55 protein-coding genes, 1 tRNA gene and 1 riboswitch (2 of these 57 running past the window's edge) are annotated in these 57,671 nt (G+C 55.3%); of the genes, 34 read left to right on the top strand and 22 right to left on the bottom strand.

What is annotated here, in order from left to right; all coding sequences use genetic code 11:
* Positions 1-461 carry the 3' portion of an HDOD domain-containing protein gene (locus LDN12_RS04960; RefSeq protein ID WP_223921575.1) on the top strand. It extends 382 nt beyond the left edge of the window, so only the last 461 of its 843 coding nucleotides appear in the window; its start codon lies beyond the left edge, outside the window; the stop codon is at positions 459-461.
* 174 nt (positions 462-635) lie between these two features.
* Positions 636-815 carry a hypothetical protein gene (locus tag LDN12_RS04955; protein ID WP_223921574.1) on the top strand — a complete coding sequence of 60 codons (180 nt, stop codon included), beginning with the start codon at positions 636-638 and terminating at the stop codon, positions 813-815.
* 93 nt (positions 816-908) lie between these two features.
* Here the strand turns inward: LDN12_RS04955 and mltG are convergent, their stop codons facing one another.
* On the bottom strand, positions 909-1,922 hold the full coding sequence (gene mltG, locus LDN12_RS04950; RefSeq protein WP_223921573.1) for an endolytic transglycosylase MltG: 1,014 nt from the start codon (positions 1,920-1,922) through the stop codon (positions 909-911).
* A gap of 144 nt (positions 1,923-2,066) precedes the next feature.
* On the opposite strand from mltG, the gene LDN12_RS04945 reads away from it, so the two are divergent.
* The 4 genes from LDN12_RS04945 to LDN12_RS17940 all read left to right on the top strand — a co-directional run bounded on the left by LDN12_RS04945 (position 2,067) and on the right by LDN12_RS17940 (position 6,031).
* Complete coding sequence (locus tag LDN12_RS04945; protein ID WP_223921572.1) at positions 2,067-2,522, top strand: ferritin family protein; 456 nt, start codon at positions 2,067-2,069, stop codon at positions 2,520-2,522.
* 46 nt (positions 2,523-2,568) lie between these two features.
* Entirely contained in the window at positions 2,569-3,441 is an 873-nt protein-coding gene (gene nudC / locus LDN12_RS04940) for an NAD(+) diphosphatase (RefSeq protein ID WP_223921571.1), read from the top strand.
* A 122-nt stretch (positions 3,442-3,563) separates the two neighbouring features.
* On the top strand, positions 3,564-5,366 hold the full coding sequence (locus LDN12_RS04935; protein ID WP_223921570.1) for a DUF6600 domain-containing protein: 1,803 nt from the start codon (positions 3,564-3,566) through the stop codon (positions 5,364-5,366).
* Positions 5,367-5,686: 320 nt separating this feature from the next.
* The gene (locus tag LDN12_RS17940; protein WP_374045033.1) at positions 5,687-6,031 is read left to right on the top strand and encodes a PLD nuclease N-terminal domain-containing protein; all 345 of its coding nucleotides are present in this window, start codon (positions 5,687-5,689) and stop codon (positions 6,029-6,031) included.
* 186 nt (positions 6,032-6,217) lie between these two features.
* On the opposite strand, the gene LDN12_RS04925 is transcribed toward LDN12_RS17940, so the two are convergent.
* The 6 genes from LDN12_RS04925 to LDN12_RS04900 all read right to left on the bottom strand — a co-directional run bounded on the left by LDN12_RS04925 (position 6,218) and on the right by LDN12_RS04900 (position 12,019).
* The gene (locus LDN12_RS04925; protein WP_223921569.1) at positions 6,218-7,414 is read right to left on the bottom strand and encodes a cofactor-independent phosphoglycerate mutase; all 1,197 of its coding nucleotides are present in this window, start codon (positions 7,412-7,414) and stop codon (positions 6,218-6,220) included.
* Between the two features lie 125 nt (positions 7,415-7,539).
* Complete coding sequence (locus tag LDN12_RS04920; protein WP_223921568.1) at positions 7,540-8,184, bottom strand: metal-dependent transcriptional regulator; 645 nt, start codon at positions 8,182-8,184, stop codon at positions 7,540-7,542.
* Between the two features lie 96 nt (positions 8,185-8,280).
* Positions 8,281-8,505 (bottom strand): hypothetical protein, encoded by a 225-nt coding sequence (locus LDN12_RS04915; RefSeq protein WP_223921567.1) that lies wholly within the window; start codon positions 8,503-8,505, stop codon positions 8,281-8,283.
* Between the two features lie 135 nt (positions 8,506-8,640).
* The gene (gene feoB / locus LDN12_RS04910) at positions 8,641-10,632 is read right to left on the bottom strand and encodes a ferrous iron transport protein B (RefSeq protein WP_223921566.1); all 1,992 of its coding nucleotides are present in this window, start codon (positions 10,630-10,632) and stop codon (positions 8,641-8,643) included.
* 57 nt (positions 10,633-10,689) lie between these two features.
* Positions 10,690-11,124: a Fur family transcriptional regulator gene (locus LDN12_RS04905; RefSeq protein WP_223921565.1), complete on the bottom strand. Its 435-nt coding sequence runs from the start codon at positions 11,122-11,124 to the stop codon at positions 10,690-10,692.
* A gap of 160 nt (positions 11,125-11,284) precedes the next feature.
* Positions 11,285-12,019, bottom strand: coding sequence for a DUF3108 domain-containing protein (locus tag LDN12_RS04900; RefSeq protein ID WP_223921564.1), 735 nt, complete (start codon positions 12,017-12,019; stop codon positions 11,285-11,287).
* A 190-nt stretch (positions 12,020-12,209) separates the two neighbouring features.
* On the opposite strand from LDN12_RS04900, the gene LDN12_RS04895 reads away from it, so the two are divergent.
* The 6 genes from LDN12_RS04895 (at position 12,210) to LDN12_RS04870 (ending at position 18,593) form a co-directional block, all read left to right on the top strand.
* Entirely contained in the window at positions 12,210-12,581 is a 372-nt protein-coding gene (locus LDN12_RS04895) for a hypothetical protein (RefSeq protein ID WP_223921563.1), read from the top strand.
* 278 nt (positions 12,582-12,859) lie between these two features.
* Entirely contained in the window at positions 12,860-13,195 is a 336-nt protein-coding gene (locus LDN12_RS04890; protein ID WP_223921562.1) for a hypothetical protein, read from the top strand.
* Positions 13,182-14,051 (top strand): HDOD domain-containing protein, encoded by an 870-nt coding sequence (locus LDN12_RS04885; protein WP_223921561.1) that lies wholly within the window; start codon positions 13,182-13,184, stop codon positions 14,049-14,051. Before LDN12_RS04890 ends, LDN12_RS04885 begins: the two co-directional genes overlap by 14 nt.
* A complete protein-coding gene (locus tag LDN12_RS04880; protein WP_223921560.1) occupies positions 14,048-16,606 on the top strand; it encodes a response regulator in 2,559 nt (852 codons plus the stop codon). The genes LDN12_RS04885 and LDN12_RS04880 overlap by 4 nt, the downstream gene beginning before the upstream one ends.
* A 53-nt stretch (positions 16,607-16,659) precedes the next feature.
* A complete protein-coding gene (locus tag LDN12_RS04875) occupies positions 16,660-17,070 on the top strand; it encodes a response regulator (RefSeq protein ID WP_223921559.1) in 411 nt (136 codons plus the stop codon).
* A 152-nt stretch (positions 17,071-17,222) separates the two neighbouring features.
* Positions 17,223-18,593, top strand: a complete 1,371-nt coding sequence (locus LDN12_RS04870; RefSeq protein WP_223921558.1) for a sigma-54 dependent transcriptional regulator — start codon at positions 17,223-17,225, stop codon at positions 18,591-18,593.
* Positions 18,594-18,660: 67 nt separating this feature from the next.
* Here the strand turns inward: LDN12_RS04870 and LDN12_RS04865 are convergent, their stop codons facing one another.
* The 6 genes from LDN12_RS04865 to LDN12_RS04840 form a co-directional block, all read right to left on the bottom strand.
* A complete protein-coding gene (locus LDN12_RS04865) occupies positions 18,661-19,056 on the bottom strand; it encodes a hypothetical protein (RefSeq protein ID WP_223921557.1) in 396 nt (131 codons plus the stop codon).
* A gap of 37 nt (positions 19,057-19,093) precedes the next feature.
* The gene (locus LDN12_RS04860; protein ID WP_223921556.1) at positions 19,094-19,456 is read right to left on the bottom strand and encodes a PDZ domain-containing protein; all 363 of its coding nucleotides are present in this window, start codon (positions 19,454-19,456) and stop codon (positions 19,094-19,096) included.
* A 55-nt stretch (positions 19,457-19,511) separates the two neighbouring features.
* Positions 19,512-19,916, bottom strand: coding sequence for a hypothetical protein (locus tag LDN12_RS04855; protein ID WP_223921555.1), 405 nt, complete (start codon positions 19,914-19,916; stop codon positions 19,512-19,514).
* A gap of 65 nt (positions 19,917-19,981) precedes the next feature.
* Positions 19,982-20,563 carry a CsgG/HfaB family protein gene (locus LDN12_RS04850; RefSeq protein WP_223921554.1) on the bottom strand — a complete coding sequence of 194 codons (582 nt, stop codon included), beginning with the start codon at positions 20,561-20,563 and terminating at the stop codon, positions 19,982-19,984.
* A 47-nt stretch (positions 20,564-20,610) separates the two neighbouring features.
* On the bottom strand, positions 20,611-21,282 hold the full coding sequence (locus tag LDN12_RS04845; protein ID WP_223921553.1) for a response regulator: 672 nt from the start codon (positions 21,280-21,282) through the stop codon (positions 20,611-20,613).
* Between the two features lie 186 nt (positions 21,283-21,468).
* Positions 21,469-23,268: a beta-propeller fold lactonase family protein gene (locus tag LDN12_RS04840; RefSeq protein WP_223921552.1), complete on the bottom strand. Its 1,800-nt coding sequence runs from the start codon at positions 23,266-23,268 to the stop codon at positions 21,469-21,471.
* A gap of 527 nt (positions 23,269-23,795) precedes the next feature.
* On the opposite strand from LDN12_RS04840, the gene LDN12_RS04835 reads away from it, so the two are divergent.
* Complete coding sequence (locus tag LDN12_RS04835) at positions 23,796-24,302, top strand: chemotaxis protein CheX (RefSeq protein ID WP_223921551.1); 507 nt, start codon at positions 23,796-23,798, stop codon at positions 24,300-24,302.
* Positions 24,303-24,311: 9 nt separating this feature from the next.
* Here LDN12_RS04835 and rseP read toward each other — a convergent pair whose 3' ends face one another.
* The 8 genes from rseP to rpsB all read right to left on the bottom strand — a co-directional run bounded on the left by rseP (position 24,312) and on the right by rpsB (position 31,025).
* The gene (rseP, locus tag LDN12_RS04830) at positions 24,312-25,463 is read right to left on the bottom strand and encodes an RIP metalloprotease RseP (RefSeq protein ID WP_223921550.1); all 1,152 of its coding nucleotides are present in this window, start codon (positions 25,461-25,463) and stop codon (positions 24,312-24,314) included.
* A 1-nt stretch (position 25,464) separates the two neighbouring features.
* Positions 25,465-26,625, bottom strand: a complete 1,161-nt coding sequence (dxr, locus tag LDN12_RS04825; RefSeq protein ID WP_223921549.1) for a 1-deoxy-D-xylulose-5-phosphate reductoisomerase — start codon at positions 26,623-26,625, stop codon at positions 25,465-25,467.
* Between the two features lie 4 nt (positions 26,626-26,629).
* Complete coding sequence (locus LDN12_RS04820; RefSeq protein ID WP_238482092.1) at positions 26,630-27,379, bottom strand: phosphatidate cytidylyltransferase; 750 nt, start codon at positions 27,377-27,379, stop codon at positions 26,630-26,632.
* A gap of 32 nt (positions 27,380-27,411) precedes the next feature.
* Positions 27,412-28,167, bottom strand: a complete 756-nt coding sequence (locus LDN12_RS04815; RefSeq protein WP_223921548.1) for an isoprenyl transferase — start codon at positions 28,165-28,167, stop codon at positions 27,412-27,414.
* Complete coding sequence (gene frr / locus LDN12_RS04810) at positions 28,167-28,724, bottom strand: ribosome recycling factor (protein WP_223921547.1); 558 nt, start codon at positions 28,722-28,724, stop codon at positions 28,167-28,169. Before frr ends, LDN12_RS04815 begins: the two co-directional genes overlap by 1 nt.
* 3 nt (positions 28,725-28,727) lie before the next feature.
* Positions 28,728-29,447, bottom strand: coding sequence for a UMP kinase (gene pyrH / locus LDN12_RS04805; RefSeq protein ID WP_223921546.1), 720 nt, complete (start codon positions 29,445-29,447; stop codon positions 28,728-28,730).
* A gap of 111 nt (positions 29,448-29,558) precedes the next feature.
* On the bottom strand, positions 29,559-30,209 hold the full coding sequence (gene tsf, locus LDN12_RS04800) for a translation elongation factor Ts (RefSeq protein WP_223921545.1): 651 nt from the start codon (positions 30,207-30,209) through the stop codon (positions 29,559-29,561).
* Between the two features lie 42 nt (positions 30,210-30,251).
* Positions 30,252-31,025, bottom strand: coding sequence for a 30S ribosomal protein S2 (gene rpsB, locus LDN12_RS04795; protein WP_223921544.1), 774 nt, complete (start codon positions 31,023-31,025; stop codon positions 30,252-30,254).
* 281 nt (positions 31,026-31,306) lie between these two features.
* Between rpsB and LDN12_RS04790 the strand changes: the two genes are divergently transcribed.
* The 3 genes from LDN12_RS04790 (at position 31,307) to LDN12_RS04780 (ending at position 37,542) form a co-directional block, all read left to right on the top strand.
* Positions 31,307-31,381: transfer RNA gene (locus LDN12_RS04790), tRNA-Val, on the top strand.
* A 411-nt stretch (positions 31,382-31,792) separates the two neighbouring features.
* A complete protein-coding gene (locus LDN12_RS04785; protein ID WP_223921543.1) occupies positions 31,793-33,559 on the top strand; it encodes an autotransporter assembly complex family protein in 1,767 nt (588 codons plus the stop codon).
* Complete coding sequence (locus LDN12_RS04780) at positions 33,556-37,542, top strand: translocation/assembly module TamB domain-containing protein (RefSeq protein ID WP_223921542.1); 3,987 nt, start codon at positions 33,556-33,558, stop codon at positions 37,540-37,542. The genes LDN12_RS04785 and LDN12_RS04780 overlap by 4 nt, the downstream gene beginning before the upstream one ends.
* 118 nt (positions 37,543-37,660) lie before the next feature.
* On the opposite strand, the gene LDN12_RS04775 is transcribed toward LDN12_RS04780, so the two are convergent.
* Entirely contained in the window at positions 37,661-38,500 is an 840-nt protein-coding gene (locus LDN12_RS04775) for a GGDEF domain-containing protein (protein ID WP_223921541.1), read from the bottom strand.
* Positions 38,501-39,078: 578 nt separating this feature from the next.
* On the opposite strand from LDN12_RS04775, the gene LDN12_RS04770 reads away from it, so the two are divergent.
* The 18 genes from LDN12_RS04770 to LDN12_RS04685 all read left to right on the top strand — a co-directional run.
* Complete coding sequence (locus LDN12_RS04770) at positions 39,079-39,378, top strand: hypothetical protein (RefSeq protein ID WP_223921540.1); 300 nt, start codon at positions 39,079-39,081, stop codon at positions 39,376-39,378.
* 295 nt (positions 39,379-39,673) lie between these two features.
* Complete coding sequence (locus LDN12_RS04765) at positions 39,674-40,135, top strand: Rrf2 family transcriptional regulator (RefSeq protein WP_223921539.1); 462 nt, start codon at positions 39,674-39,676, stop codon at positions 40,133-40,135.
* A gap of 61 nt (positions 40,136-40,196) precedes the next feature.
* Positions 40,197-41,150, top strand: a complete 954-nt coding sequence (gene cysK / locus LDN12_RS04760) for a cysteine synthase A (RefSeq protein WP_223921538.1) — start codon at positions 40,197-40,199, stop codon at positions 41,148-41,150.
* A gap of 3 nt (positions 41,151-41,153) precedes the next feature.
* Positions 41,154-42,458, top strand: a complete 1,305-nt coding sequence (locus tag LDN12_RS04755; protein WP_223921537.1) for a nitrite/sulfite reductase — start codon at positions 41,154-41,156, stop codon at positions 42,456-42,458.
* Positions 42,459-42,554: 96 nt separating this feature from the next.
* A complete protein-coding gene (locus tag LDN12_RS04750; RefSeq protein WP_223921536.1) occupies positions 42,555-43,355 on the top strand; it encodes a hypothetical protein in 801 nt (266 codons plus the stop codon).
* Positions 43,356-43,408: 53 nt separating this feature from the next.
* On the top strand, positions 43,409-44,803 hold the full coding sequence (locus LDN12_RS04745; RefSeq protein WP_223921535.1) for a DASS family sodium-coupled anion symporter: 1,395 nt from the start codon (positions 43,409-43,411) through the stop codon (positions 44,801-44,803).
* Positions 44,804-44,819: 16 nt separating this feature from the next.
* Complete coding sequence (locus LDN12_RS04740; protein ID WP_223921534.1) at positions 44,820-45,515, top strand: phosphoadenylyl-sulfate reductase; 696 nt, start codon at positions 44,820-44,822, stop codon at positions 45,513-45,515.
* Between the two features lie 19 nt (positions 45,516-45,534).
* The gene (gene cysD, locus LDN12_RS04735; protein ID WP_223921533.1) at positions 45,535-46,440 is read left to right on the top strand and encodes a sulfate adenylyltransferase subunit CysD; all 906 of its coding nucleotides are present in this window, start codon (positions 45,535-45,537) and stop codon (positions 46,438-46,440) included.
* Between the two features lie 72 nt (positions 46,441-46,512).
* A complete protein-coding gene (cysN, locus tag LDN12_RS04730) occupies positions 46,513-48,192 on the top strand; it encodes a sulfate adenylyltransferase subunit CysN (protein ID WP_223921532.1) in 1,680 nt (559 codons plus the stop codon).
* A gap of 81 nt (positions 48,193-48,273) precedes the next feature.
* Positions 48,274-49,095 (top strand): ATP-dependent sacrificial sulfur transferase LarE, encoded by an 822-nt coding sequence (larE, locus tag LDN12_RS04725; RefSeq protein WP_223921531.1) that lies wholly within the window; start codon positions 48,274-48,276, stop codon positions 49,093-49,095.
* Between the two features lie 539 nt (positions 49,096-49,634).
* Positions 49,635-50,600, top strand: coding sequence for a GTPase-activating protein (locus LDN12_RS04720; protein ID WP_223921530.1), 966 nt, complete (start codon positions 49,635-49,637; stop codon positions 50,598-50,600).
* Between the two features lie 34 nt (positions 50,601-50,634).
* Entirely contained in the window at positions 50,635-51,384 is a 750-nt protein-coding gene (locus LDN12_RS04715; protein WP_223921529.1) for a hypothetical protein, read from the top strand.
* 50 nt (positions 51,385-51,434) lie between these two features.
* A complete protein-coding gene (locus LDN12_RS04710) occupies positions 51,435-53,363 on the top strand; it encodes a cytochrome C (RefSeq protein WP_223921528.1) in 1,929 nt (642 codons plus the stop codon).
* A 55-nt stretch (positions 53,364-53,418) separates the two neighbouring features.
* A complete protein-coding gene (locus LDN12_RS04705) occupies positions 53,419-54,900 on the top strand; it encodes a hypothetical protein (protein ID WP_223921527.1) in 1,482 nt (493 codons plus the stop codon).
* An 82-nt stretch (positions 54,901-54,982) separates the two neighbouring features.
* On the top strand, positions 54,983-55,345 hold the full coding sequence (locus tag LDN12_RS04700) for a cytochrome C (RefSeq protein ID WP_223921526.1): 363 nt from the start codon (positions 54,983-54,985) through the stop codon (positions 55,343-55,345).
* A gap of 290 nt (positions 55,346-55,635) precedes the next feature.
* Positions 55,636-56,142, top strand: coding sequence for a chemotaxis protein CheX (locus LDN12_RS04695; RefSeq protein WP_223921525.1), 507 nt, complete (start codon positions 55,636-55,638; stop codon positions 56,140-56,142).
* Positions 56,143-56,273: 131 nt separating this feature from the next.
* Positions 56,274-56,380: riboswitch (SAM riboswitch) on the top strand.
* A gap of 65 nt (positions 56,381-56,445) precedes the next feature.
* The gene (locus tag LDN12_RS04690) at positions 56,446-57,582 is read left to right on the top strand and encodes a PLP-dependent aspartate aminotransferase family protein (protein ID WP_223921524.1); all 1,137 of its coding nucleotides are present in this window, start codon (positions 56,446-56,448) and stop codon (positions 57,580-57,582) included.
* Positions 57,583-57,591: 9 nt separating this feature from the next.
* A protein-coding gene (locus LDN12_RS04685; RefSeq protein ID WP_223921523.1) for a PLP-dependent aspartate aminotransferase family protein crosses the window boundary here: on the top strand, positions 57,592-57,671 show its 5' portion. The gene runs 1,057 nt beyond the window's last position; 80 of the gene's 1,137 nt are visible here — the first part of the coding sequence; its start codon is at positions 57,592-57,594; its stop codon lies beyond the right edge, outside the window.

Raw genomic sequence — 57,671 nt, 5'->3', positions numbered from 1 at the left:
CCAAGTGGCTTGCCTCCAAGACCGGCTATGCCTCGCTTGCGACCGAGGCATTCATGGGCGGGCTCCTGCACGACATCGGCAAATTGGCGATCATCAAAGCCCTGGACGAAATCCTGCAAACCAGTGGGGCAAAGGCCAATGTCTCGGAGATTCTCATCAATGAGATACTGGACACCATGCATGAAGACGTGGGACATCGCCTGATGTCCTCATGGAGCCTGCCCGAAGCCTATTGCTCCATCGCCATCAACCATCACAGACCCGAGTACGACGGTAACGACACCTTGCTCGTCATCGTCAGGCTCGCCAACCTGGCCTGCCGTAAGGCGGGCAAGGCGCTCAGCCCTGATCCCACGGTTGCCCTTGTCGGCGCGGCCGAGGCGCAATTTCTCGGAGTCAAGGAAATAACCCTGGCCGAGCTGGAAATCATTGTTGAAGACGCGGGAACCCAGGCGGCTTAAAACGGGGCCGGTGGCACGGCTCCATCGAATTTTACCCGTAAAGCATTTGGTGGGGGCACGGTTTTCAAGATTTTTGCCTTTCCCGTCACATTTTCTTCACATTGCCATGTTAAACTTGTTGTATCAGGCTCGAGAGAGAGAGGATAACCGGCAAAAGCAGAAAAGGAGGTTTGTATGGGTAAAAAGATACGGAATTCCATCGAAATTGTTGTGGAGCAGTTTCAAAATCTTTTCGAGAAATGCCTGCAAACCAAGGATGAACACGAAAGGGTTATATTGGTCCGGAGGCTTGTCAACCTGGTTGGCGTCATTCAATTTCTGATCTCTGTACAAAAGGTCACGCCTCACATTTGAAGCCTGGAACCAAACAAACCTTAAATAGGAAGCCGGGGGCCTGACACAGGCCACCCGGCTTTATTCATGGGGATTTCACAGAGACAAACAGCGTCAGTTTTTGAGATAGCGCGCTACAGCCCGGTTATGCTCCTCCAGCGTACGCGAAAAGTAGTGGGTGCCGTCCTGGCGGGCCACGAAATAGAGGTAATCGCTACGGGCCGGATGGAGTGCGGCACGGAGGGAGTCAGCTCCCGGATTGCCGATGGGACCGGGCGGAAGCCCTCTGACAAGGTAGGTGTTGTACGGTGAACGGCGGCATATGTCGGCCTTGGTGACCTTGCCCGAAAAGGCACGCACACCGTAAACCGCAGTCGGATCGCTCTGCAACGGCATCCCCAGCCGCAAACGATTGTAAAAAACCGAGGAGATCAAAGGTTTTTCTTCGGCAGAGACCGCCTCTTTTTCAATGATTGAGGCAAGGGTCACAATCTCGTCGGACGACAGCCCACCCTGCCCCCGCCCCTCTGTGGTCACATCGTCATAAGCCTTCCGGAACCGACCCACCATCTGGGTAATCAGCTGTTCCTCCGTACCGTTGCGCGCCAGGTTATAGGTGGCAGGAAAAAGATACCCCTCGACGCTGGCTCCGCGGATACCCAATCGTTCCAGCAGGGTGGTATCGTGGCACGCGGCCAGAAAGGTATCACGCTTGAAATAGCCCTTTTGCTCCAACATCTCCGCAACCTGGTAGACGGAATACCCTTCAGGCAGGGCAAAACGGTGGTAATCCACATCGCCGGTCGCCAGTTTGCGCAGGATATCTCCCGGCGTCATGGCATCCGTGAAGCGATAATCACCTGCCTTGAGACGGTGCGCCTGCCCCCGCAAACGGGCCAGGAGTATAAAGTGCCAAGCGCTACGGATAACGCCGTCTTGCTTGAGCTCTGCCGCCAGCTTTTTTATGCCGCTACCGGGCGGAAACGAGACATCGCGGACGATGCCACCCTTTCCCGGAGCAATGAAGGTGCAGACCAGGAACCAGCCCAACAGGAGCAGGAGACCGACACGGACAGATAAAACAGCAAGGACCTTCGGTGTGAGCTTGAACGGAAACATTGAGGCCATTATGGGATCTTTCCGGTTATCAGTCAAGCTTGTGGGTGCGCCTTGACATCGGGTGTGAATATTGTTACAAAAATTGACAGGTTTGGGGGGCGATCACGGGCGATGCCGTACTGAACCGGCGATACGGCGGAGAGAGGGGAAACCATGCAACTATTCAAAGATATTCGTGAAGTGTTTGACTTTGCCATCGAAAAGGAAGAGGCGGCCTATCAGTTGTACACCAAGGCCGCCGCTATGGTGAGGTCGACAGCCAGCCGCAAGATGCTGGAGGAGATGGCCGAGCAGGAGTTGGGCCATAAACGCCTGCTGCAGGGTATGGATCGGGAGAAGGTCCATGAATACCGCTTCGTCAAAGTTCCTGATCTGAAAATCGGCGATTACCTGGTGGATGTGGAGTACCGGGACGACATGACGTTCCAGGAGATCATGGTCTTTGCCATGAAGGCCGAGGAAAAGGCTGCGCAACTCTACAGCGAGGCCAGCCATCTCACCGACGTTCCCGAACTCCAGCGCATGCTGCTGATGCTGGCCAATGAGGAAAAGAAACACAAATTCAACCTGGAGTCGATGTACGACGACAAGATACTGACCGAAAATTAGCGTCCTGCATGCCGCCCCAAGGCGGCATTTTTTTTGTGAGGCTCCTATGACGTTTCCCGAACAGGTTCACCTTCCCTTCAATTTTTCCATCATCAAGGAGAGCTTCCAACTGTGCTACCCTTCACATCAGGAGCCATTGGAAAACGGCCATTGGGCAATCATGCAGGGCAACAGCGTCCTTCTGGTGCGGGATACAAATAGCTTGGTTCTGCCCCAAGGCGATCTGCCGGCTTGGCTCCAGCCGAAAGCTTCGCCACTTTTCATTGGTAAATGGCACGGAAAACCGCTCCGTGCCTTTACCGTCGGCAGCGATCTGCCTCTCCGCCCTCCTTTCGAGTCCGAGGCTTTCAATGCCGCTGAGCAACACCTGGACATGCCGACCCTTACCGTAAGCGGCCTTGCCAAACAGATTCTGCACTGGGAACGGCAGAGCCGCTGCTGTTCCCGCTGTGGCGCGCCGACCGAATCCATGATAGGCAATTGGGGAAAACGGTGCACCGGCTGCAATGCGGAACATTTCCCCCATATCCATCCCTGCGCCATCGTGCTGGTCAAACGGGGCGACCAGTTGCTCCTCACCCGTAAGGCGGAATGGCTGCCTGGCAGATACAGTCTGGTGGCCGGCTTCCTCGATTTCGGCGAATCCCTGGAGGAATGCGCCATCCGCGAGGTCAGGGAGGAAACCGGGATCGGGATAAAGAATGTCCGCTACGTGGGCAGCCAGAACTGGCCCTTTCCCGCCCAGCTCATGGCCGGCTTCGTTGCCGACTACGCCGACGGCGAGATCACGGTTGACACAACCGAACTGGAGGATGCCCGCTGGTTCCCGCTGGATGCCCTCCCCTCGCTCCCGCCGCAGCGCAGCATTGCGCGCTGGATCATCGATAACTTCAAAATGCCGAACTCCTGCCCCATTTGAGGCACTCCTTCGTCTCCATCCACCGGGAAACGCCCTTGTACGGGTATTCTGCACACGGCACGTTCTTTGCTTTATACTGTCTCAAGATATATCATCGCCCCTCAGGGGCAAGGAGGTCTTTTATGCGACGCATGCTCTGGATGGTCCTCATGCTGCTTACCATCATTACGCCAACCTGGGCGCTGGCAGGGGTTATCAGCCCGGCCCGGGTGCGTCTGCAGGTCGGCGACGTCTATTTCCGCACCCCCGGCGATAACGACTGGCTGCCGGTTGTCGTCAATACGCCCCTGGATGAGGGGGATTCCGTCTGGTGCCCCGACGGCTCCCGCCTTGAAATCCAGTTGAACGACGGCTCCCTGGTCAGGCTGGATGGCGGTTCCACCATGGAGCTGCTTGCAGTGGAGGAAGACTTCACGCAAATACATATCTCTTCGGGGAACATGTACGTGCACACCGCCGTTAATGTCAAGGAGCGCAGCCTGCAGATAGACGCCGAGGACACCACGGTGCTCCCCGCCAGCCGTTCACGCCTGCGGATCGACATGTTGCCCAATAGCGAAGAGGACGTCTCCATCTTAAAGGGTTCGGCCTACGTGGAAGGAAACGGCAGCCGCACCAAGGTACGGGCCGGCGAACAGATCGCGCTGCTGGAGGAGGGACATAACGAACTGCTGGCGCTCAATCCCCCCGACGATTGGGAACACTGGAACCAGGAGCGAGACCGGGACATGATCAGAAGCTCGCGCTCGGAGACGTATCTCCCCGAGGAGATCAGGGGGTATGGCGGCGAACTCGATGCAAGTGGAGAGTGGATACGGGTTCCCGACTACGGCATGGTCTGGCGGCCGACGGTGATCCTGGCCGACGATTGGGCACCGTATCGGAGCGGCCGCTGGATATGGAAGGGCGACGATTACGTCTGGATATCCTATGAAAGCTGGGGATGGATACCCTACCACTACGGCCGCTGGATCTCGGTCAGCGGGCGCGGGTGGTGCTGGGTCCCACCCAGGCGGGGCGATGTCTATTGGGGTCCAGGTTACGTGGGATGGTATCGCACCGGCGACCGCGTCGGATGGACGCCGCTCGCGCCGGGCGAGACCTACTATGGACACCGTTCCTATGGCCGCAACAGTGTCAACGTCAATGTCACCAACGTCAATGTCAGAAACACCACCGTAATCTACAGGAACAGCCGGGCTCGGGGCGGGATGACCATCGTTCCCCAGAACGATTTCCTGCGAGGTAGAACCGTGAGTACACCGGTGGGCGGAAGAAACGCAGTGCCCCCTCCGGCGGCGGTTTCGTTCGGAAGCCCGCGCATCAAACCGCTCCGGGAGTCGCGCATGCCGATCATCAAGACTACCCCTCCGCGGGTCGCACCGCCGGAGATGAAGCGGACGGCGCCCCAGGACCTGCGGCAGCGTTTCCCGCGGATAAATCCGTCAGCACCGACCTCTACCCCGGCCACGGTAAAAACACCGACGGCAACGCCCGCGCCCGTAACGACGCATTCTGGCCGGGACAGGAGGAATGTTCCTGCTGTCCAACCGGCCGTCAGAGCCACCCCGACCGAAACCCGCGTACCGGCCTCTCCGGCACCTCGGGCTACTCAGACGCCTCGGGCACCACAGACACCTCAGGGCTCTCCGGCACTTCATGCACCACAGGATCGGGAACGACGGTCCGCCCCGCCGGTAGTGCCGCCTGCCGGAAAAGCCGCACCGGCAGTCCAAACTCCTTCCCAGAACAGCACACCCGCGAACGCCGGGAAAAACAGGCAAATGACGACGCCACAGGCACCGCCGAGAAAGGTCTGGAACGTCACCGGACCTGAACAGCGCAAAGAAGAGAAGAAAACCGCGCCACCCGCAAAGGGACGTACCGAAGACCGGCGAGAGGAACCAAAGAAGGATCGTCAATAAGATGAGGAGAGCTTCCTCCTCCTGTCACAAACCAGAAAAGGCTCTCCGTTGGGAGGGCCTTTTCTGGTACCGTTAAAACCGTGCTGAAACGTGGTTCCGGTCGTCTCGTGTCAGGGGCCGCCTCCTTTGGGCTCTCCCAAGGTGGATCAATTTGTTCGGAAAACAGTTGACGAGCATGAGTACGCCGGTTACAAGGGACAACAAAGCGGGACAGTTTATTTTCATTCGTTGTCATTGGAATTGTAAAATAACCCTGTCTCGCATTTTAAAAAAAATTTGCAAACGACGCTCTGTTTTCTAACATGTAAAGGGTTATATTTATGACGTTAATAATGCTGTTGGCTGTAGTCGCCCTCATAACACTTCCCTCAATAATTTGGCTCTATGCACTGGCGGATGCAACAATAAATACCTTTAAAACATTCAGTATAAAAATCATCTGGATATTATCACTCTGCTTTTTCCCACCAGTCGGGACGTTGCTTTATTATTTGATAGGGCGTAATCAGAGGAGGACGTACTACCCTGTTGGAAGGCTTGTGCTCATTTGCATTCTGATGTTTCCCATAGTAATGACAATAGCATATTACCTGCAATCACCAGAGCCAAAGACATATATGGAGCCATCAACACCGTCATCATCTTCAAAGACTATTCAGATATAGGGGCATAGAGACATGACCAAGGCGGATGCTAAAGGCAATTAATCAGTAAGTGCAGATTGAAGTTTCAGAGGAAAATGCGGGACGGAATTATTTTCACTATTTGTCCTGCCATCAACACAAAAGGCTCTCCTGACGGAGAGCCTTTTGTGTGTTTAAAAACTATTGAAACCAGGCAGCAAGGGTGAGTTACTTTTTAACCAGCATCTCCATCAGCCTGTGCCCCTCCACCGCCAGCCCGGTCTTCCCGGCCTGTTCCTCATCGTAGGACAACGCGCCGTTGCCCTCCCCTTTCCCGCCGCGATAGATGATGAACGGAACCGGTTCCGACGTGTGGGTCATCAGGCGTACCGGCGTGGGATGGTCGGGGGTGCACAGGATAGCATAGTCGCCGAATTTTTTGATCCCCTCCAGCACGGTCCCCACCACTTGTTGGTCGAAGTCCTCGATGGCCTGGATTTTGTGATCCATCCTGCCGGAATGGGATGCCTCGTCGGGGGCCTCCACGTGCACGTAGACAAAATCGTGGGTTTCCAGGGTCGCAAGGGCAGCCTGGGCCTTGCCCAGGTAGTTGGTGTCGATGTAGCCGGTGGCGCCCTCCACGTTGATCACGTCCAGACCGGCGCAAACGCCGATCCCCTTGATCAGGTCGACGGCCGAGATAACCGCTCCCGAGAGGCCGAATTTTTCACCGTAGGGGACAACTTGGGGCGTTTTGCCGTGTCCCCAGAGCCAGATGGAGTTGGCGGGCCGCTTCCCCTCCTCTTTGCGTTTCTTGTTGAGGGGGTGGTCGTGCAGCACCATCTGGGCGTGGTTCATGATGTTGTTCAGCGTGGCGGCGCCATCACCGCTGGGGAGGTAGTTCAGGATCGACTTGCCGGTGATGTCGTGAGGAGGGGTGGCCGTCATGCCGTCCTTGCCGCCGCGCCAGACCATGAGATGACGGTAGCCGACGCCAGGATGGAATTCGAACTCGGCGCTGCCGATCTCCTTCTGGAGCGTTGCCACCAATTCTCGTCCTTCTTCGGTGGAGATGTGGCCGGCCGAGAAATCCTCCATGTACAGGGAACTGCCGTGAGGATTGAGGGTCACCAGATTCATGCGGAAGGCGACATCGTCCGGGCCTAGGGTAACCCCCATGCTGACCGCTTCCAGCGGGGAACGGCCCGTATAGCAGGTGCGCGGGTCGTAACCGAAGATCGACAGGTTGGCCACGTCGCTGCCCGGAGGCAGCCCTTCCGGAACGGTATTGGCCAGGCCGACCTGCCCGTGCCGGGCCATGAAATCCATGTTTGGCGTTGTGGCCGCCTGGAGTGGTGATTTATTGCCGAGTTCGCTGTAGACCACGTCCGACATGCCGTCGCCGAGGAGGATGATAACCTTCATATGCGCCTTTCGGGATTAAAAATGAGGATGAGAACCAAAGATTTACGCCGCATAGGCGAAAAAACCCTTTCCAAACGGAAACTATATTAGTTTCCGAATCATCCCCTTGTCAACCTTCCAGGCCGCTATTTTCGCACAAAAATCTCTTTTGCCAGGTTGCTGTCGATGGCGAACTCGGAAAACCCGACCCGGAAGATATAGGACGGGAAGGACTGAACCAGCACGATACGATTGCCCGGCAAGACCCCCATGGCCATCAGTTTCTGCATCTTCTTGCTGTCCTCGGTCTGGATGTAGGCGATCTCACCCTCTTGACCCGATTTGAATTCGGTCAGCGCCACCACGCCAAGATCGCCCTGTGCCCGGGCGTCCGCGCAGCAGTCGCCCGGCGGGATCGGTTTGCCGTGGGGACAGGTGGTGGGGTGATTGAGCATGGTACAGATTTTGATGTCCACCCCCTCATTGAGCAGGTGTTCGAACTGGCACGCCTTATTGTCTCCCTCGTCGCCGCGCAGGTTTAGCACATCCATCATCAGCCGTTCCGCCAGGCGATGGCGGCGGATGGTCATCTTTCCCTCTTCGCGCCCCTCGGGCCGGAAATAGACCATACCCTGGCGCAGTTCCACCAGCGCACGGCTGGTCAACTCCTTGTAGGCCGGGTCGTCGGCCGGGAACCCCAACTTCTCCGGGTCCAGATACCGGGCGCCCTCCTCTTCAACCGCGATCCACAGGGCCTCCAGGATCTCTTCAGCCTTTTCGGACAGTTTCATACATTCTCCTTCTTCACGCCATGGGTTTCATGGATGCAGAGAAACAACCATCGGATCGGACATCGCGCAACAGTCACCCCAGAGGGAGAGACTATTTTATGATGTCTTTGATTTTTTGTCCTCTGAATTCTCTGCGTCCTTGGCACCGGGCGATGTTTTTCGTTGCAACAGGTTTTTCAGCTTGCCGATAAAGGCTGGTTCCAGAGGGTTCTTGTAGTTGCAGCGGGGGCAGTGCACACTGTGGCAGCCGCCGGGACAGCCGCCGCAGCCGTGCTTGCTTTCATTCTCGTCGAATTCGTGTCCGCAAAATCCGCAAATCATCTTCTTATCTCCAGGTGACCCAATCCGCTAAGCCGGGGTATAGAACCTCTGCAATACTTGTAGTAACGCAACTCATCCCTTTAGGTCCCAGTAAGTCCTCCCCCGCTGGAGGAGAGGACTTACTGTTCCAGGGCACTAGGCCAGCAGTTTTGTCATCAGCAGAAACTGGTTGAGCACGTAGCCGCTGCCGAAGGCCAGCAGGCTGACGAACAAGCCGATGCCGCCAGCAACCTTCCAGCCGCGTTCCTTCTTCATGATCAGAAACTGGGCCACGCAGGGGATGAACAGGGTCAGCGTCACCGCGGCTACCGTCAACTGGCGGGCATCCATCAGGCCCTTTGTCTGGAGTTCGTACAGACCGGCGGCCCCGTAATCACGGCGGAAGAAGCCGAAGATGAAAGCTATGGCAGTCTCCCTGGGCAGACCGATGGAGGCCATCACCGGCGTCATGGCCGTAATCAGCTTTTCAAAGAACCCGGTGATCTTGCCGAGCCAGAGTAGCACCGAGGCCAGGATGAACAGCGGCAGAATCTCCATGAAATACCACTGCATGCGGGTATAGGTCTTGGTTAGCACGTTGGAAAATTGCGGTAGCCGCATGGGAGGCAACTCCATGTAGAACATGGGGGCTTCACCCGGCATAACCCGCGCCGCCAAGAGCCCCACCACCACGAACAGCAGCAGGAGGCTGGCGCCCCACACCGCCAGGGCTCCGGGAAACTTGGACAACAGCGCCAGGATGACGCCCAACTGGGCCGAACAGGGTATGGTCAGGGCCAGCAGTATGGTGGCTATCACCCGTTCACGGGTCGTTTCCAAGGTGCGGGTCACCATGGTCGCCATGGTGTCGCAACCAAATCCCAGCACCATGGGGATGACCGCCCGCCCGGTAAGCCCGAATTTCTTGAAGATGCGGTCAACCAGGAGCGCCAGGCGCGGAAAATAGCCGGTATCCTCCAAGAAAGAGAAGAAGATGAAGAAGGTCGCCACGATCGGCAGGATAATCCCCACCGCATAGCGGATACCCAAGGTGATGATGCCGTACTCTCCCACAAAAAGTTCCTGAATGATCTCCCAAGGGATGATCATCTTGACGACGCCGGTAATCCAGGGGTTGAATATCCCCACAAAAAGCTTTTGCTCCAGTATATCGACCAGTGTGCCGGCGCCGAAGTCACCGACAAACTTATACAGCCCGAAATAGAGTACGATCAGCAACAGGGGGATTCCGGTCAATGGTCGCACCGACATACGCGACAGCCGCTCGGCCCAGGTAACAACCCGCTTCTCCGGGCTGGTGAACGCGTCCAGAACCAGCTTCTTGACGATATCCTTGCGTTCCAGGGAAAGGTCCAGATGAAACGATCCACGGCGATTGAATGCGATCTCCCGGACCTTCTCGGCAATCACCTCGTAGCCTTCGCCCTCCCGGTGGCGAACCAGCTCCACGATCTCCTCGTCCTGCTGGAGAAGCAAGAGGGCCAAGGCACGGCGGGAAAGGATGTATTCGCCCGACATGAGTCCGGACACCTCGTTGATGTCGTGTTCCAGCAGGCGGCTGTAGGCAAAATGCGGAGGATTTCCCGCGTCATAACGATAGGCGGCGATGGCGGAACGAATCTCGCCGAGCCCCCGCTTGCGGCCCGTGGCCGCGCCGATCACCGGGATACCAAGTCGCTGCCGCAACAGTTCCAGATCGATCTTCAGCCCCATTCGTTCGGCCTCGTCCATGATATTGACCACCAGGATCACCGGCAGGCCGGCCTCGATCAATTGGAGCGTCATGGCCAGCATCCGCTCCAGGTTGCGAGCGTCGAGCACATGCACCACCACGTCCGGCGTCTCGTGCAACAAAATCTCCCGGGCAACCCGCTCTTCCTCGGTGATGGTGTGGATCGAGTACATGCCGGGTGTGTCGATCACCTCCCACGACTGTTCATTGATTACCGCATGGCCGCGGGACACCTCGACCGAGGTGCCAGGGTAGTTGGATACGGTTACGTACGAGCCGGTAAGGGCGTTGAACAACACGCTCTTCCCCACATTGGGATTGCCGACCAGGGCCACCCGCTTGGCGTTTGAATTCTTCCCAGGTGCTTCCGTCTGTTTACCGCAGCAAGTAGCCATTACTTCACCTTTTTATGCCTTTGATTTTCATTTTCAATTATATTGTAAAAAAAATTGCTATTTGGCCCTACATGCCGCGCACAATCCGTAGATTTCCAGCTTATGGCTTCTAATCGTGAATCCGTGACGTGTCGCTATCTCCATCTGTAACTTCTCGATAGTCTCGTCTTCGAACTCGATGATCGCGTTGCACCCCGTACAGACCAAATGGTCGTGATGCTCGCCGGCCAATGCATGTTCATAGCGGGTCTGGCCGTCATGCAGCAGGATCTCGCGGGCCAAGCCCGCCTCGGTGAACAGCTTGAGGGTGCGGTAGACTGTGGCGTGGCCGATACCAGGGTGGCTGGCTTTGATCTTCAGGTACAACTCCTCAACACTTACATGCTGGTGAGTGGAGAGAAAGAAGTCAAGGATGATGTCCCGTTGGCGGGTGGAGCGGAGTCCTTTGGCCGTAGCAAATTCGTTAAATGCCTTTTTCTTTTCGAGGATCATTCCGCCCCCTTGTTGAACTTGAAATTCAATATAGAAGAGCAGCAACAATGTTGTCAACACAAAATTTCAGGTTCAGGGGTGAATACGCATTTTCCCACCATCAGGCCGACGGGTTGCAAAAATGGATTATACCGATTCCGCATCAAGGCTAAAATCGGCCTCACATCTCCTTGGTAACAGATGTCGCCTGGACAGAGTAAGAGTGTTTCCCTCCCTTGCCGTCCTGGCGGTACATAACAACCGCCGCACCGTCCCAGGCGATCCAGCGCCTGGCGCTTTTGTTCAGGTCCGAAAAATCCACGATCCGGCAGGGGTACTCTTTCCCGGCAACAGTACAGGAGGCATTGCGCACAAGCAGGTAATCCCGCTTAACCACAACCATTTTTTCCACATCCAGAACTCTCAGGGTGATATGCGGCCTTTCCGAAAAATCAAGCTGGGCTTCGGGACATTCCATGGTGGTGTAATCATAGCTGCTTCGGGGAATGACAATAGTGCGGGCAACACCATGTTCACGGACATCAAAACGGAAGGCCCCATTCTCAAGCCGGCCCTCGACATCAACCGTGGCGCCGTTCTCCTTGCGCTCATGAAAATAGCTGACCAAGCGGCCTTTAAGCAGAGTTCCTTTCTCGGTGGAGGAAAGCCGGTACCCCATCCAGAGGAAGGATGCTCGGACCTCGGTTTTGGTTTCGAACTGTACTTTGGAGGCGCCCCCGTCATCAGTCATGCGCTGGGTTGTAATAACATCGCCAATGGAAAATCCCTTGGCGGAGACCTTGTAGCGCGTCACCGTCGTAACCGGAATACCGGCGAAGGAAGTGGCGAGTGGCATCAGGCACAGGATGAGCATAGTGGCCAGAAGAAGCCCGTGTCCCCTCATGATAGTCGTCAAGATATTCACTCCCTCCCGGATTAATTGAGGTTCAGCGTATCAAAAGCCGCAATCTCCATCAAGCGTCTTGGTGTCTGCAGGCGGCCCGCGTTTCAATCTTTACAACAAAATAACCTTTGCGTAACCTGAATGTTAAAGAAGCTGGCCGATTTCAAGGAGCACGTAAAGGAGCACGTAAAGGAGCCACGTCATGGAAAGACCGAGCGAGATCAAATGGCTGCAAGAACCGGAGGAAAAGGATTACCCCGCGGCTGAATCGTATCTCAGCCTGATCTATGATACTGCGACCGTGAAGAGCATCATAAGCAAGCTGAAGGTTACTCCAGTGTCCCGGTTCAAGGCCAAGGACATATTCAGGGCCTCCGGGTTATCACTGTTGGGAGTCAGCAATTCCCATGTAGAGAAGGACCGCAGAAAAATTGAGGATGGGAAGTCGTTATCACCCATCCTGCTGGTTAGGGATGAGCACAATGGCAGGGTGATCATTGCGGACGGCTACCACCGATTATGCGCCGTCTACTCATGTGCAGAGGATGAGAGCATCCCGTGCAAGATTGTGTGACACGTTGGTGAATAATACTGATAATTTGTCGCTGTCGCCGAGACATTGCGTGGCCATGGGATCACCGGCAGGGTGTGTACGTAGCAACGTAAGGAACTGGGGTAAATCGTTTGTACCCAGTTGCCGTAATCTACAAAATTACGGTATGACACAGTGCCAATAACTTGAGTTCAATGGAACACAGTGCTATAAAAGAGCGGGGTAAATGCTGGATGCATCCCCAAGCGAAAGAACGCCGTGACCAGTGATTTTGCCGGTTTACCTAGGGATACTAACTTGTGGGATTAACCCAAATCGACAACCTTGAAGTGGGCATGACCCTGGCAAACGATGTTCACGACCGCGCCGGAAGATTGCTGTTGGGCGCAGGAGTGGAATTGAGCCAGAAGCATCTCGTCGTCTTGCGCACATGGGGCGTCATGGAGGTGGACATCGTCGGGGGTGAGGATGACAACCAGGGTAGCCATCTTCCTGCGGAGATCACTCAGGAGCAGTTGGACTCCGCCATAGCGGCCCTCGCACCGCTTTTTTGCAATAGTGACTTGCACCACCCGGTCATGCGCGAACTGCTTCGCCTCGCCGCGTTGAGGAAGGCCTCCCATGGCCTTTTCTGATCGTGCCCCCATCACCCTGGAGCAGCTCGTTGAGCAGACGCGGACCGTCTACTCCCTCCCCTATTTCTACGAACGTTTCAATGAGGCCATCAATCATCCACGCAGTTCCATCGCCGATATCGCCAAGATAATCATCGAGGATCAGGGCCTGACCGCGCGTATCCTCAAGCTCGCCAACAGCCCGATGTTCGGGTATTACGCCAAGGTTGACTCCATCACTAAAGCAGTGACTATTATCGGTACGCAACAACTACGCGACCTGGCTTTTGCCGCCTCTGCCATGGGGGTTTTCAAGGGCATCTCCGAAGAATTGATGAATATGGCTCTTTTCTGGCGGCACAGCATCGCCTGCGGCATCATCGCCCGCAACCTGGCGGCCTGTCTGCGTGAAAGCAATGTGGAGCGTTTCTTCGTGGCCGGAATCCTCCACGATGTGGGGCAATTGATCATGTGCTCGGCCATACCGGACACGGTCGGCGAATTGCTGGCACTCAGCCGGTCGCGCCAGGAGCAGTATCACCACACCGAACGGAGTCTGCTGGGATTTGACCATGCCGACCTAGGGGGTGCGCTTTTGCAGGCCTGGAAGCTTCCGGCCAATATCTTCGAACCGGTGGCCTGTCACCATGCTCCCCGCGCCGCCGCGCAATTCCCATTGGAAGCCGCTATCGTCCATCTGGCGGAAATCATCTGCCAAGCCTTCGAATTCGGTGTCAGCGGCGAATGGTGCGTCTCCTCATTTGAGCCGGCGGCATGGGAACGCCTCGGCATGCCGGTAAACACCCTGGCAACGATCCTGAAACAGTCGGAACCGCAGATCGAGGAGACCTTCGATATCCTGATGGAGGGGCAATGAAAGAAAAGATCCCTCCTCTCTCCCATGAATTTCTCAAAGAGCGTGTCCAGTATCTGGAAGAGGCCAACCGGCGTTACATGTCAATCCTCGACATGCTTGCGTCGAGCCTGGATTTTCACGGAGACCTTAACCGGGCCAAGGATTTTTCAGACATCTTCCGCGCTACCCAGGTCCAGGTTTGCCGGATACTAGCATGCCGGAAAACGGGATGTCTTGAGGCGATGGAAGACGGCAGCTTCGAGCTGTCATCATGGGAGCCCAAGGATGCCAGGAAAGAGATTCAATCGGAGATCGAGGCAAAGATCATGGACGGGACCTTTGCCTGGGCCTTGAACCGCAACCAAGCCATCCTGGTGCCGCTTGCCGACAACCGTACCCTGCTTCTGCACAGCATTGCCACCCGTTCCCGAATTCTGGGGATGTTTGCGGCCATCCTGCCCGGAGATTCTGCCGCAGTGGATGCCGCAGCCCTCAATGCCATCTCCATCGTACTGTACACCTGTGCCCACGCCCTGGAGAGCACAACTCTCAATGCCAAACTGCACGAAAACATGGCAACCCTTGAAGAGAGGGTTCAGGAGCGGACCCGCGACCTGGCCATCGCCCGGGAACTGGCCGAAGAGGCCAGCCGTGCCAAGAGTGCCTTTCTTGCCAACATGAGCCACGAGATCAGGACCCCCATGAACGGAATCATGGGGATGACCGATCTTCTGCTCGCCGGCGGGCTTACCCCCGCCCAGGAGCGCCAGTTTCACCGTGCCATTATGGACTCGGCCGACAGCCTGATGGTTATCATTAATGATATTCTCGACTTTTCCAAAATTGAGGCAGGCAGGATAGAACTGGATGAGTCCCCCTTTCTGCTGCGTACGGTTATGGGGCAGGTGCTGCGCTCACTGGCGCCTAAGGCGGTTGAAAAAAAACTGGAATTGCTTTGTGCTCCGGAAACGGATGTGCCCGATGCGCTAATAGGCGACGCCGGGAAACTCCGGCAGGTGCTGGTCAACCTCGTCGGCAATGCCATAAAATTTTCCGAGCGGGGCGAGATCGTCGTGCATACCCATGTCCTGGCTGACGATGGGGACCAAGTTCTGCTCCAGTTCTCGGTCAGCGACCGGGGGATCGGGATATCCCCGGAAGCCTATGGCCGGATCTTCAACATGTTCGAACAGGCCGACTCGTCCACGAGCAAACGTTTCGGCGGCACCGGCCTCGGGCTGACCATCTCCCGGCGGATCGTGGAACTGATGGGGGGCCGCATTTGGGTCGATAGCACACCGGGGCAGGGAAGTACGTTCCATTTCACTGCCCGCATCCCGGTCCAACAACAGACGGCGCCCCGTCTCGAACCGGCCGAGTTGATCGGGCAGACAATCGTTGTCGTGGAACAGATTGAACAGAGCCGCCGCACCTTGGCCGAATACCTGGCCGCATGGGGGATGGAGCCCCTTGTGGCGGCCGACGCAGAAAAAGCAGAGGAACTCATCCGCGTGGCTAACCACAAAAAACTCCCACTACTGGCACTCGTGGACTTGCAGACCTTGGGCACGGACTGCTGGGGTCAGGTCAAGCTGCTTCAGGAAGCCAGCCATACCCCCATTAAGATGATCGTCATGACCAGCGCCGGGATTCGCGGTGACGCGGAACATTGCCGCCGGTTGGGGATCGCCGGGTATCTCACCAAACCGTGGGTGCATGACGAACTAAAGGACGTCATTCTGGCGGTCCTGACTGGCGGGAGCGAGGGGCAGCAGGTGCCGGTGACCCGCCACACTCTACTGGAGGAGCAGGCTCGCCTCGACATCCTGGTGGCCGACGATGTGGAGGTTAACCGGATGCTTGCGTTGACCATCCTTGAAAAACAAGGACATCGTGTCACCTTGGCGACCAACGGCCGGGAGGCTGTTGAAGCCTACGCGGCGGGACACTTCGACCTTATTCTCATGGACGTTCAGATGCCGGTCATGGACGGACTCCAGGCAACGCAGTACATTCGGGAGTTGGAGAGGGGTACCGACAAAAAATGCCCTATCCTTGCTCTGACGGCCTATGCCGGCCGGGAAGACCGGGATAAATGCCTGGCTGCGGGTATGGATGGACACCTTTCCAAACCGTTCAAGGCTGCCGAGCTTGAGTTTGCCCTGCACCAGCAGTGCGGCTTACCGGGCAGCCGAGGGCCTGCTTCGGGACCACCGGCTGCATGTGACACCACAGGCGAGGACATGCCGGTATTCGATCATAGCGGGCTGCTCTGCCGCCTGGGAGGCAAGACCGAGCTGATCGGCAAGTTTGTTGCGCTGTTCCAAAAGGGCATGACAGGAAACTTGGCCAAACTGCTTGCTTCCACGGAAAGCCGCGACAACGATGGGATACGGGTAAGCGCCCACACTATCAAGGGGGCAGCAGGCAACATTGGAGCGCCACGGGTTCAGGATATCGCTCGACGCATCGAGGAAGCCGCCCGGGAAGAGAGGCTGGCTGAAGCACTGGCCCTGCTCCCCCACCTGAACGACGAATACGATGCATTTGTACGCTTGATCGAGAAAGGGCAATAATCGTCGGCCCAGTACGATCCGCACATGGCTCGATTTACCAAAGGAGGATACGGATGGAACTCAGAAAATGTCTTGTTGTGGATGATGACGAACTTGGGCGTGAAATCATTGCCCAATACCTGGAGAATGTTCCCGTCGTTGATACCGCCATCAACGGTCAGGATGCGGTCGAAAAATTCCGGGAAGCCCTGACGTCGGACGCCCCCTATGAACTTATCCTACTGGACATCGTCATGCCGGATATGGATGGGATCGCCGCCGGCAAAGAGATCAGGAAACGGGAGAAAGAATTGGCACTGCCGACAGACAAGCAGGTCAAGATCATCATGTTAACCGCTCTCAACACGCCGCAGGACGTAATGCAGTCAATGCTGTCGGTTCAATCGTCAGCTTATCTGGTCAAACCGGTGGAACCTGATAAGGTCCGAAAAACCATCAGCCAATTGGGGCTCAGGATTCCTTGACGAGTCCAATTGGCTGATCGGGCGCATAACGGGATAAATAGTTTGTGGATGGAGACCCGCCCCGCAAAAAATTCATTTTGTAATACAGCGGTGCATGGCATAAAATTAGACTATTGCAATATAATTACTCTAACCCTTCAGGCATGTTTCCCATGATGATCCCGACAATTCTCATTGTTGACGACGATGAACTGAGCGTTCGCATGCTGGAGGCCCAGCTTGGCGAGGCGGGTTTCGCCTCCGTTACCGCGCTCAGCGGCGTCGAAGCCCTGGGAATTATGGAACGGCAGCCGATCGATCTGGTCATCTCCGACCTGGTCATGCATGAAATGGATGGTCTCGAACTCATCCAGCAGATACGGAAAAGATATCAAGGAATACCGGTCGTTGTGGTAACGGCAAACGGCAGCGTGGAGAGCGCCGTTGACGCCATGCGGCGCGGGGCCTACGATTATCTGGAAAAGCCCATCAATCCGGTTATTTTGCGCATTACCGTCCAACATGCCCTCACCTACCACCATGTCATCCGGGAAAATGAGCAGATCAAAGGGCTCTTGGGAGAACGGTTTACCTTTCAAAGCATTGTAACCGTGAACCCGGCGATGAAGGAGATGTTGAGGTTGGCCGCCAAGGTCGCTTCGGCACGTCAGACGACGGTGGCTATCTACGGCGAAAGCGGTTCCGGTAAAGAGGTGCTGGCGCGGGCCATCCATTTTGCCGGCAACGGGCTTCCAACCGGTTTTGTGGCGGTCAACTGCGCCGCTATCCCCGAGCATCTGCTGGAGAGCGAGCTTTTCGGCCACGTGCGGGGGGCCTTTACCGGTGCCGAGCGCGACCGGGAGGGGAAGTTCAGCCTGGCCCGCGGAGGCACCATCCTGCTTGATGAGATCGGCGATATGCCCCTGCCGCTTCAGGCCAAACTGCTGCGGGTACTCCAGGAACGGGTTTTCGAAAAGATCGGAAGCAATACCCCGCTTCCTGCGGAGTGCCGGATTATCGTGGCCACCAACCACAATCTGGCCGAACAGGCTTCCGCCGGGCGATTTCGGGAGGACCTCTACCACCGGATCAATGTTTTTCCCCTCACCATCCCCCCCCTGCGGAATCGCAAGGACGACATCCCCCTGCTCTGCGAGCACGCCCTTGACCATCTGCGCCAGCATTTGGGCAAGGCCCTACCCGGCATCTCCCCAGAGGCCATGGAAATTATGCTCAACCACCATTGGCCGGGTAATGTGCGCGAACTGCGCAATTGTCTGGAACGGGCAGCCATTCTCACGGAAGGGGAGTTAATCCGCCCCTCACACCTGGGCATCGGTCCGGCAACGCCACCTATGACCTCTGTCGATAATGACACAAGTGGCGACAGCACTACCTACACCCTGACAGTCTCGAACGACCTCCTCTCTCTCGATGCCCTGACAAACCGCATCCTGGCCGTTACCTTGGAACGGTGCAACGGCAACAAATCAAGGGCTGCCCAGTTGCTCAAAATCGGCCGCAAGGCATTTTACCGTTCCTGAATCAGCCTTTTGCTGTTTGCCCACCTCTACCAAAACCCATACACCTTATATTGATTTACAATATTTTTCAATAAGTTACACGAAAAAGGCTAGCAGTTATGGCAAATTTTCCGGAAGCAGATGGGGAGTCAACAAGTTCCGGTACAATGGTCGGCATGGCAAATTTGACCTTACCGTCTTCGATTTCAACCAGGGTCTTCAAAGCCTTTGTCAATCCGAACGCTGCGCCGCCGATGGCACCGATGCCAGCACCTATCCCTATATTAATGAGGTGATTAGCCGGCTTTTTTGTAAAGGCTACGGTCGCACCACCGATTAAACTGCCGATCAGAACACCGTAGAGAGAGTCTTGAAACGTATCCAAAAGGGCGGGGTCCCCACCGGCAAAGGCTGGAACTGTCGCTGAGAGCATAACGGTAAGGATGATCAGAGAAACTACTTTCCGAATTTTGTACATTTTCATTAAGCCTCCTATTGAGTGGATGTGACCGTCCTGCAGTTCATGTTCCCAAGCTTCTAATCCGGCTGATGCGGCATGAGCGGGAATTTATCCTGTGAATCCCCCCGATGAAATTTTCCGCAAAAGGGATCTCCACAAAACACCACATTCCTGCACGCTGGAGTTGAAAAACAATCCGTGTCTGCGGTCGATGTGAGGACAGACAATCTTCCATCTCCTCAAGCCTCTTGATCGGTTTTCCGTCTACCTTGGAGATGATATCGCCGGTCTCAATACCCGCCGTGCCGGCTGGTCCACCCCAGCCAACAACCATGACGATAAGCCCCTCCACCACCTCCATCCCGCTTTGTATGGCAGAAGCACTATCTACCTCAGTAATAATCATCCCGAGGAAATCAAGCATTGCTGGCGGCCTTTCATGCACCCCATGACCGCCCCGACTCATTGACGCCTCCTGTCTATCCGTTGCCATGGCACATCACGACCGAAGCAGTTCCGCACGGCACACTTTCCGGTTCATTGGGAGAATTCTCAAGTGAATGCCGCAGTTGCAGCAGTTTATCCTGAACGTCCTTGCGAAAAAACACCTCCACAGCGATAATATCTCCTTCTATCACGTCAACAAGAATATTGCCTCTTGCAGGGGTCAGCACAATGGTGGTCTGCCCTACCCCCCATCCTTTGGAGGGTTGTAACCCCGTACAAAGCATGGCGCAAGACTCTTCGCCGCTGACGCATCTATCCATATCGACCTTCATATTCTCAACCAGGCAAGCCAGCTCAGGTCTGTCCACCATGAGAAGCAAGTGTTCCAACTCGTGCGCAAAATCAGGCAGAGAGTCTCTTAATAATATTTTTTGCATGGGAATACCGTGTACGTAATCTCACCGGACCTCTAACGGCTATAGAAAAAAAGCGGCAGACCCTCTCACCTGGGCTGCGTTTCTCCGTCCTTTGGCTCGGGGAGTGTTTCTTTGATATCGGCCTTGCGGATCAAAGACTTCATCAGTTCCATAGCAGTGAGATTCGCGCCTTCGGAAGTATCATTAATTGTCACGCCCCATAGCAGTCTGCCGGTCGCGGTGTCGGCAATCTTGGCGGTCAGGGAAACTGTACAACGATTTTTCTTATCCATGTTGCTGGCCAAACTGGCGACCAAAGAGGGGGACCGGATCGACTCGCAACTGAAGTCATTGACACTGCCGAAGACCACCGCCGCGATATTATGCGACTGCAATGCGCTCCGCATATCGTCGCTCAGACCGGAGCCGTAGAACTTTGCTTCATTTACCAGGGCGGTGGTAGTGCTACGGTCAATGACGACATATCCTTTCGCCACCAACTCCAGTGCCACACGATCGGCAGCCTCTTGGCCGATGCTTTTTCCGGTATTGGTAGCTGAGGAAAAGAACGGCATGAGCGCTACCGTCTTTGTCTCAGGAATGGATCTGAACAGAGAGCAACCGGTTAATGAAATACAGAGGAACATGTAACAAACAATTAGCTTCATTAGAGCCATTTCCACTATCTTTCTCTAGTAAATACAACGGGGAAAAATCAGGCTGCCTCGAATTTGTAGCCGGCTCCATAAACCGAATGAATAAACTCCAACTCAGGATTTGCATCAGCAATTTTCTTCCGCAGTTTCTTAATATGGCTGTCTATGGTGCGACTACTGACAATGCGGCGGTCAGGATAGATCTTTTCCATGAGCTGTTGTCGGCTGTAAATGCGCCCAGGCTTGGCTGCCAGAAACTGCAAGAGTTTAAATTCTACGGCGGTAAGGTCGAGTTCATGTTCGGCAAGCGTGGCCCGATAGCGCGATTCGTCAAGGGTCAGTCCGGCGGTTTGTGTAGCCTGATCGTCGCCCATACGTCGCAGGACCGCTTTGACCCTGGCCACAACCTCCCGAGGGCTGAACGGCTTGCAGATGTAGTCATCGGCACCGAGTTCTAGCCCGAGCAGACGATCCACCTCATCAATGCGGGCGGTCATCATAATGATCGGAACATTGGAAAACGTTCTGATCTCCTTGCAGATATCTATTCCATCACGCCCCGGCAGCATCAGGTCAAGAAGAATAAGATTCGGACCGTTCTCTCTTACCCAAGGAATAACCTCAGTACCATTACACAAACTTGACGTTTCAAACCCTGCCAAGTAGAGATAATCCTTCAAAACATCCACCAACTTCAGCTCATCTTCCACAATGAGGACCTTTTTAGTCATATCAATTTCCTCGCAAATATTATCTTTTCAGATGATATCGTTTATTCTTGCACCATCTTATTAGCACAAATAGATCTGTTATTATCAAAACCTGCATATGTTTTCGCATTTATGACATATTTTAACCGCTTTTCCCTCATTTCTACTCATTTCATCCCATATCGTGTTGCTGAAAAGTGCGAAGCGTTACTGAACGGCTCCACTTATCGCCAGGGAAATTGGGGATGACGCCGTGGAAACCGTCGCTGCTCCCAAGGCCAAAGCGCCGGTTGTCTGGTTGATGGCGTATAAGGACACGGAGTTGGAAAAATAGTTTACCGCATAGGCAAATCTCCCCGAGGGATCGACCGCGACGGAACGGGGTTGTTTGCCGGATGCCACGGCCATTCCAGCAGTCAATGCCCCGGTAGTCTGGTCGATGGCATAGACGGAAACCGTGTCGGAGCCATAATTGGCTGCATAGGCATATTTTCCCGAAGGATCGACCGTGACGGAAAACGGAGTTGTGCCTGCTGCTACCAGCGTCCCTGCGACCAGTGCCCCGGTGGCTTGATTAATGGTATAGACCGAAATGGTATTGGAGTTGTAGTTCGCCGCATAGACGAACCTTCCTGATGGATCAACAGAGATGGAGACGGGATTTGTTCCGGCAGCAACAGCAGTCCCGGCGGTCAAGGCTCCGCTGGTCTGGTCGATGGTATAGACCGAAACGGTGTAAGAACCGTAGTTGGCAGCATAAAGGAACCTTCCCGATGGATCGACGGCGACGGACACAGGATTTGTTCCGGCAGCCACGGCCGTCTCGGCGGCCAAGGCCCCGCTGGTCTGGTCGATGGTATAGACCGAGATGGTATCGGAGCCATAATTCGCTACGTAGGCAAACCGCCCCGAGGGATCAGTAGTGACGGAGCGCGGCTCCAAACCTGTAGCCACAGCCGTCCCGGCGGTCAATGTCCCACTGGCTTGGTCAATAGTATAAACCGAGACCGTTGCAGAGGCTCGGTTTGCCACGTAAGCGCATTTCCCGGAAGGATCGACGGCGATACTGTACGGACCTGTTGCGGCGGCCGCAGCCGTTCCGGCGGTCAAGGTCCCGGTACTCTGATTGATGGCATATACCGAAATACTGTCTGAGCCATAATTAGCTGCAAAGGCGAACTTCGGCTTATAGGTGACGGCAACGGTTCCCGATGACACAGCTATCTGGACCGGACCATTGCCAGCCGAGACCATTCCTGCGGCAGTTAAGGCACCGGTGGCCTGATCGATTGCATAGACCGGTATGACGTAGGAAGTAAAGCTGGCTGCGTAGACATACTTGCCGGAAGGATCGACCGTGATTGAGCGGGGATTGGTCCCCGCCGACACCGACGTCCCCCCTGTCAGGGCTCCGGTGGTTTGGTTAATGGTATAGACCGAAATGCTGTTGGAGCCGCTATTGGCCACATAAACAAATTTACCGGAAGGGCCGACAACTACCGATACGGGCGTCGTGCCGGCAGATACGGCTGTTCCCGCAGTCAGAGCCCCGGTGGTTTGGTTAATGGAATAGACCGAAATGCTGTTGGAGCCGCTATTGGCCGCATAAACGAATTTGCCGGCAGGATCGACGGCCACGGAGACGGGCGCTGTACCGGTAATGGCGCTCGATGCGGCGGTCAAGGCCCCGGTGGCCTGATTGATGGTGTAGACCGAAATGCTATCGGTCCCGCTATTGGCCGCATAAACGAATTTGCCGGTAGGATCTACGGCCACGGAACGAGGTTGCGTCTTGGTAACCACATATCCGCTGTGACGTAACTGGCCGGTTGATGCATTGACGGTATAGATGGAAATCGTCCCATCATTATAATTAGCCACATAGGCGAAGCGCGGGTATATGGCTGTGGAGCCTGTCCCGCCGCCTTCACCACTGCCGCACGACGCTGAAACAAAGGCAACAAAAATCAAGCATGCCGTTCTTATTACATTACGAATCATAACCATGGGCCCTCTTTAAGTACTCTGCCTGTCAATATGGGGTTGAGGTGCTTTTTAGGAAAAACACGCCGATATGTAGGTGCCGCGTGCCGTCACTGACCGCCGGAGATCATTCCGGCTGAATGGCGGCCCCGTTTTAGCGACCGTGGAAACCTAGAACGGAAATGTGATTGAAATATGTTGGAATTCAGCAAATGAGGTTGAACGATTAAATGTTTGAATAGCGATCTGGTGAGATAAAAAAATCTTGTTGTCCACTGTTATGAGCGGATTCATGAAAGACAAGCAAGCCCGCCCTCCAGCATCATGAGCAACAATCCTGAACTGTCCCCGGAAGACACATCCTGTGCCCTGCGGGTACACCAGCCTCAAACAGCATATTTTTAACAATTTGTAATTATTACGTAAAAAATTTGGCATCCAACCTGCTAGATATGGACAATGATACGCGTGCCTGTATCTTTCCGGCGCAGACAAGGGAACGAATAGCAGGGGTTATTTATTGAATATTTTATTTCGTTACGGGGGAAAACATGGGATTTTCATCTATCTTGCTGGAGAAACTTCATACAAGCGAGGATATGCTGACAAAACTACTCATTCGGGACGTAAAGGATGTCTTCTGTACCATGGTCGGCATGGATGACCTTCTGCATCTCCCCCTTGAGATCAATCCCGTAAACCATTTTTCCGACTGCATCAGCGCCCTGGTCGGCTTGGCGGGTACCTACAACGGTCTCATCAGCCTGCACGTTCCCAACGAGTTGGCAAAAAGCATCACGACGAACATGCTTGGCCAGGAAGTCACAACATTCCATGACGATATTCAGGATGCGTTGGGAGAGGTTGCCAACATGATTGCCGGCTCTTTCAAACAACATCTGACCAACAGCGGGTTGGATATCCGCCTCTCAACGCCATCGGTAGTCACCGGAAAACGATACGCCATCTCCCTCACCAACAAGCCGGAGGCAATGGCGCTCCGCTTTGCCTCGGATGAGGACTGGTTCATGGTTGCCGTGGCGTTGGAGCACGAGTAGCCGCCTCCATCATCCCTGGCCGACGAAATACCTGATAATGTCGTTGTAGAACGCCAACAACATCAGCCCCAAAAGCAGCATCAGGCCAACCTGCTGAGCATACTCGCGCGCTTTCTGGCTGACCGGACGGCGGAAGACAAGTTCCCAGAAAAAGAAAAAAAGATGTCCGCCGTCAAGGACCGGCACCGGCAGGAGGTTGAGTACCCCCAAGTTGACGCTGAGCAGCGCCATGAAGGCCAGAAAGCTGGAACCACCGGCTTGGGCCGTTTCGCCGGCCATCTTGGCGATCATGATCGGTCCGCCAAGCGTATCCAGCGGCACAACACGCTGGGCCAGTTTTACCAGCGACATGACCGTGATCTCAATCACTTTGCCGGTCTGCACCGTTCCCTTGACCACAGCCTGAATGGGGCCGAAATGCTCGGTGACGATCTCTCCGGCCGAGGCCACGCCGATGGCGTAACCGTTGACCTTCTCGCCGAACAGGTTTTTGGCCACGCGCGGCTCGGGTGTGATAGTGAACTGAACGTAGGACATATTGCGTTTCACCGTCAGCACCACAGGCTTACCCTTGGTCGCGGCAATAGCCTCGGCCACGTCTTCCCAATGCACGATGGCCTTGCCGTCGATGGCGGTTATGACGTCGTTCTTCAGAACCCCGGCCTTTGCCGCAGGTTTGTCCTTCAAAACCTCGCCAATCTTAGCGGTTATGGAGGGCACCCCCAACATGCACAGCACGATAAAGGCCAACCAAGCAAAGACCAGATTGAAAACCGGACCTGCCATGACGATGGCAATCCGTGCCAGAGGCGGTTTATGGGCAAAGGAACGGGTCTTTTCCTCTTCCGTCAGTTCTCGCGGTACAACAGCAACCTTCCCGGCATCTTCAGTGGCGCTTTCTTCGCCTTCTTCCGAAGTGGGGTGGTGCGACTCCCCCCCCTCGATGAAGCCCCCCTCGCCGAACATCTTCACATAACCACCCAGCGGGAAGGCGGAGACCAGGTATTCCGTCTCGCCGATCTGCTTGCCCACCAGCTTTGGACCAAAACCAAGGGAGAATTTCTCTACCTTGACGTTGAACAATTTGGCTACCAGAAAATGCCCGAACTCGTGGACAAAGATCAACACCCCCAAGACAATTACGGCATAGATGACCATCATGTCAGTTCACCATTCCCCGGCAGATCTCACGTGCCCGGTCGCGCCCCCAACGGTCGGACAAGAGCACTTCTTCGATAGATTTCAGGTCATGGGCCTGATGGGCATCCATGGTCCGCTCGATAACCTCGGCGATCTGCATGAAACCGATCCGCCCCTCCAGAAACGCCTCCACAGCAATCTCGTTGGCGGCATTCATCACGGCCGGCATGCTCTCACCGTCCGTGATGGCACGATAGGCTAGGCCGAGGCAACGGAATTTCTCCCGGTCCGGTTTGAAAAAGGTCAGCCCGGACAAGGCGGTCAGGTCGAGCGGTTTGACGCCGGTTGCCACACGCTCGGGGTATGACAGGGCATAGGCGATGGGAGCCTTCATGTCGGGCGTGCCCAGTTGGGCGATAACACAGCCGTCGATGTATTCTACCATGGAGTGGATGATGCTCTGGGGGTGGATGTTGACATCGATCTTGTCCACCGGAGCGTCAAATAGCCAGCGCGCCTCTAATACCTCCAACCCCTTGTTCATCATGGTGGCCGAATCGATGGTGATCTTGCGCCCCATGCTCCAGTTGGGATGATTGAGGGCATCCCGAACCGTTACACCGACCAGTTGTTCGGTCGGCGTGTTCAGGAACGGACCACCAGAAGCGGTCAGGATGATCCGGGTAATATCTTCACTACGATGCCCCTCCATGGATTGGAATACGGCACTGTGCTCACTGTCCACCGGGTAAAGCTTGACGCCGTACTTGGCGATCATCTCCATGAAGAGATGCCCGGCGGTGACGAGGGTTTCCTTATTGGCCAAGGCGATATCCTTACCGGCCCGGATGGCGGCGGCGGTGGGGACCAGACCGGCGGCTCCGACGATGGCGGCCACCACCATCTCTGTCTCCCCGGCGGTGGCGGCGGCGATCAAACCTTCGATGCCCCCCAGAATCTCCACCGGCAGGCCGGAACACATCTCTTTAAACCTGGGGACATCCTCCGGGGAAGCAACCACCGCGATACGCGGCGAGAACTCCCTGACTTGGCGAGAGAACAACTCAAGATTGCGGCCGGCGGTCATGGCGACCACACGGAAACGGTCGGGGTAGGCGGCAACGATCTCCAGCGTGCTGACGCCGATGGAACCGGTTGAACCGAGAATGGTAAGATGTTTCATAGAGCTATCCCTTGAAAAAGTAGGTGACATAGTAGTAGAGAGCCGGCGCGGCGAAGATGATGCTATCGAGACGGTCCAGCACGCCGCCGTGGCCGGGGATGATGGTCCCGGAGTCCTTGACCCCAAAACTGCGCTTGAGCAGCGATTCGAACAGGTCGCCGGCCTGCCCGAGGGCACCGATGAACAGGGCGGTCACCAGGGCGTCCCGAAAACCCAGTTGGGGAAAAAAGCTGAATTTGGCGACCAGCGTGCCAATAACGCTGCCTGCCAATCCGCCCAAGGCACCTTCGACACTTTTCTTGGGGCTGACCAACGGGTAGAGACGGTGTTTGCCAAAGGCGCTGCCACTGTAATAGGCCGCCGAATCGTTGGTCATGACGATCAGCATGATAACCAGGAGCCATTGGATGCCGTAGGTAGTCTGACGCAACATGACCAGATGCATCAACAGGAATGGGATGTACAGGAACGCCAGCATGGCATAGGCGACCTCACGGGCGGCATCGGCCACCTCACGAATGCGGAAGAGGAACAGGAGGGCAAAGGCCAGAAACAGGAGTGCAACCCCTGCCAAGGCATGACGGTCATTACCGAAAAAGGGAATGAAAATAAAGAACGTTCCGCATACGGCTGCCGGCCAGACCTCGACGGTTCTATCTGGGAGGGCCATACGGTAGAACTCGTGGATGCCGATGAAGGTAAAAACTGCCAGCAGACAGGCGAACAACAGCGGGCCGCCCTTGAGAATGGTCATAATCAGGACTGGCAGAAGGATAAGCGCTGAGATCAGGCGTTTAATAAGGAACCCCTATTCAGGATTTGGTCGCTGGTCTTGCCGAAACGTCGCTCGCGGGATTGGAAATCGGCCAATGCCTTTTGAAACTCGTTAATGGTAAAGTCGGGCCAGTAGGTTTCGGTGAAATATAGTTCGGTATAGGCCAACTGCCACAAGAGGAAGTTGCTGATGCGCATCTCTCCGCTGGTGCGGATCAGGAAGTCGGGATCGGGCAGGCCGCCGGTGTCGAGATAACCGCCAAAAACATCCATGGTTATATCGTCCGGCTTGAGTTTGCCGGCAGCCACGTCACGTGCCAGTCGGCTTGCGGCCATACTGAGTTCCTGCCGCCCACCGTAGGAAAGCGCCAAGGTCAGAACCATGCCGGTATTGCCGGCAGTCTGGCGAATGGCGTCTTCCAGGGTTTCATTGACATCGTCGGGCAGCTCGCTGCGGTTACCTATTACATTGTAGCGGATGTTTTTCCGCATCATGCGTGCAGTTTCCTGGCGGATATACTTCTTGAGCAGCGCCATCAGCGCCTTGACCTCCATTGCGGGCCGCGACCAGTTTTCGGAGGAAAAGGCAAAAAGGGTCAAGTATTTAATACCCAGAAGGGAGGATTGCTCCACCACCATCTTGATGGTCTCAGCCCCGCGCTGATGCCCCACGATGCGCTTGAGCATGCGTTGCTGCGCCCATCGCCCGTTGCCGTCCATGATGATGGCAAGGTGCGTAGGCAGCCTGTCCGGAACGAGCGATTCCATCAAACTTCCATGACCTCTTTTTCTTTATGGGCCACGGCTTCGTCTATCTTGGTCTCGAAACTCTTGGTTATATCCTGTACATCTTTTTCGTATTTTTTCAGTTCGTCCTCGGTGATCCCCTTGTCTTTCTCCAGCTTCTTCAGTTTGTCCATGGCGTCGCGGCGGATGTTGCGCAGGGCGATTTTATCCTCTTCAGCTTTTTTCCTGAGATCCTTGACAATTTCCTTGCGGCGTTCCTCGGTCAGCGGTGGCAGGTTGAGACGGATGATCTTTCCGTCGTTGGAAGGGGTCAAGCCGATATTGGCATTGAGGATAGCCTTTTCTATGGGGCCGATCATTTTGGCCTCCCACGGAGCGATAGTGATGGTGCGCGGCTCCGGCACCGCCAGGGTGGCCACCTGACTGATGGAGGAAGGGTTGCCGTAATAGTCCACCTTGACCGCATCCAGAATGCCGGTGCTGGCGCGACCGGTCCTTATTTTCTGGAATTCACCCTTGAGAACGTTAACGGTCTTCTCCATGTGTGACTTCATGTCGTCAATCACGGACTTTGGCATGTTTTATTCTCCTTGTACGATGGTTCCTATTTCTTCGCCGCAGATGACCTTTTTGATGTTTCCCTCGCTGGTCAGATCGAACACTATAATCGGCAGGTTGTTGTCCATGCAGAGCGAGGTGGCCGTTGCGTCCATAACCTGCAGCCCCATCTTAAGCACTTCGAGATAGGTCAGTTTCGGCAGTTTGACCGCTGTGGCATCCTTTTTAGGGTCGGCCGAATAGACGCCATCCACCTTGGTCCCTTTGAGGATCACCTGAGCATTGATCTCCATGGCCCGCAGACTTGCTGCGGTATCCGTGGTGAAGTACGGGTTGCCGGTGCCGGCGCCGAAGATGACCACCCGCCCTTTTTCAAGATGACGCATGGCCCGCCGGCGGATATAAGGTTCAGCCACCTCCTGCATGGCGATGGCCGATTGGACACGGGTGGAAACACCCTGCTTCTCCAGGGCGTCCTGCATGGCCAGGGAGTTTATTACCGTGGCCAACATCCCCATGTAGTCGGCGCTGGCCCGGTCCATACCCTTGGATGAGGCGGCCAGACCACGGAAGATGTTGCCGCCGCCGATCACGAGCGCCAACTGGACCCCCATATCTACCACCTCTTTAATCTCACGGGCAATGGTATTGATGGTCAGCGGGTCGATGCCATACCCCTGGTCACCCGCAAGCGATTCGCCGGACAACTTTAAGAGCACTCTGGTAAATGACGGCCTGTTCATGGTCTGACTCCCGTCTTGAATATGATAATGTGTGAAGTCGTCGGGTCTGGGATGCTGCCAAGGCGGCGAGTATAAAAAAAGCCGGCCATGGCGGCCGGCTTCGGCGTCTGATTACAGGCCGGCCGCTGCTGCCACTTCGGCAGCAAAGTCCGTCTCTTTCTTTTCAAGCCCCTCACCTAGGACATACTTGGTAAAGCGGCGGATCGACATATTCTCGCCGATCTTGGCGATGGTTTCATTGAGGTACTGTTCGATGGTCTTGTCCGGGTCCTTGACGTAGGACTGCTCCAGAAGGCAGACGTCGGCGTAAAACTTGTTGATCTGGCCTTCGATGATCTTCTCGATGATGTTTTCCGGCTTGCCGGTTTCCCGGGCCTTGGCGCGATAGATCTCCTTCTCACGCTCCAAAACATCGGCAGACACCTCCTCGCGGCGCACGCAGGTAGGCGATGCGGCAGCGATATGCATAGCGATGTCCTTCACAAAGACCTGAAAGTTTTCGTTCTTGGCGACGAAGTCGGTTTCACAGTTAATCTCGACCATGACGCCGATCTTGCCGCCGGCGTGGATATAACAACCGACAGCACCTTCAGTGGCGGCTCTACCGGCCTTCTTGGCGGCAGCGGCCAGCCCCTTTTTGCGCAGGTAATCCACGGCCTTCTCGAAATCACCGGTACTTTCCTCAAGGGCCTTCTTGCAATCGAGCATGCCGGCCCCGGTCGACTTTCTCAATTCGTTGATCTGTGCAGCAGTAACAGCCATCATATCCTCCTTCCCCGTAACAGGGATCATGTAATCAGTGCTTTATTCGGCAGCCGCCTCTGCAACGCCCTCAGCCGCTTCGGCAGCGACAAATTCCTCAGTTCCCTCTTTATCGGCCTGGAGAGCGGCATTACGAGACTGAGAACCCTCGATGACGGCATCGGCAATTTTGGAACTCAACAGACGAATGGCGCGAATGGCATCGTCGTTGCCCGGGATGACGTGATCGATAGGATCGGGATCGCAGTTGGTGTCAACGATGGCCACAACGGGGATCCCCAGTTTATTGGCCTCCTGAACGGCGATTTCTTCATTCTTGGGGTCAATAACGAACATCATGCCGGGAAGCTTGTGCATCCCCTTGATGCCACCCAAGGTTTTCTGGAGCTTTTCGCGTTCCTTGTCAAACTGGAGGGACTCTTTCTTGGTGTAGGCTTCGACTGTGCCGTCCTCGAACATGGCGTCAAGGCGTTTGAGACGGTCGATGCTCTGCTTGACGGTGGCGAAGTTCGTCAGCATGCCGCCCAGCCAGCGCTGGTTGACGTAATACATGCCGCAACGGCTCGCCTCTTCGGCTACCGAATCCTGGGCCTGTTTCTTCGTACCGACGAACAGGACAGTGTTGCCGCCTTCGACCGATTCTTTTACGAAATTGTAAGCGGATTTGAAATAACGGACGGTTTTCTGCAGGTCGATGATGTAAATTCCGTTACGTGCCCCGAAGATGTAGGGTTTCATCTTGGGGTTCCAACGCTTGGTCTGGTGGCCGAAATGGACGCCGGCCTCCAGCAGTTCCTTCATGCTGATACTTGACATACTCATCCTCTCCTTTGGTTTTTCCTCCGCCCCGTTGAATCCCTGCAGCCACAAGGGACACCGCCGGTCATTATCCGAGGCGTGTGAATTGAAATCGGAATTTTATAACACAACAACCCACGAAATGACAAGGTAAAATTGCCATCATGAACGGCACCATCATGTCCGGTTGTAAATGCCACCGCTATTTTGATTATCCCAAAGCAACCGCTGCGTGAAAGCAAATTTCACTCTGGGGGCTTGACAGGAGCACTGTGCTCTGCTATTGAATTGGAACACTCGGGCGCTTAGCTCAGCGGGAGAGCACTGCCTTCACACGGCAGGGGTCACTGGTTCGATCCCAGTAGCGCCCACCAAAAATATCAAGGAGTTATGATTTGCGTCATAGCTCCTTTTATTTTGCTAAGCACGCCATAAATACTGAATCGCCTCCAACATCTTATCGCCTTCTACTTTCAGAAGTGGCTCTTTCTTTTCATTTCCTCTTAAAACTTCATATGACGACCAGAAACTATCCCTGCAAACAGACTGCCTCCGATCTAATGCTCGTCATCAAGCCGAGGTATATCTGCGGTTATCATCCCTCGAAAAAAACTGAGCTGTGGCACCAACAAATTTTTCTAAACAGGTCAAAGTTCCGCCAGTGGCAAAAGTGCCGTGTTCACGCCCACATTCCCCGGATATTCGCTCAACATAGTTGCGTACTAGAATAGTAGGGGATATCCTTTATTATAAAAGCCTACTGTGAAGTCTTGTGGTGATCAAACGTGGTAAAGCCCGGATGTCTTTATATCATCGTAGCATGCGTTGTGTCGCTCCACTGCCTGGCAGCGCCTTTAAGGGCCGAAGAGCCCATCGAGATAGCAATTGAGGGGATCGAGGGAGATGCGTTGCGCAATGTGCGCGAAGCGCTGACTCTTCCTGCCGGGATGACCGGTGAGGGAAAGGTGGACAGACTGTGGCTCGAACACTTTAAACAACAGTCCACGGAAAAAGTTCGTTCTGCACTGGAACCGTTCGGCTATTACAGTGCCCGGATCGGCGCCACTATCGAGGATCTCGGCCCGGACAGATATCGCCTGAGGGTCATGGTGACGACGGGGGAACCGGTAAGGGTGAAAACGGTCGAGATTTCGCTACACGGCCCCGGCGCGGAGGAAGAGTCTCTAAAGGCACTGGTGTCCACTTTCCCGTTGCACCGAGGCGACCTCCTCCTGCAAAAAAAGTACGAAGATGCCAAGGGAAGACTGCTTTCACAGGCCCAGGCACTGGGGTACGCGGATGCCACATTTGATCTGCACGAGATCCTCATCGCACCGACAAAGACCGATGCCCGCATCAGGCTGCTCCTGGAAACGGGCGAACGATACCGTTTCGGTGAAGTGAAGATAGAAGGCACGCCCGGCTATCCCGAAAGCTTTCTGCGACGTTATCTGGCATTTAAGCCCGGAGAGATCTTTTCCCCCGCCAAGTTGGCAGAAACTCAGCTCAACCTAACCAACTCCGACCGTTTCAAGGAGGTAATCGTCACCCCGGAGAAAGAAAAAAACCAGCAGTCCCTGATGGCTGTTCTCGTCCGCCTGAAACCGAATCCTCCCAAGACCCTGCACCCTGGCATAGGCTACGGCACGGACACGGGAGCCCGCGTTAGTTTGCGTTACCGCGACCTTAACATGTTGCGACTCGGGCACGAACTCAATGCCAACCTGTTAATCGCACAGAACATCCAGGGGCTGGCAACCGTCTATACCATACCAAGTCCCAGGGATATCAGAAGTTTTACCGGGATACAGCTCAATTTACAACGGCAGGACGTTGTTACCTACGTCAGCCGCCTGATCTCACTGGAGGTGGACAGAAACCGTGGTTTTGGTCCGGGACGGGTCGGAACAGCCTTTGTCAGGCTGCAACAGGAAGACTTTACCGTCGGCGCGCAGAACTCGGGGGCGCGCTTGGTATTGCCCGGCCTGCGTTTCAATGAAAACCATTACGATAACCAGATCAGGCCGACACAGGGATATCACTACGGAATCGAATTGCACGGAGTTCACCAGGCGCTTGGCTCGGATGTCGACCTGCTCCAGTTAATTACGGATGGAAGCGTGCTCATCCCCTTGCCATGGCGCCTCTCCCTGCATACCCGGGCTAAGTCGGCGACCACCCTGCTAAGCGACTCGTTGGTCGATCTGCCGGTTTCGCTTCGTTTTTTTGCCGGCGGAGATCAAAGTGTGCGCGGTTATTCCTTCCAATCACTCGGCCCGCGGGATTCAAGCGGCAAGGTAGCTGGAGGGAAGCACCTCCTGGTGGGAAGCGCGGAGCTTGAGCGGGCACTGTTTGACAAGTGGGGCATATCGCTATTTTACGACGCTGGCAACGCATTCAATTCATTCGACAACATCCGGCTGTTTCAGGGAGCCGGGGCTGGTGTGCATTACTACAGCCCGATAGGCGCCCTTAATCTCTACCTGGCCCGCCAAATAGGGGTGGACAGTCCGGCTTGGCACATTCATTTCACCGTGGGGTTCGAGCTGTGAAACGGTCCACCATTCACATGTTGCTCCTCGCAGTTGGGGCAACCGCAGTTTTTATAACCGCGACTGCTGTCGTCTGGCTATGCGGGACCACCTCCGGCGCCCGCTGGCTCCTGGCGTCGGTTTCACTCCACACCCCGCTGAAGATCACCGCCAGAGTGGTCGAAGGGCGATTGCTGGATCACCTGCGCCTAACCGAAGTACACGCCGTCATGCTACAGCAAGAGGCAGAACTGGACAGCCTGGACCTGCGCTGGCAGCCACTGCTTCTGCTGGGAGGACGGATTGCCGTCCAGAGACTCACCCTGGAGGGGACAAGTATCAGGGATAACACCCCGGCCGGCCGGCAGCCTCCCCAAATCTCCTGGCCCCGACTATCCGGTAAGGCACAGTTCTTCGATGTAACCATAACCCATTTGCGGGTTGATAGGTTCAGTTACCGGCGACAGGGTGAACGGCCGGTGATTATCGACACCGCCGCCGCTTCTATTGAGTGGCAGGACGGACTTCTCTCCTTGGACGATCTTGAAATCGCCTCCCCTGACGGCCGTGTCACAGGAAATACCGTGGCCGGTTTTCGCCGCCCATCTCTAAAAACCGACCTCGTGGTGGGTCTGCCGCACCCGCTGGCCGATATGAATGTTTTCTCCATCCATACCCGCCTGCTTCCAGGAAGCGGCGCCGAACAACTGGCGGGAAGTCTCGTCCTGTCGGGCGCACGAGGGAAGCGCCAGCAACTACAAATTTCGGGAGTGGCCGGAGTAACCCGCAACGGATTCAACCTGCGGCGGCTCCGCCTGGACAGACAGGAAAGCGGTGGTCGGGTAACCGGTGACGGGACCCTGACCATAACAGAACGCGGGCCGTTTCTGAAACTAAGGATCGCCCTTTCCGGCCTCAATCTGGCTCCTGAGTTGAAGACAGCGACCAACCTGACGGGCGAGTTGTGGTTTGAGGGGGGGGCGGCAAACTACCAGGGACGTTTCGATCTCGCCAACCAAGGCACAGTGAGGCGAACGTCCCATGTCTCGGGCCGTTACAGCGGTAATAGCCATGGGGTCCGTTTTACCTCTCTGCACGGCACTCTGCTGGGTGGGAATGCGGCAGGTGATCTTGAGGTTACCTGGGAGGAGGGACTGGCGCTTCGCGGCGTGATTCGCGCAAGGGGGCTCAACCCTGCCATGATCGCCCCAGGTTGGACGGGTGTGGTCAACGTAGATATCAGCGGCGCCTTGGCGTACCTGGCCCATGCCCCTCTACGCTGGAATATGAATGCAAAACTTCTGGACAGTGACCTGCATGGGCAGCCGCTTACCGGAAATCTGCGAGCGGCCTCCAACGGCGGTGACCTCAGTGTTGAAGCGCTGGCACTCCATGGGAAAGGGTTCGACATCGAGGCTATGGGGACGCTCTACACGGGGCTGGCTTTTACAACTCAAGTGAGTGATTTATCGCTGTTGATCCCCGGAACCGCCGGGGCATTTCGGGCTGACGGCCGGATACGCTGGCGCAACGGACGTCCGGCTGGCTACCTGAACGGTTACGGCCGAGCTCTCCAGGTCAACGGGGTTAAGGTAGCAAACGCGAACATAACCGCCCGGCTCAGGAATGGGGGGGGATACCCTATACACGCAACCGCAGCACTGCGTGCTGTGCACTACAAACGCTTTCAGGCCGACTCACTCACCGTTGCCGCCGACGGGACCCTTCACGACCATACTCTGGATGCGACGGTGCAATCTTCTGGAGCCGACGTGAGAGTGGGTTTGTCCGGGTCCTATGATCAAGTGAGTTGGAAGGGAATGATCACTCGCCTCTCCGGCAAGGATACCGTTGGTGCCTGGCACCTCCTCGCACCCGCCGCCCTGGCTGTTGCTGCCGAACGGCTTTCCATCGCCCCCCTGGCTATCAGCGGCGCGGGACCGGAACGAATCACCATCACCGCAGATCTGATCCAGCCCCTGCAGGGCAATGTGCGAGTGCAGTGGAGCGGTGTTAATTTGGCTAGGGCGAATCAGTGGCTTCAGGGGGTACGGGTCGACGGGACTACCTCTGGGTCGATCCAATTGGGTTTTGCCCCGAAAAACAAACTCACCCTGGCTGCGAGCGCGGATACGCAGGGCCTGTTCACTCGGGATAACCACGCTTTTAATGTAAAGCGCGGCCTATTTACCATCGATGCCGACGAGCACGGCCTCCATGCCGGGCTGGAACTTAGGCTGGCCGACCACGGCCTGCTGAAAGGCGCATTCTCATCACGTTCACCCATCCGCTTGGCCGCACCCGATACGGGTAACTTGACGCTTGAATGGTCGGAGGTAAATCTCACTCTCGTGCAACCATGGATGCCCGCCGGGTTCAATCTGGAGGGCCGGGTAACAGGGCATGCCGCTGGCAAGATCCTGATGGGGAGTCATCTCACGCTTGCGGGTAGCGCAGCTCTCTCGCAAACTGCGGTCCACCTTCGCACAAAAGGTGGGGATTATAACAGTACGGTGCGTAACGCTGCCATAAAATGGACATGGCAAGGGGAGAACTTAACCGGATCAACAAGCCTGGAGATGGCTGAATACGGACAGATACAGGGCGTTTTTGAGTTACCGCTTCCGGCACGGTTTCCCACGGCAATTCAGCAGCAGGGACTTGTCCGTGCAACATTTAAAGGGCGTTTCCGGGAGCAAGGGCTTCTCACCTCTCTCTTTCCGGGGTTGATCCGTGAGAGCCGCGGGGAGGTGTCAGGACAGCTTGAGATTACGGGCACCTTGCGGGAACCGCGAATAGGTGGAGACCTGCATCTGGCTCGGGCGGGAGCCTATTTCCCCGCTGCCGGAGTCCATGTTAATGAGGTACGCCTGGACGCTCACATGGAGAATGATCTCATCCGCATTGGTAACTTCCGGGCCGACTCTGGACCCGGTCACATCTCGGGAACGGCCGTTATCCGCCTGAAAGGGTGGCGCGTGGCCGACTACACAGGAAATCTGAACGGCGAACGTTTCCAGGCGATCTATCTCCCCGAGATCCGTATGCTGGTCGAGCCTCATCTCAGCTTCGCTGGAACCTCGAACACGCTGGCTGTGCGTGGCGATATTCGTGTGCCCGAGCTCCTTGTCCAGGGGCCGCCGCGCAGTTCCGTAGTTACGCGGAGTAAGGATGTGATCATTGAGGGAACGCCTCCCCAGGCCACTCACCACTTTCCACTCGCATTGGACATACAGGTACGCGTTATCCCCGGAGACCACGTGAAGGTAAAGCTGGAGGGGGTTGATGCGCAACTGGGAGGGAGTATTAACCTGAAAGTGCGAGGTCCCGACCAGATAACAAGCGACGGAGAGATCAGGCTGGTAAAAGGACGTTACAAGGCATACGGCATCGATTTGGAGATCGTGCGGGGGCGAGTGTACTACACCGGAGACTCCATCGGCCAACCGACCCTGGATATACTGGCTCTGCGCACCGTGGGAGACGTGCGGGCCGGCGTAACGGTGACCGGCTCGCTACAGACACCGACGGTCAAGCTCTACTCCGAGCCAGCAATGACGGACACGGACACTCTGGCCTACATCGTGCTTGGTCACCCGCTGGGCAGCGGAAGCGACCAAGCGACCTTGGTCATTCAGGCTGCAAGCCAGTTGCTCTCCTCCAGCCAGACATACTCCCTGAAGGACCAGATAAAAAACAGGCTGGGGCTCAGCACCCTGGAGGTCGGTGACAAAGCTTCAACCTCCGCAATCATGGGGTACAAGGTCATTGCGGCAGCCCCTCCCGGCACGACGACTCCTCAAACGACGACAGGCCTATCTCAGACCGTTGCTACAGCAGGAAAATATCTGACCCCGCAACTCTACCTGAGTTACGGACGTTCACTCTTCACCGGCGACAATCTGATTCGCCTTCGTTACGACATTTCCCGGCGTTGGAATATCGAAACCCAGACAGGGACGGAGAGTGGTGCAGACATCTACTACAAGATCGATTTCAATTAGAGATGAGAGATGGTTAATGCGGTGGAGGTTTGGTCTACGTTATATGAATAAGCACGTATGTTGTGATCTGCAAATGTGGGGTACAGACAGCTTCAGTTCGCAGAATGGATCACTTTCCTTATACATCTATTGACTGGATCGTTTCAAAAACCGCCGCGTTTCTACCTTTTTCCTTGGCAAGATACATCAGTTTGTCTGCCTTGCCCAACAGAGCGTCGTAGGTGTCGCATATTACCGGGCAGGTCACTACGCCGATGCTGGCCGTCACCTGCCAGCCTGATTGGCTGGTCATGATATCGAGTGCCTGAACGAGATTTTCAATCGCCTTGCGCGCCTGTTCCTCGTCTGTTTCCGGGAAAAAAACCGTGAACTCGTCGCCGCCTATGCGACCAGCAAAATCGGTCCTCCGTATGGTATGCATAATTGTTTCCCCAACGTGCTGCAGTAGCCGGTCACCGCGTGCGTGCCCGTGGATATCGTTTACTTGTTTAAAATTATCCAAATCAATGAAGGCCAAAGAAATTGGATGATTATAACGTTGCGCCCGAATCATCTCTTCCTCAACCTGATCACGGAAGGCTCCTTTGTTCAAGAGCCCGGTCAGCCTGTCAGTGTCAGACTTCAGCTTCTCGCGCACGAGTGCCCTTCGTAACTGGGCCTGCAGGGAAACGGCATATGCTATCATGGCAAAGATACCCAAGCGTGTGAAGGCATTCCAGGAAAGGATGGCTTCGCTTACACTTGGTACTTTATGAACCATATTGACGACTAACCAACTTGTAGCCGCGCAGGCGGCAACGACAATACCTTCCAGCCTGCCGCAGTACCAGGCCGAGACAAGGACCGGAACGGAGTAGACCAGCAGCATTGAGATATGCGCGCCGGTCTGATAGTCTCCGTAACCAATTAGTATCGTCAGCAGTATGGATATCAGAAAAATGGAGCTGCTTTTTGTCATAATGGAACAAACTCCGTAGACGTTGAAAAATTGCAGCCATCACGTTGAGAGTATATACACGTATGGGTGCCCCTAGTTGATTCGATTTCCTATACCACTATAACCCTATTTCCTTTTTTCGCTGCACGTTCCCGAATTTATCGGCATAAAAACTCGTCAGCCTGGCAGGCATTGTTTTATATCCTTTTGATTTACCTATATTTCTTTCGAATGCTCCTGGGCAATAACCGTTTTTAATGTGCATTTATTTTTGGACTTGTTTTTCCTCAAATGGGTTGATACCATTCGAAAATGCAGTAAGCAATTGAAGCAACTCATGTTTCCTACGCCAGCGGTAGCGGGCATACTAGGTCACTACGCAGGCTGGCCAAACTCGAAGGTTCCCCCGGTAACTCTGTGGTATAAGCCTTGAAAGTTTTTTCATTCCAAGAGCTTCTGTTTCCGGTTGCTCTTTCAATTTTGGAGATCTTAAGTGATTCTTGCCTTCATATACCTTCAGCGGATTTGGTTGGTACCACAGTGGTAACACAACGAGAACATATAAAAATAACGGCACACCATAAGGCGGGGACGAGGGAATGAAAAAAATCATTTGGTTTTTGCTGATGAATCTGGCGGTCATTGCAGGATGCAGCGAACCCGAATCCCGCATATACGGTATGTGGAAGACAGAGGGGTTCGATTATGCCGCCGAATTCTCACGCGACCACACCGGCACCTCCACAAGTAATCTGGGGAAAGCACCTTTCACCTGGATGACTCTGGATGATGGCAGGATCAAGATCACAGACCCACTTAAAAAAGAGATTTTTTTAAGGTTTCACGGTGACGTGCTGCAAATCGACGGCAGCAATCTCACCCTGGTTAAAATCAAATAATCGCTGAACCCATGCGGTTCTACAACTTTATACCCGCTTTCTTTCCCCGCCCCTGCCATCATCCGAATACCGCCATACCTGACCAGTGGCCTTGCCTGTCATCCAATTTGTCACAGCGCCAAGGATTCGACCAAATGGTTCGTCGCACCGGCTAAGCCCACCAAATCGCTGATACCAAGCCCTGTCAGTCAGGATATTTGCCCAGACCGCCTTATTGAGGTAACCTTTGACTAACCTGTTCATTTTATTTGCTTGACAGTCACTAAATTTTATTTTATCTATAGACTTAATAGATATGATTTCAAAAAAGACTAAATACGCCCTCAAGGCGCTCTACCATCTGGCCGAACAGCCCAGTTCGCAACCGGTGTTGATTTCCGACTTGGCCAAGGCCGGGAACATCCCCAAGAAGTTCCTGGAGTTCATATTGCTCTCCCTTCGCAAGGGGGGTATCCTTCAGAGCAGGATCGGCAAGGGTGGTGGCTACTATCTGGCATCGCCGCCCTCCAAGATAACCTTGGGCAGCATCGTGCGGATACTGGAGGGTGATCTGGCGCCGGTACAATGCCTCAGCGAAACCAATTACGCCCACTGCGACGAATGCGACGACGAGGCCACCTGCGGTATCCGGCTGGTGATGGTCGATGTCAACCGGGCACTGGCCCAGACGCTTGACAGCTTGACCTTGGCTGATATGATCGAACGTAGCGAAAACGAGAAGAACAGGCGCGCAAATATTGTAGATTACAGCATCTAAATTTTTTATTCTTTTTGTCTATTATTTCTATAGACAAACTACCAAAGAAAGGGGAATTACCATGAGCACCATCTATGCAGACAACTCCCAATCCATCGGCAACACCCCTCTGATCAAACTGAACCATGTCGTTGACGGGGCCAAGGCAACGGTCCTGGTCAAGGTCGAGGGGCGCAACCCTGCCTACTCGGTCAAATGCCGCATTGGAGCCAACCTGATCTGGGATGCCGAGAAGCGCGGGGTGCTCAAGCCGGGTGTGGAGATCATCGAACCGACCAGCGGCAACACCGGCATTGCTTTGGCCTACGTGGCGGCGGCCCGCGGCTACAGATTGACCCTGACCATGCCCGAAACCATGAGTATCGAACGCCGGCGGGTCTTGGCCGCCCTGGGCGCCAACCTGATCCTGACCCCCGGTGCGGAAGGAATGAAGGGCGCCATTGCCAGAGCCGAGGAGATCGCTGCTTCCGATCCCGAGAGATACTTCATTCCCCAGCAGTTCAAAAATCCGGCCAACCCGGAGATTCACGAAAAGACCACCGGACCCGAGATCTGGAATGATACGGATGGCGCCGTCGATGTCCTGGTCTCTGGCGTCGGTACTGGCGGCACCATCACCGGCATCTCCCGATACATCAAGAATACCAGAGGCAAAAAGATCGTCTCCGTGGCGGTTGAGCCCAAGGAGAGTCCGGTCATCAGCCAGAAACTGGCCGGCCAGGAACTGAAACCTGCGCCTCACAAAATCCAAGGCATCGGCGCCGGCTTCATCCCTGACACTCTTGATCTGTCCCTGGTTGACCGGGTCGAACAGGTGGAAAGCAATGAGGCTATCGAGTTCGCCAAACGCCTGGCCAGGGAGGAAGGGCTCCTGGTGGGGATTTCCAGTGGAGCTGCGGCAGCCGCAGCGGTAAGACTTGCCAGGCTGGACGAATTTGCCGGTAAAACGATTGTTGCCGTACTGCCCGATGGCGCCGAACGCTATCTATCAACCGCATTGTTCGAAGGGATTTGACACATGTCCACAACCACCGCAAACAACAACGAATACCGTCTCGACGGTATTTACAAACAGCGCCAGGAAGGCTTTTACATGCAGCGTGTCAAACTGCCGGCCGGCGTCATCTCTGCCGGACAGGCGCGGGCTGTTGCCACGGTTTCTACACGCTACGGCCATGGCTCCATCCACCTGACCAGCCGCGGCAATATTGAAATCCACTGGCTAAAGGAAGAAAACCTGTCCGACATCAAGCGTGACTTGGCCAAAGCAGGCCTGAGTTCGCGCGGAGCCTGCGGCGGAGCTGTCCGCGGCATTACCTGTGGCAGCCAGGATGCCCTGAGATTTCCGGTGCTGGAGTCCACCGCCCGCCGCCTTCATCGGCACTTCACCGGTAACCCCCGCTTCGAACACTTGCCCAAGAAGTTCAAGGTCGGCATAGAAGCAAGTGTGGCCGGCGGCAGGCACCTGATCCAGGACGTCGGCCTCGTGCTGGCAGGAAGCGAGGACGGTCGCCATTTCTACGATATATGGATCGCCGGGGGCCTGGGGCGTGAACCGCGCCCCGCCTTCCTGTTCAAACAACGGATGCCTGAAGAGCGTATCATTCCTATTATAGAGGCGATTCTCAAGGTTTACGCAACTCATGCCCCCTCCCCGAAACGTCTCAAGTTCCTGGCCGGGGAGTTTGGCGAAACAAAACTGTCAAGCCTGATCGAGGAAGAGGCCGCGTATCACGAAGAAATCCCCATGACCAGTGGACTGCCCGAAGAGTTGGTGTCATCGCCGGATGGACGTCAGCGTCTGGAATTGCAGGTATTCGCCGGGGCGCTGACCGCCGGCCAGTTTGAACAGATCGCCGATGCCGCCGAAACGTACGCAGATGGCATGCTGATGGTTACCGCCAACCAGGATATTGCCCTACTGTTGTCGCACGGTGTGGATGGCGCCACCGTCACGGATGCCTTGCAGCGCTCGACGGGCCTCAATTTTGCCGCATCTGTCCCGACCATACGGGTCTGCCCCGGTAGCCATGAGTGCCTGATGGGGCTGGCGCCAAGCCGGGATGTGGGCCGCGAGCTGACGGGACTCATGGGTGAGCAGGGGCGAAACAGGATTTGGGCCATTTCCGGCTGCCCCAATTCCTGCACCCAACCGCAATTGGCCGATATCGGTATTGTTTGTTCTGCACTGCACAAAGAGGAGGATGGCCGGCGTACTCCGCGCTTTGACCTCTATCAGCGTACGGATGCAGGGCTCGGTACACGCTCGGCACATGATCTGACAGCGGACGAATTGTTCACCCAGGTGAGAGATCTCGGGTAGCCGATGCCGCACCACGCATAATCTTTTGCGCAGGCTTCAAAACGGGCGCCATCTGGCGTGATGATAACACGGTATTTCAACTACGGATGTGCATCCATGTTCCTTTCAATAAACTCACAGAGGTTGCAAACACTGATAGAAGAGCCGTTTATTCTCCCGTCACCCCGTGAGTTGCGGCGATGGGGGGCGGTGTTCTTTATCGGAGGGGATCTTCCGGTCTTTGAAACCCTTGAAACCATGTACGAAAGCCATTGCCAGGAAGCAACCGGGCTGTTTCATGTGACGTTTTCCGGCCGTAGCGAACTGCGAGCCAATCTGGAACTAGTGCGTCAAATCAAAAAAAACTTTTCGGTGCGCCTGATGGGACGCATCAATGCAGCCCTGCCTGAAGCGCATTTCGAGCAGCTGTACTTGGCGGGGCTCGATATACTGGATATCCCATTACGTGCCTTTGGCGATGCAGAACGGTCAGCCAGCCATGATCAACTCCCGTACTTTGCGCGGGCCGCAGCCGTCTTTCCGCATTGGTCACTAATTTCGTCGCTTACTACGAACGAAATGACGGCGCCTGAACTGCGCAGTACGATTGACGCGGTGCTGAATAACGGCATTGTTCCGCTGCTCACCATGGCACCGGGTACGAACGGGAGGGGGCGGGACGAGATAACGGCACTCTTTGCATATCTGTCCGATGCCTGGCATCGTCATGAGGTGGCGCTCAAGCCACTGTTGCCGTTGATCCATGTGTCAACCCCCCTGGAGTCCAGCGAAAGCAGCGGGCTTCTCCGAAATGCCATTGGCAGGTTCCATGACCGGAGGACACTGGTCACCGGCAACCTGCTCCGCCACCTGCGCACCAGCGGGGCTGAAGCCTCATTCGAATCAGCGGGGTTGTGATGCCTGACATCTCTCTTGACAAACCGCTTAAAATAGATACGAGGCCACTCTGGATGATCGTTTTGGATCGGACTGGCCGCTATCAGATATTTGCCGCCTTTCTGGTAATCGTCATTATTTTGTTTAACCTTACACCACCAGCAGGATTGCGTATCAACGGCTATCACGCCATCGTCCTCTTTGGGGCGACCATCTTCCTCTGGGTCTCGGAGTTGTTACCAATTGCCGTTACAGCACTGCTCTCGATGGTGATGCTGCCGCTACTCGGCATCATGGATGCCAAAAGCACCTATGCCCAATTCGGTAACGAAGCGGTATTCTTCATTCTCGCCGCATTCATTCTCGCGGCGGCCATGACCGGCAGCGGCCTGTCGGCGCGACTGGCCCGGGCGATGCTGGCCCGTTTCGGTCGCACCCCCCGACGGCTGGCGCTGACGGTTTTCCTTCTCAGCACGGTGCTTTCCTATGCCATGAGCGAGCATGCCGTGGCCGCCATGATGTTCCCCGTGGTATCCGAGATCGTTGCCAGTCTCGGCCTGGAACGGGGGAAAAGCCGTTATGGCGGTCTACTCTTCATGGCTATCGCCTGGGGCTGCATCATCGGCGGGATCGGCACCTTTTTGGGTGGGGCACGGGCACCGCTGGCGGCCAGCATCCTCAGGGAATCAACCGGCCATCACTTCTCGTTCGGGGATTGGATGATCGCTGCCAGCATGATCGTATTGCCGCTGGTCCTGGTCGGATTCCCGTTGCTACTCCGTTTTTTCCCCCTGGATGTATCAGATGTTGGGGGCGGAATGCGCTACCTCAACCGCAAACGGCTTGAGGTCGGCAAAATGGGATTCGGCGAGTATGTTGTGGCGCTGGTCATGGCCGCCACCATTGTAAGCTGGATGACGTTTGGAGAGAAAACCGGTCTGGCAGCCATTGCCATTCTGGCTTCGGTGGTATTGTTCACCTTCCGGGTGGTGTCCTGGGCATCGATCGAGGAATATGTCAACTGGGGCATAATACTCATGTACGGCGGTTCCATAGCCCTGGCCGGAGCCTTGGAAAAAAGCGGCGCCGCATCCTGGATCGTCAACCGTACCCTCCATTCATTAACACCGTCACCATTTATGGTGATAGTCGTCATCTCTTTCGTGGCGATCATCTTGACAGAATGCGTCAGCCATGCCGCCGTAGTGGCGATCTTCATGCCCATCGGCCTGCCCCTTGCGGCGAGCATGGGGATGGACCCTAAGGTGATGACACTCTCTATTGCCCTGCCCGCCGGCCTGGCATACTGCCTCCCCATGGGAACCCCCGCCATGGCCATCGCCTACGGCTCAGGATTTCTGAGAAGTCGTGACATCATCATACCCGGAGCCCTGATCATGCTGTTGTCCTGGCTGTTGTTCCTATTTTCCGCCTGGTTTATCTGGCCGCTGATTGGGCTGAAGATTTAAGAAAGGACGGTAACGTATGACCACGACAATTCCCGGACTACCGCCAAACGCCGATCCCGTTCAGATCCTCCGCGCCGGCATCGAGGCTGCCGAAGGGCCGGTATCCCTGGCCTGCTCCTTCTCCCTGGAGGATGTGGCCATCATCCATATCGCCCATGAAGCGGGGCTTCCCCTGGGCGTATTCGCCCTGGACACCGGCCGCTTGAACGAAGAGACCTGCGAGGTGGCCGACGCCCTGGTGGAGCGCTACCGTCTGCACATCGACTGGTTTTTCCCCCGACACGAAGCGGTCGAGCAACTGGAGCGGGCCGAGGGTCTGTTCTCCTTCCGCGAATCGTTGGACAAGCGCCATGCCTGCTGCCATATCCGCAAGGTGGAGCCGCTCACACGAGCCCTCACAGGTTTGGCCGGCTGGGCAACCGGCATGCGCCGCGAGCAGAGCGTCACCCGCAACGACCTGCAGGCCATCGAACGGGACACCCTGAACGGCGACATCCTGAAGATCAACCCTCTGATCGACTGGAGCGAGGAACAGCTCACGAACTACACCGACGAGCACCGGCTGCCCAAAAACCGTCTTTACAGCCAGGGGTACCGTTCCATCGGCTGCGCCCCCTGCACCAGGGCGGTGCAGCCGGGCGAGGATGCCCGCGCCGGCCGGTGGTGGTGGGAGAATCCCGAGCACAAGGAATGTGGTTTGCACCGGAGATAATATGGATAGGAGTACCTATATGAACAAAAATCTGACCCATTTACAGCAACTGGAAGCCGAAAGCATCCACATCATCCGCGAGGTCGTGGCCGAATTCGCCAACCCGGTGATGCTCTATTCCATCGGTAAGGATTCGGCAGTCATGCTGCACCTGGCCCGCAAGGCTTTTTTTCCGGCTCCGCCGCCATTTCCCCTGTTGCACGTGGACACCACGTGGAAGTTCCGCGAGATGATCCTGTTCCGGGACCGCATGGCGTCCGAATGCGGCCTGGAGTTGATCGTGCACATCAACGAGGAAGGGGTGAGCCGGGGCGTTTCCCCCTTTACCCACGGGTCGGCGCTCTACACCGACATCATGAAGACCGAGGGGTTGAAGCAGGCGCTGGACCACTACAAATTCGACGCCGCCTTCGGCGGTGCCCGACGGGACGAGGAAAAATCACGGGCCAAGGAGCGGATCTTCTCCTTCCGTAGCACCAACCACCGTTGGGACCCCAAAAATCAGCGCCCGGAGCTGTGGAACCTGTACAACACCCGAATCAAGCATGGGGAGAGTATCCGCGTTTTCCCCATCTCCAACTGGACCGAGCTGGACGTCTGGCAGTACATCCACTTGGAGCAGATTCCTATCGTGCCGCTCTACTATTCCGCCGTCAGGCCAGTGGTGGAGCGGGACGGCATGCTCATCATGGTGGACGACGAACGACTGGAACTCAAGCCGGGGGAAGTCGTGCAACACAAATCGGTGCGTTTCCGTACTCTGGGGTGCTACCCCCTGACCGGGGCCGTGGAATCGACCGCCGACACCCTGCCGGCAATCATCCAGGAGATGTTGCTTACCCGCACCTCGGAGCGCCAGGGGCGGCTGATCGATCACGATCAGGCCGGTTCCATGGAGAAGAAAAAACAAGAGGGGTACTTCTGATGGGACTTATGGGACTTATGGGACTTATAGGTCCCATAAGCCCTATTTTAAAAACATAAAGGACTTGCTAATATGGCACACCAATCGGAACTGATCGAAAAGGATATCCTCGCCTATCTCAAGAGCCAGGAAGAAAAATCGCTGCTCCGCTTCATCACCTGCGGCAGCGTGGACGACGGCAAGAGCACTCTCATCGGGCGTCTCCTGTGGGACTCAAAGATGGTGTTCGAGGACCAGTTGACGGCCCTGGAAGCGGACAGCAAGAAGGTCGGCACCCAGGGAGGGGCCATCGATTATGCCCTCCTTCTGGACGGCCTGCAGGCGGAGCGCGAACAGGGGATCACCATCGACGTGGCCTACCGTTACTTCTCCACCGACCGGCGCAAGTTCATCGTCGCCGATACCCCCGGCCACGAGCAGTATACCCGCAACATGGTCACCGGCGCCTCCACCGCCCAGGTGGCGGTAATCCTGGTGGATGCCCGCAAGGGGCTCCTGACCCAGACCAGGCGCCACAGCTACCTGGTATCCCTGGTGGGCATCCGCCACATTGTGCTGGCGGTCAACAAGATGGACCTGATCGATTTCGACCAGCAGCGTTTCGACGCCATCCTAGGCGACTACCAGCAGTTTGCCGCCCCGCTCGGCTTTGACTCCATAACGGCGATTCCCATCTCCGCCTTAAACGGCGACAATATCATCGAACCGAGCGCCAACACCTCCTGGTATCAGGGGCCGACCCTGATGAACTATCTGGAGACCGTCCGGATTGAAGGAGAGAACAGGGAAAAGCCGTTCCGGATGCCGGTCCAGTGGGTGAACCGGCCCCACCTGGATTTTCGCGGTTTCTGCGGCACCATTGCCGCTGGCATCGTTCGTCCGGGTGACGAGGTGCGGGTCGCCTCGTCGGGTCGCACCAGCCGGGTGGCCCGCATCGTCACCATGGGTGGCGATCTGCCGGAGGCAACCGCCGGGCAGGCGGTGACCCTGACCCTGGCTGATGAGATCGATATCAGCCGGGGCGATATGTTATCGGTTCCCGATGCCCCGCCGCTCCAAACCCGTTTTTTGGAGGCGCACTTGGTCTGGCTCCATGACGAGCCGTTGCATCCGGGGCAGAGCTACCTGGTCAAAACCGCCACCGCTGTGATCCCCGGTCGTATCACCAGCCTGCGGCATGTCGTGGATGTCAATACCCTGGAACAGAAGCAGGCATCCACCCTGAAGCTCAACGAGATCGGCGTCGGGCTCCTGGAACTGGACCGTCCGGCGGCCTTCGATCCCTACCGGCTGAACCGGGCCACCGGCAACTTCATTGTCATCGACCGCTACACCAACGCCACCGTGGCGGCAGGCATGGTTATCACAGCGGCGCCGGACATTCTGCAACCCCAGGAGTTGGTGTCGGGGGCTACCCCGAAACCGGCTGCCGAAGGTAACACCGCTCTCAGACGGATCAACCTGGGGACCTACTTCATAAATGGCGACGAGGGGAATCTGGTGGACCTCACGGAAGAGCAGGGGCAGATCGAGTTCAACATTACCCCGGCCTTTCTCAACGCCCTGGCGAAGGGAAACCGGGTGCTCTTCCGCCTGCGAAATCCCGACCAACTCCCGGCGGTAGCCCTTTTAGCCTACGAGCATAACCTGCAGTGCACCTTCAGCCGGGCAGGCGACCGGATAGACCTGGTACTCTTCAATGGCCAGGCAATCACGGTACTGCTGGAAGATGGAGACGATACAAACATCTAATTTACACTGTCGATATCGGCCGGATTCCTGTAAGGTTTATAGAGATGTATTGAGCTTGTCTGAAAGGATTCGCACCAACCTATGGATCAGGTACTACTGAACAAAACCACTGAACTCAAAGTACTCCTCGCCGGGATAGGAGGCTGCGTGATCGGCTTCTCCGGAGGCGTGGATTCGACCCTCCTCTTCGCGGTAGCGGCGGAAGTGCTTGGCCCGCGCGCCCTGGCAGTGACCGCCACCTCCGAGACCTATCCCGAACGGGAGCGGCGGGAAGCCGAGGCGCTGGCCAAGCGTATCGGCGGCCGTCACCGGGTGATTGTATCCGAGGAACTGGACATTCCCGAGTTTCAGGACAACCCGCCCAACCGTTGTTATTACTGCAAACACGAGCTGTTCGGCAAGCTACGCGCCATTGCCGACCAGGAAGGGCTGCCCCATGTGCTGGACGGCACCAACGTAGACGACCGAGGCGATCACCGTCCCGGCCGCCAAGCCGCAGCTGAGATCGGGGTGCGCAGCCCACTGGAGGAGGCGGGCTTCACCAAGGAGGACATCCGTCAACTCTCCCGGACCATGGACCTCCCCACTTGGGACAAACCGGCCTTTGCCTGCCTCTCAAGCCGTTTTCCCTACGGCACCGCCATTACCTCAGAGCGAGTCCGCCGTGTGGGACAAGCGGAGGAATCGCTCCGTGAACTAGGCTTTCGCGTTCTGCGCGTCCGCTACCACGACAGCGTGGCGCGGGTAGAATTGGGGTCAGAGGAATTTTCTCAGGCTGCCGGCCCTTTACGAGACGAGGTCAGCTGTCGCGTCAAGGCTGCTGGATTCACCTACGTTGCAATTGATCTCCAGGGGTACCGCAGTGGCTCAATGAACGAGGGCATTGCCGCGAGGAAACAGTGATGGCCTGAGCATCCAATCCCGACTTTGGGGGAGGGTCGGCACGTTTGTGCCGACCCTCATTTCGTTTTTCCCCCTCACCAAAGATACATTCCCGGACGGTGCAGAGGTTATAACGTCAAACGCCGACTCAGACTCCCCAGCATTAACACCGAAACTATACCGCAAGGACGGCTTCCCGGCTCTGGTCAAGCCGATGTGGCTGTGACCAAACTCCTTTCCCAAACTGCCGAAGAGTGCAGCTAAGCTTCTAGGAAAAATTGTAAGGAAATGTGCTCATACTGAATCTGGCGCTGGACATACGTAAGCCGTAGACAAGACCACAGCCCGATATGACGTAAATAAGCCGCGCATGATGCGACGAAAAGCGGTCTCCTCCAAGGGGAGGCCGCTTTAATTTCTCGAACAATGCCAGCCACATGCGCCTCAAGATAAATTATATATAAATAAGTATAATTATTTGACACGATACCCGAATAAGCATATAAATAAGAGCCGATAAACTGCTACTGTTATGATGATTTTTACCTCAGGAGATAGTCATGTTCCTTCTTCCGAAAGGCAGCCCTCTTTTTGAGAATCTGGCAGTCGGAGTGCTGAAGTTGCCGGAGGTCATGTCGAAGCTCGGTACGGGCAGCTTTACCGGTTATGCCAGCTTTGTTTTTCAGGCATCTACGATTATATTGGTGTTTGAAGCCGGAAAACTGGTTAGCGCGTTGCACGAAGGAAAGGACGGCGCTCGGCAAACCGGCTTTGAGGCTCTGTCGACCCTAAGCTATCATATGGCCGGCACCAACGGCGGAGTCCTCAACGTCTACAAACTCTCAAAAGACCTCACCATGTGTATCCATGCCCTGCTCCAGGGCGAAATCCTCTACAAAGCCCAGGAACTCAAACTGATAGACATCAAAGCCCTCCTGGAGCGGATCGGTTCCGAGCGGATGAATGGCTGCCTGCGGATTTACACCGATGAACGTTCGGCCATGATCTTCTACAAGGATGGCACCCCCTTGGGCTTTTTCCATGACGGCTCTCAGGATATCGAAACATCATCTACCGAATCCCAGAAGATCGCCGGGCTACCCGGTGCCAAGATTGACCTTTTTTCGACGCAGGGGGTTGAACATCTGATGAGCCTGGATCTGCTGGAAGTCGTCAATATCCAGAACATCTGGGAAGCCGCCGTCGCACACCAACAGGCAGAAACCAACAAAATCAACTCGGTACGCGAGGAACGTGAAAAAAAGAACATCGCCGACAAACTTGCAAAACTGGAGGAACAGGTAAAAACCATTGTTATCGGATCGGTGGGCAAGGTAGGACGCGGCATTGTTGATAAAGAGTTAACAGAACAGGGCGGTAATAGCTGTCTGCTCGATGAAACAAATGTTGTAAAATTCCTCGCCGCCATCGAGCGTTCGGCAAAGCTTCTCATCAGCACGACCAGCCTGAAGGTGTTGATGGAGCAGCTTGCCAAGACTATCACAGCGGCCAAATCGGAACTTTGAACAACTTATGTAACAGCGTAATCGGAGGCGAAGAATGGAACAATTCGTGGAGTTGCTCTCCCAGATCAATAGCTTCGAGCTCATCAGGGTTATCTCCTGGGGCTTGGCCGGCGCAATAAGTTTTTACTTCAGCATCGGAAACGCCCGTGTATGGACGAGTATTTCCATAGGTTTCTTTCTTATTTTTCTCGGCCAGGCATATGCCATAAACCCCTGGGTCCACTATTACAAACTTTCCGCGTTCCACAATATTGTCGGGACGGTGGCGATCGTGGTAATCACCCACGGTTTTCTGGAATATTATGTTTTTTGCCGCACCTTTGAAATTTCAGGAAAAAAAGTCACCGTCTATCTTTTCTCGCTACTGATCCTCGCCGCAGGCGGAATCTTCCTGTACATCAATCCGACCCCCAGCCCCAACACCATCAGAAATTTCAAAATTGTCGAGAATGCCATCTGGGTGTTTCTCTCGATCATGAATCTGGAACTCATTCGCAAAATTTATGTCACCATTAAAGATTCGCCTATCTCAAAAGGGTTCATCGCCTTTGGCATTGTATTTTTCCTGATCTTCCTCTGGAAGGGATCGGAACTCTATCTGCAGATTTTTCAATGGGATCGCGACTGGCAGGACATTATCGCCGTCATGACCGACGAGGTATCGGATATCGACAACTTTGCCGGCAGGGTCCAAATCTCGACGCTTGTCGACAAGTATGCAGGCTTCCTGTCCAGCCTTTCGGTCGGAGGGACGTTCATCTACATCTACCGTTTGCTCAAGTAAACAAGCTGCCGCTGAAACACATGCTGCGTACTTTTTCAGGAGGATCGGACATGGTCTCAAGATTTATCGCTGCATCATTGCTTCTGGCAACGCTACTGCTTGCCTTGGCCGGTTGTGGCGAGAAAACGGTTACGGCCGCCGGGACCACAAAGCTGGCCCAATCAGAAACCTGTTTCAACAACAACTGCCATCAAAACGCCATCAGCCCTGGAACTGGCAAGAATATCGCCGAGGAATGGAAACTTTCGGTTCACAATACTTCCAACGCCGCAGGCTGTGCCGACTGTCACGAGCCCGAACCGGGGCACCCCGACAGTTGCAACCGCTGTCACGGCGGTACGCCGAGCGGCACCCCGGACAGCACAAATCACGTCAGCAAAAATCCCGATACCGACAAGAAATGTTCCAAGTGTCACGGTTCCACCTATACCGACGGTGGAACGTTCAATAGCTCTACCAGAGATGGCGTCATTATGGATGTGAAGTTTTATCACTTTAGTTCCGGCAAACGCGCGAACTATGTCGCAACGAATTATGTCGGATATTGCCGTAAGTGCCACAATCCTCACGACACCACCAGCGGAAGGGATGAAAGGCAACAATGGTCCCGCTCTGGACATGGCGACACGGAGTCAGGTGCCAGGACAACTTACGATTTCAAAACCCGTGGCAGCTCGATTGTCGCCAAGGATAATTTTGGCAATTTCTGCGTCCGTTGCCACACTACGACCGGCTACATAACCTACGTGTCTTCGGGCTTCAGTGACGTCAACGCACTTCCAGATTTTGACGGCACCAGAAGCAATTATCCCGCGGCATCTTCCGGGTCAACATCATATATGGACAAAAGTCGGGAGCTTACTAATTGCAATGCGTGTCATGACGACGGGCGCCCTAACGATGGAAGTGCCTACAGCGGCAAATTGCGCGTTGTACCCACCGTGACCGTCTATTACAATTTTTCTGCGACAAAAAATCTTGCAGGCATTCACGACAGGGCTTGGGATGTCAAGTACTCAAAAACATTGCTCAATCACAAAAACAATGACTATGGGGCTTCAAATATCTGCGTCGTTTGCCACAGTGGCAGAGAACTCGGCCTAATTGCCAAAATAGCCAATGCCAACGGCCTTGACTTCACCAACGTCTCATACCGGAGCCTGTTCTCCCATGATGGTGTTGCGGCAGTGACCCTTGCCGGTATCGGTGGTTTCCAATTTTATTCGAGCGCATCTAAATACGCCATTCAAAGCTATTTTAAACACGACCTTATCGGCACGGCGGATTCCGGCAACATCGGAGGCAGTAACGGCCCCTGCATAGGTTGCCACCTTAAAAACAGCCTTTCCCACTATTTCCTGCCGGTAACTCGCGACGTCAATGGAACCATATTAGACATCGTCAGCAACGCTCAAGTCTGTTCCAATGCAGCCTGTCACAGCAGCACCAATGTTAATAGCGCACTCTGGGTTGCAGGAGCCAACGGTAATCTTCAGGCGATCAAGAATGGCTTTGCGGCGGCCATGGAAGCATTGAACCAAATGCTGCTCAGTCCGGGTCAGAACCCCGCCAACAAACTGAAACCAACAGCTACCGGCGCTTACAAAACCGACTGGACGCTAGCCTTTGGCAATGCCGTTGTCCCGGGTTCAGGAGATCCACGAAGCGGTTTATCCGCCTCCAGCGACATTATCACCCAAGCGGCCTATACCTTTGGCGCTGCGTTCAACTACGAAATGTTAATGGCGGATTCCGGGGCTTACGCCCACAACTCCCTGTACGCGAAGCGCCTGATCTACGATTCCCTGGACTGGTTGAATAATGGAATAATGGATAATGACGCCAAAACGGCTCTTGATTATCTTGTCACTCAAGGTGTTCTCACATCTGGGACAGCCGAAAGTCAGTACGAGATGGCGTTATCATATCTTTGCGGAACCAAAAGCGATCCATCCGGAAGCCTGGGACGACGGCCGTAGAAGCGGGAGCTTATTATCCAATACCTCATGAATGCCAATCTCGGAGGGTGACTTCATGCAACAGAAAAATATTCTGATAGTTCTTATGGCCATGCTTGCCCTACAGTTGATGGCCCCTAAAAACTCTCACGCCATCCCGGCATTCACCCGCGCCTACAAGGTTGAATGCAGCACCTGCCATACCATCTATCCCGAACTGAACGAATACGGTGAGGCATTCCTCAAAAACGCCTATGTTTACTTCGGCAAGGGACAGAAGGCGGCCAAGGCCAAGGGAGCCCTCCCCCTCCCCGTTCTCAAAGCTACCGCCAAGCCAACCGGCGGAACCATGGATGTGAAGGGGGAAGGCGACGCCGACAAACTGAGCAAATTAAAGGCCGGTGCCATGGGTTCCTCCGATACAACCACGCCTGAATCGGCTCAGGAAGTTGCTGCGCCTGCCGCCGTTCCCGGGGGCGAGGCCAAACCCGAAGGACTCCTCCTGGCCGCCATCCCCGAGCTGTTGCCCATATCATTCACCGCTTCGATACATGCCACCTACGACCATAGTGCCGTAAATGAACTCGACCTCTCGACGCGCGTTCTCAAGCTGAACGCAGGCGGCAACTTTCGGGAAAAAGCCGCATTTTTTGCCACATATGTGGCCTACAGCGAGAACACCAGCAATATTACAAGTACGACAAGCACAACCCCGGCCAACAACAGCACCAACATCAACGAACTATTCTTCATCTGGCGCCATGCGCTCGGCACCCCCATAAATTTCAAGGTGGGGCGTATGCAGCCAAAGCTTGGACTTTGGAAGTCTAACAACAAACTCTCCACAACAAACTCTTTTGCACCCTATGCTTACACAGTCGGCGTTTCGGAATTCAGGACCGAACAGCCACAGGACGCACTGGAGGCCAATGCCGTCTTTGCAAACCGCTTCTTCATCGCCGGCGGAGTAGTTAACCGCAAGGATCAAAATACCAAAGAGGGTTATGGCCATATCTCATACAAATTCGGTGGGGCGGATTACCTTGCAAACGAACCGGAAGTAGATCTCGACAAGGAGGAGAGCATCCTCGACTTCCTGACCGTCACTTTGGGAGCATATGGTTACTACGGCAAGAACGGCACCCCGAACACCACAGCAGGCGTACCCCCCATCCAGAACAGCTATTACCGCACCGGCATGGATCTGGACATACTCTACAAACTCTTCAGGCTCAGGATGGCCGGCGTCTTGGGCAGGGACGACAACGCCTACCTTTCGAATACCCCGACCGAGGTGAAGTCATACGTGGCCGCAATCGAGGGTGAGTACACCTTTCTCCAGAATCTCATCGGCGCCATGCGGTTCGAATATCAGGATGACGGGCGCGGCCTGGTGCGTCGTTTTATCCCGACGCTTGCATACGCCCCCCTTGAAAACCTAAAGGTCGCTCTGGAATACAAACATGAGCTCGCTACCGCATATAAAGCTACCGAGGGTTCAAGCGCTCAGGATTTCACCAATAAAATTGGTACGCTCGGCGTAACTTTCAGTTTCTGATTGTTTATGGCACGACAGAGGTTACTTTACACTGTTTTCTTTGTTATACTAAGCGAGATAATCCCGTCTTAAGGAGTCTCATATGCGGAAGCTCATCCTACTGGTTGCGCTCATCACACTCGTAATTTCCTCGGTTGCCGACGCACGCATCAGGGTAAAGGGCCGCGGGGACAGAATGAATTTCGATCCCGACAGCATTCCTGCCCATTTAAGAGCATCATTTGACCTTATGACGCGAAAATGTGTCAAGTGCCACACCATGGAACGAACCGTCATCGCGGTACAGACCGGAAGGGCTCCCATCACCGGCCAGCCATTCGACAGGCAGGCGGTAAAAGCCTATGGCATCAAGATGCTGCGGAAACCGAATTCCGATATGAATAAACAGGAAATCAGGGATGTTGTCGTACTGTTGAATTACCTGCTTGACGAAAACACACGGTAGAGACTGCCCCCCGGACTGCCGAACCGCGCCGCCTCTGAATCTTCTCGATGGCGCCCTTCAGATCGTTGAACATTCATCAGCAGCCTCCCCCATCTCGGAGCGAGGCTGTTTTATATTATAATCATCTCATTTCATCTTGAAAATTTCCTTTCAATTATGCAGAGTAGAGTCCGACAAACCTATGCAGAGAAGTTGTTCCCAAGTGCGGAGCAATACCGGTTTGACAAAAGATGCGTTGAGGTGCCGCTTCCCTTATTTTCCATCGAAATCCATGAACAAAGGGGCACAAAATGTCACTGACAAAAGACCTTCTGGACATCCTTCATACGAGTGAAGACAAATTGCTCAAACAGCTCACCCGTGATGTGGAGGAGGTATTCTGCACTATGGTGGGCATGGAGGACCTGTTGCATCTCCCCCTTCAGGTTGCCCCGGAAACACATTTCAAGGATTGCATTACGGCGATGGTCGGATTTGCCGGGGTGTATAACGGCTTGGTGAGCCTCCACGCCCCCCAGCAACTGGCGCTTGCCTTCACATCGAGTATGCTCGGCATGGAAATTTCCAACCTGAACGACGATGTTCGCGATGCTCTGGGCGAAATCGCCAATATGATCGCCGGTTCCTTCAAGCAGCATATTTCACGGGGTGGCGCCGATATCAAGTTGTCGACGCCTTCCATTGTCAGTGGCGATGACTACTTTGTCAACGCCGGCAACAACCATGACACCCTTACCCTCCGATTCGCAACGGATAAGGAATGGTTTATCGTAGCAATCGTACTCGAAAAAGCATAGGTAAAACATATGCCACCGCAGGCATCCGCCCCAGTAATGGCAGGGGTTCGTCTCCATAAAATAATTATTGACAAGATTGGTGGCATATCGTAGGTTTTATTCATAGTAATTCTCGCAGAAAATACATAAGTTTCTTATCGAGAGCGACCGAGGGACTGGCCCAAGGACGTCGCGGCAACCAACCTGCAAGGGTAAGGTGCCAATTCCAGCGAAACCATGCGGTTTCGGGAGATAAGGAAGAGATGCCCTCAAGGAACCCTCTTCCACACCCCGGAAGGGGATTTTATTTTTGGGAGGCAGCAGATGAACATCAGTACACAGGCGGTTCAGATCGGCCTGGAATGGGACACCAGGACCGGCGCAGTTTCTGTGCCTATTTACCAGACCGCCACCTTCAGGCATCCAGGACTCGGCCAGAGCACCGGCTATGACTACACACGCTCGGGCAACCCTACCCGCCAGTCTCTGGAAGATGGCATAGCCCGCCTTGACAATGGAGTACGCGCATGCGCCTATGCGTCCGGCATGGCCGCTATCGCCAACCTGCTGCTGCTGTTCCGCTCGGGAGACCACCTCATCGTCACTGAGGACCTGTACGGCGGCACCTGTCGCCTGTTCGACAAGGTATTCGACCAGTTCGGGCTCACCTTCAGCTATGTGGACACGAGCGATATCGAAGCAGTGCGTGCAGCGCTCACACCCCAGACTAAGGCGGTCTTCGTCGAATCGCTCACTAATCCCCTTTTGAAATTTGCCGACATCCCCGCCCTGTCCACGCTCTGCCGTAATCACACCCTGTATCTGATCGTGGACAATACCTTTCTGACCCCGTACCTCCTGCGCCCTCTGGATCTGGGGGCCGATATCGCCGTCTACAGCGCCTCCAAATATCTGGCGGGCCATAACGATACGATTGCTGGACTGGTGGTGGTGAAGGATTCCGATCTTGCCGAACGGGTCTACTACCACCAGAATGCTGCCGGAGCGATACTGGGACCGCAGGACTCCTGGCTGGTGATGCGCGGTATAAAGACCTTGGGGGTCCGCCTGGACCGCCAACAGGAGAATGCGGGCAAACTTGCCGGATGGCTGAAAAATCACCCGGCTATCACCAAGGTTTACTACCCGGGCCTCGAAGACCATCCCGGTCACGCCTTGATCAAACGCGACTCCCGCGGTTTTGGCGGCATGATTGCCTTTGAGGTCGCTACCCACGCATTGGTAGAGCAGGTGCTGATGAAAACACGCTTGATCTCCTTCGCGGAGAGTCTGGGCGGCGTCGAAAGTCTGATCACCTTTCCCGAGGTACAGACCCACGCCGACATACCGCCGGAACTACGGGCGCGGCTGGGCATCAACGATACCCTGCTACGCCTGTCGGTAGGCATTGAGGACAGCTGCGACCTGATTGAGGATTTGCGTCAGGCATTGGAAGCATAAGGAGACGACATGAAGTTTGCAACCCAACTCATCCACGGCGGACAGACCGCCGATCCCCTGACCGGCGCGCTGGGCGTGCCCATCTACCA

The organism is Geobacter sp. AOG2 (genome assembly GCF_019972295.1).
Classification (GTDB): domain Bacteria; phylum Desulfobacterota; class Desulfuromonadia; order Geobacterales; family Pseudopelobacteraceae; genus Oryzomonas.
The sequence above is the reverse complement of the archived record's forward strand: the minus strand, read 5'-3'. Positions and strand labels throughout refer to the sequence as shown.

Bases quoted from the DNA above. Each gene is read 5' to 3' on its own strand.
- LDN12_RS04955 (WP_223921574.1), top strand. From the start codon at position 636: ATGGGTAAAAAGATACGGAATTCCATCGAAATTGTTGTGGAGCAGTTT.
- mltG (WP_223921573.1), bottom strand. From the start codon at position 1,922: ATGGCCTCAATGTTTCCGTTCAAGCTCACACCGAAGGTCCTTGCTGTT.
- LDN12_RS04945 (WP_223921572.1), top strand. From the start codon at position 2,067: ATGCAACTATTCAAAGATATTCGTGAAGTGTTTGACTTTGCCATCGAA.
- nudC (WP_223921571.1), top strand. From the start codon at position 2,569: ATGACGTTTCCCGAACAGGTTCACCTTCCCTTCAATTTTTCCATCATC.
- LDN12_RS04935 (WP_223921570.1), top strand. From the start codon at position 3,564: ATGCGACGCATGCTCTGGATGGTCCTCATGCTGCTTACCATCATTACG.
- LDN12_RS17940 (WP_374045033.1), top strand. From the start codon at position 5,687: ATGACGTTAATAATGCTGTTGGCTGTAGTCGCCCTCATAACACTTCCC.
- LDN12_RS04925 (WP_223921569.1), bottom strand. From the start codon at position 7,414: ATGAAGGTTATCATCCTCCTCGGCGACGGCATGTCGGACGTGGTCTAC.
- LDN12_RS04920 (WP_223921568.1), bottom strand. From the start codon at position 8,184: ATGAAACTGTCCGAAAAGGCTGAAGAGATCCTGGAGGCCCTGTGGATC.
- LDN12_RS04915 (WP_223921567.1), bottom strand. From the start codon at position 8,505: ATGATTTGCGGATTTTGCGGACACGAATTCGACGAGAATGAAAGCAAG.
- feoB (WP_223921566.1), bottom strand. From the start codon at position 10,632: ATGGCTACTTGCTGCGGTAAACAGACGGAAGCACCTGGGAAGAATTCA.
- LDN12_RS04905 (WP_223921565.1), bottom strand. From the start codon at position 11,124: ATGATCCTCGAAAAGAAAAAGGCATTTAACGAATTTGCTACGGCCAAA.
- LDN12_RS04895 (WP_223921563.1), top strand. From the start codon at position 12,210: ATGGAAAGACCGAGCGAGATCAAATGGCTGCAAGAACCGGAGGAAAAG.
- LDN12_RS04885 (WP_223921561.1), top strand. From the start codon at position 13,182: ATGGCCTTTTCTGATCGTGCCCCCATCACCCTGGAGCAGCTCGTTGAG.
- LDN12_RS04880 (WP_223921560.1), top strand. From the start codon at position 14,048: ATGAAAGAAAAGATCCCTCCTCTCTCCCATGAATTTCTCAAAGAGCGT.
- LDN12_RS04875 (WP_223921559.1), top strand. From the start codon at position 16,660: ATGGAACTCAGAAAATGTCTTGTTGTGGATGATGACGAACTTGGGCGT.
- LDN12_RS04870 (WP_223921558.1), top strand. From the start codon at position 17,223: ATGATGATCCCGACAATTCTCATTGTTGACGACGATGAACTGAGCGTT.
- LDN12_RS04865 (WP_223921557.1), bottom strand. From the start codon at position 19,056: ATGAAAATGTACAAAATTCGGAAAGTAGTTTCTCTGATCATCCTTACC.
- LDN12_RS04860 (WP_223921556.1), bottom strand. From the start codon at position 19,456: ATGCTTGATTTCCTCGGGATGATTATTACTGAGGTAGATAGTGCTTCT.
- LDN12_RS04855 (WP_223921555.1), bottom strand. From the start codon at position 19,916: ATGCAAAAAATATTATTAAGAGACTCTCTGCCTGATTTTGCGCACGAG.
- LDN12_RS04850 (WP_223921554.1), bottom strand. From the start codon at position 20,563: ATGAAGCTAATTGTTTGTTACATGTTCCTCTGTATTTCATTAACCGGT.
- LDN12_RS04845 (WP_223921553.1), bottom strand. From the start codon at position 21,282: ATGACTAAAAAGGTCCTCATTGTGGAAGATGAGCTGAAGTTGGTGGAT.
- LDN12_RS04840 (WP_223921552.1), bottom strand. From the start codon at position 23,268: ATGGTTATGATTCGTAATGTAATAAGAACGGCATGCTTGATTTTTGTT.
- LDN12_RS04835 (WP_223921551.1), top strand. From the start codon at position 23,796: ATGGGATTTTCATCTATCTTGCTGGAGAAACTTCATACAAGCGAGGAT.
- rseP (WP_223921550.1), bottom strand. From the start codon at position 25,463: ATGATGGTCATCTATGCCGTAATTGTCTTGGGGGTGTTGATCTTTGTC.
- dxr (WP_223921549.1), bottom strand. From the start codon at position 26,625: ATGAAACATCTTACCATTCTCGGTTCAACCGGTTCCATCGGCGTCAGC.
- LDN12_RS04820 (WP_238482092.1), bottom strand. From the start codon at position 27,379: ATGACCATTCTCAAGGGCGGCCCGCTGTTGTTCGCCTGTCTGCTGGCA.
- LDN12_RS04815 (WP_223921548.1), bottom strand. From the start codon at position 28,167: ATGGAATCGCTCGTTCCGGACAGGCTGCCTACGCACCTTGCCATCATC.
- frr (WP_223921547.1), bottom strand. From the start codon at position 28,724: ATGCCAAAGTCCGTGATTGACGACATGAAGTCACACATGGAGAAGACC.
- pyrH (WP_223921546.1), bottom strand. From the start codon at position 29,447: ATGAACAGGCCGTCATTTACCAGAGTGCTCTTAAAGTTGTCCGGCGAA.
- tsf (WP_223921545.1), bottom strand. From the start codon at position 30,209: ATGGCTGTTACTGCTGCACAGATCAACGAATTGAGAAAGTCGACCGGG.
- rpsB (WP_223921544.1), bottom strand. From the start codon at position 31,025: ATGTCAAGTATCAGCATGAAGGAACTGCTGGAGGCCGGCGTCCATTTC.
- LDN12_RS04775 (WP_223921541.1), bottom strand. From the start codon at position 38,500: ATGACAAAAAGCAGCTCCATTTTTCTGATATCCATACTGCTGACGATA.
- LDN12_RS04770 (WP_223921540.1), top strand. From the start codon at position 39,079: ATGAAAAAAATCATTTGGTTTTTGCTGATGAATCTGGCGGTCATTGCA.
- LDN12_RS04765 (WP_223921539.1), top strand. From the start codon at position 39,674: ATGATTTCAAAAAAGACTAAATACGCCCTCAAGGCGCTCTACCATCTG.
- cysK (WP_223921538.1), top strand. From the start codon at position 40,197: ATGAGCACCATCTATGCAGACAACTCCCAATCCATCGGCAACACCCCT.
- LDN12_RS04755 (WP_223921537.1), top strand. From the start codon at position 41,154: ATGTCCACAACCACCGCAAACAACAACGAATACCGTCTCGACGGTATT.
- LDN12_RS04750 (WP_223921536.1), top strand. From the start codon at position 42,555: ATGTTCCTTTCAATAAACTCACAGAGGTTGCAAACACTGATAGAAGAG.
- LDN12_RS04745 (WP_223921535.1), top strand. From the start codon at position 43,409: ATGATCGTTTTGGATCGGACTGGCCGCTATCAGATATTTGCCGCCTTT.
- LDN12_RS04740 (WP_223921534.1), top strand. From the start codon at position 44,820: ATGACCACGACAATTCCCGGACTACCGCCAAACGCCGATCCCGTTCAG.
- cysD (WP_223921533.1), top strand. From the start codon at position 45,535: ATGAACAAAAATCTGACCCATTTACAGCAACTGGAAGCCGAAAGCATC.
- cysN (WP_223921532.1), top strand. From the start codon at position 46,513: ATGGCACACCAATCGGAACTGATCGAAAAGGATATCCTCGCCTATCTC.
- larE (WP_223921531.1), top strand. From the start codon at position 48,274: ATGGATCAGGTACTACTGAACAAAACCACTGAACTCAAAGTACTCCTC.
- LDN12_RS04720 (WP_223921530.1), top strand. From the start codon at position 49,635: ATGTTCCTTCTTCCGAAAGGCAGCCCTCTTTTTGAGAATCTGGCAGTC.
- LDN12_RS04715 (WP_223921529.1), top strand. From the start codon at position 50,635: ATGGAACAATTCGTGGAGTTGCTCTCCCAGATCAATAGCTTCGAGCTC.
- LDN12_RS04710 (WP_223921528.1), top strand. From the start codon at position 51,435: ATGGTCTCAAGATTTATCGCTGCATCATTGCTTCTGGCAACGCTACTG.
- LDN12_RS04705 (WP_223921527.1), top strand. From the start codon at position 53,419: ATGCAACAGAAAAATATTCTGATAGTTCTTATGGCCATGCTTGCCCTA.
- LDN12_RS04700 (WP_223921526.1), top strand. From the start codon at position 54,983: ATGCGGAAGCTCATCCTACTGGTTGCGCTCATCACACTCGTAATTTCC.
- LDN12_RS04695 (WP_223921525.1), top strand. From the start codon at position 55,636: ATGTCACTGACAAAAGACCTTCTGGACATCCTTCATACGAGTGAAGAC.
- LDN12_RS04690 (WP_223921524.1), top strand. From the start codon at position 56,446: ATGAACATCAGTACACAGGCGGTTCAGATCGGCCTGGAATGGGACACC.